Raw genomic sequence first — 57,671 nt, forward strand, 5'->3', positions numbered from 1 at the left:
CGGAGCTTCGAGCTGTTTGTCCAGCTCGCCTGGCTGACGCTTGCCATAGTTACGCCCGTTCACATGAAACAGCGTGCGCAGCACATCCGGGTCAGCGCGGGTCAGGTTGTAGAAATGCAGGCTGATATCGCCGCTGTTCATCAGTGCGGTGACCTGGCTGATGGTGGTACGGTTCAGCCGCAGCTCAACCCCGACGCTTTTCAGTTGCTGCTGGATCAGCTCCAGAATCGGCGTGTTCTGCCAGTAATCGACCTTCAGGCTCAGGCGCTGGCCGTCCTTCTGCCGGATGCCGTCAACGCCCGGCAGCCAGCCGGCCTCATCGAGCAGCCGCTTCGCGCCGTCAGGGTCATAGGTCAGCAGCGCGGAAAAGTCCGTATAGAACGGCGTACTGCTGGCCAGCACCGAGGTCGCCGGGCGCTGGTAACGGGAAATGATGCTGCGCAGTTGCTCGCGATCAATCGCCTTGATCAGCGCCTGACGCACCCGCAGGTCGCGGTACAACGGGTTGTTCAGGTCGGGGGTGAGGTTGTACACCACCCCAGGGTTGGCGCGGGTCAGCAAGGGGATGCCCTGAGCCTCCAGGGTTTTCTCGTTCTGCGCCACCACCCCGGTATCGACGTCGATCTGCCCGGACAACAGGCTGCCCAGCCGCACCCCGGACTCAGGCACGATGATGAACTCGATGCCGTCCAGCCAGGCCTTGCCGGTGTGCGCCGCCAGTGACGAGCCCCAGTTGTAGTCGTCACGGCGCGACAGGCTGACCTTCTGGTTGTGCACAAAACTGTCGAGTTTGAACGGCCCGCTGCCAATCAACTTGCCTTGGCAACGCTCGGCCGGGTCGCTGGCCAGCGTGGCCGGTGCCAGCAATCCCAGGCTCATGGTCGAGGTGGCCTGCAGGAACTGCGCATTGGGTTGTTTGAACTCAATGACCAGGGTACGGCTGTCGGGGGTGTCGATGCGCTGCAGGCCCGTCAGATACGTACCGGCCAGGATCGAGCGGGCGCCCAGGGCGATGATCTTCTCGAAGTTGGCCTTGACCGCCTGGGCATCCAGTGGCGAGCCATCGCTGAAGCTCACCCCGTCGCGCAGGTAAAAGGTAAAGCGCCGGGACTCGGCGTCGATCTCCCAGCGGCTGGCCAGCCACGGCACGATCTCGCCAGTCTGTGGGTCCTGGTCGGTCAGCGAATCGACCAGTTGCCGACCGACATTCAACGCGGTGTTATTGCCGGCCTGATGCGGATCGACACAATTGGGGTCGCCATCCAGCGCGACCTTCAGCACCCCGCCACTGACCGGCGTGCCGACCGCCGCCTGGCTGGCAGGCGGCGGCGACTCGCCACAGCCGGCCAGCAGCAAGGCTAATGCCAGCGCGGCGGGTTTGAACAACGTTTGCACCGGTTTGCTCATGCCACCTGCCCCGCTGTATGACGGTTGCGAATGTACGGCAAGCCCAGATTGTCGCGCAGGGTCTGGCCTTGGTATTCGGTGCGAAACAGCCCGCGGCGCTGCAACTCCGGCACCACCTCTTTGGCGAAGCCTTCGATGCCTTGGTGCAGCCCGGAAAACATCACATTGAAGCCGTCGGCAGCATCGGCCTCGAACCAGCCTTGCAGGTCGTCGGCGATGCTCTGGGCGGTGCCGATCAGAATCCGGTGGCCGCCGGCGGTGAGCTTGTTGAACAGCTCACGCACGGTGGGCCGTTCACGGCGAATCAGCTCGAACACCAGTTTCTGCCGGCTCTTGTGAGTATTGGTGTCGAACTGCTCCGGCGGCAGCGGCACCACTTCGTCGAACGGCAGCTCGGACAAATCAAAGCCCAGGCTGGCGAACTTCGAGATGCTGCGCAGAAAGGTTTTCGGTTCCAGCAGTTCCTGCAACTGGTCATAGCGGGCCTGCGCCTCAGCCTGGGTCTTGCCGACCACCGGAGAAACGCCGGGCAGGATCTTCAAGTGATCGGGGTCGCGGCCGAATTCTGCCGCCCGCGCCTTGATCTCGCGGTAGAACGTCTGGCCCTGCTCGATGGTGTGCTGGGCGGTGAAAATCAGCTCACCGGCCCGCGCCGCCAAGGCACGCCCGGAGTCCGACGAGCCGGCCTGGGCGATCACCGGATAACCCTGCACGGGACGTGCGGCATTGAGCGGGCCACGGACCTGAAAGTGCTTGCCGTGGTGGTCGAGCACATGCAGCTTGGCGGTGTCGAGAAAACGCCCGCTGGCCTTGTCTTGCACAAAGGCATCATCGGCGTAGCTGTCCCACAGGCCAGTGACCACGTCGTAAAACTCTTCGGCGCGCTGGTAACGATCAGCGTGCAACACATGGGCGTCGAGATTGAAATTCTCACCGCCGCCCAGCGACGTCACCAAGTTCCAGCCGACCCGGCCACCGCTGAGGTGGTCGATATTGGCCAGTTTGCGGGCCACGTTGTAAGGCTCGTTGTAGGTGGTGCTGGCGGTGCCGATCAGGCCGATATGCCGGGTGACCAGGGCCAGTGCCGGGAGCAGGATCAACGGGTCCCAGCGCACGCTGTTGGGGCCGCGCTCCAGCACCGCCAGGTCCGGTTCGACATTGACCGTGTCATTGAAGAACAGCGCATGAAAGCGCGCTGCTTCGAGGGTCTCGGCGATCCAGCGAAAGTGCCCGAAGTCGCGAAACGAGTCAGGTGCGGCGCTCTCGTGGCGCCAGGCCGAACCCATGATGCCGGCGCTGGGGATGAAGGCGCCGAGCAATAGTTGTTTCTGCGTTGTGCTCATGAAAGCTCCTACAGATCAGAAGTCATAGCTCAGGCGCGTGTACCAGAAGCCGCCATAAGGGTTGAACGGTGAGGCGTTGCCGAATTTCGGGAAGCCGTTGACGTCACCGGCCGGGTAGCCGTTGTTGTCGGCACGCACGTCGAACAGGTTGTTGGCGCCCACGGCCACGCCCAGCTGGTCGGTGACCGCATAGGCGACTTCCAGGTCGGTGATCCACTTGGCGCCGAAGGTCGAGTCGAAGTTGGGGTTGGCATCGCGCACCGTGACCTTGTCGTAACGGGTTACGCCGAGGTTGATGTCGAAGCGGTCGATCTTCCACTGGCCGCTGAGAATCAGCTTGGTCTCCGGGTTGGCCACGGTCAGGTAACCCTGGGCAACCCGGTCGAACAACTCCAGCCCGCTGCCGGATAACGCAGCCGGCGTCGACTTGATGCTGTCCAGCTCGGTCTTGTTGTAGTTGAACGCCACGCCGTACTTGACGCTGCCAAAGCGCCCGTAATCGACCCGATAGTCGGTAACCAGATCCACGCCACGGGTGGTGGTGTCTGCGGCGTTGGTGAAGTACTTGACCCGGTAACCGGGCGTATAACCCAGTTGCTGCAGCACCTGGTTAACCCCGCTGCCAAACAGAAAGCCGGTCAGCGCCACCCGGTCCTTGATCTCGATCTGGTAGGCATCGAGGGTCACGTTGGCTTGCGGCAATGGCTTCCAGGTCAGGCCCAGGCTGATGTTGCGCGACTTTTCCGGGTCGAAGTCTTCGGCGCCCAGGGCGCGAGCCAGCGGCGAGTCGACCCGTGCGGTCTTGGCTTCGACGAACTGCGCCACACCGTTGACCAAGGTGTACTGGTTAGAGGTCTGGGCATAGGTCGATTGCGACAGCGACGGCGCCCGAAAGCCATTGCTCAGCGTGCCGCGCAGGGCGAACTCCGGGGTGAAGTCGTAGCGCACCGAAACCTTGCCGCTGGCGGTGTTGCCCGAGCTGTCGTCATATTTTTCGAAGCGCCCGGCCAGGCCCAGGTACAGCTTGTCAGTGGGGTTGATGCCCAGGTCCAGGTAAGTGGCGTAGCTGTTGCGGCTGTTCTGCCCGGCGTCTTCCGGGGTCAGGGTGATCGCGCCTTGAGCGCCCACGGCGGCGGGCTGGCCGGCCAGCGGCCCGCTCGGGTAGACATAGCCACCGTTGATCCAGGCTTCGACATCTTCGGACTGGGTCTTGTAGCGCTCGTGACGATGCTCGGCACCCCACGACACTTGTAGCGGCTTGGCGAGCCCCACATCAAAGGCGCGGGTCAGGTCGAGGTTGCTGGTCCACTGATCGAAGGTGTTGGTGTAACTGTCGAAGCGGGTCGGGCTGCCGGGGCCCAGCGAGGCGTTAAGGCTCTCGTCCGAGCCGGCCAGCGACTTGGCGCGGCCAAAGGTCGAACTCAGGTCCCAGTTCCACTCGGCGAGCTGGCCCTTGGCACCGGCAGCGGCCTGAAAGTCGGTCTCGTCCAGGGTGTAGAACGGTGCGGTGCCGTCCGGGTAAATCTGCGGGATGATGTTGGTCGAGTTGGGCCGCCGGAAGTTCTGCCCGCCCCTGGCGTCGCGCTGGCTGTAGGTTGAGAACGAGTACAGGGTCAGGTCGTCATTGACTGGCAGTTCGGCGTTATAGCTGAGGTTGTAGCCCTTGATCTTCGGCAGACCGTTGCGCTGCGGCTGGCGGTCGGCGCCGGCCTCGCGTGCATCGCCGGGAAAGTAGAAGTTACCGGTCGCGTCCCTGGAGCGCACCGCCGTCTGTTGCGATTTGGCATCCACCGAGACGTTGAAAAAGCCATCGTTGGGCAAGGCAAAGCCGGAGTTGACCGCACTGCGAATCGTCCCGCCGTCGCCGCCTTCGTAGTATTCGCCATACTGGGTGCTGACCGAGCCGCCATGGTCGGTCTGCTTGAGGATGATGTTGATCACCCCCGCGATGGCATCGGAGCCGTACTGCGCCGAGGCACCGTCGCGCAGCACTTCCACATGGTCGATGGCGCTGACCGGAATCAGGTCCAGGTCCACCGGGTTGGTGCCATAGGCGGCAGTGGAATCGAGGTTGATCACCGAGCTGTTGTGGCGCCGCTTGCCATTGACCAGCACCAGCACGTTGGAACCGTTCAGGCCGCGCAGGCTATAAGGCCGGGCAATGCTGTCGTTGGAGCTACCCGACGGCCGCTGACTGAACGACGGCAAGGCCTTTTCCAGCGCGCCGCGCAAGCTGGCCTGGCCGGTTTTTTCCAGTTGCGCGCCACTGACCACGTCAATAGGCGCCGGGCTGCTGGTCACGGTGCGGGCTTCACTGCCGCGTGAGCCGGTGACCACCACGGTTTCCAGGCTTTCAACAGGTTCGGCGGCATGCACCGGCAACAGCGTGAAGCCAGCCAGCAGCATCGGTGCCAGCGCCAGGGAGGGCTGAGGGAACGTCAGTTTCATAAGGGATCAGGCTTCCAGAATGGTTTTAAAATCGTCGCGCCACAGCGGTCGTACATCGACGCGCTGGCGAATCAGGCGATGCTCGAAAAAGCTGTCAGCGACCTGCTGCGCCGAAACGATGGCCGGCTCGCTGATCGACTCCAGGCGGATCGGCGCACCGCGCTCACGAAACTGGCGCAGGTACAGGTCGGCGCTGATACCGGTCAGTTCGGCACTGTGTTGTGCCCAAGCCTCGGGGTTGGCGGCAACCCAGGCCCAAGTCGCCCGCTCGCGGCGCAGAAAATCTGCGATCTGCGCCCGTTTGAGCGGGTCATCCAGGGTGGCGCGGCGGGCGGCAATCACCGTATTGCCCACAAACGGGCTGGCGTTTTCCAGGCGCAGCGCCGGCACGCCGGCGTTGCTTTGTTCGGTGGCTTGCAGGGCACTGATACCACCGGCCACCAGCGCATCCAGGTGGCCGCTGCGAAAGGCAATCAGCGCCTCCTGCATCGGCATGGGCACCGGTTTGATGTCTTGCAGGGTCAAGCCGTGACGGCTGAGCAAGTCGAGCAGGTAATACTGGGTGTTGGTGCCGCGCACATAACCGACACTGCGGCCTTTGAGATCGGCCACCTGAGCGATACCGGTGTCGCCACCCACCACCAGCCCCAGGTCCTGGCGGGCGCCAGGCAGTACCGCGACCACCGCCAGCGGCACTTGGGCCAGCGCTGCAAAAATTGGCGGCACTTCACTCATTTGGGTGTAATCCAGACTGCCGCTGCGCAGCGCCTCAAGCACGATATTGCCCCCGGCAATGTCGACCCACTGCACCGGATACGGCGTGTCAGCCTGGCCGGCCAGCTCGATGAACGACGCCGCCGAGCCCTTATAGCGCCAGACCCGCAGCGGTTCCTGCGTAGCCGCCAGTGCCGGAGCCAGCAGCCCGGCGGCGCCCAGCGCGGCCGCGCCACGCAGCAGCTTGCGTCGTGTCAGGTCGGTCATGATCAACCGCCTCAGTCGAGCAAGTCAGGCTGTTGGGCGATGATCTCGTCCCACAGCGGCTGGAAGTTCAGCCACGAAAACAGCTCGTTGCGGGCGCGGCTTTGCGCAGTGACCGGGTCGGTTTGCGGCACCACCGGCACACCGGCAGCACGGGCCAGCAAATGCGAGCGCGCCACGTCCTCGGCCAGAATGAAGCGCCAGGCAGCGCTCTCGACCGTCTCACCGACCGTCCAGACCCCGTGGTTCTGCCAGAACAGCAAGTTGTTGTTGGCAAAGCTGTCGACAAACGCTGCGGTCACTCGATCACGGTCGTTGTCGAGGCGGCCGTCGCCGCTGCGCAGCTCATGGCGGCGGAAGATCGCCTGATCGGCAACAAAGGCACCGGCTTCGGCAGTAATAGGCTCGAACAACTGGCCAAGCGCTGACCAGGTGCGGCCATAAAAGCCGTGCAAGTGGGCGATGCCGACCACCTCAGGGCGCGCATTCTGGATACCGTCGTGCAGCTCCAGCGCGCTGGTGTTAAGCAGGCCTTCGCCCTCCACCACCTGCCCCTCACGGTTGACCCGCAACAGGCTGGACACGCTGATTTGCGAGAACGGCACACCCAACGGGTTGATCCAGTAATGCTCCGGTTCGATCGGGTCGCGGGCAGTGAAATGCCCGGCCAGCCCGACTTCGAACCCGTAGCGGGCAAACAATCGATAAGACGCCGCCAGACGCTGCTTGCGGTGCAGGCGCTCCTGCTGCAGGTCGTCGTGGTGCGGCACCGCCTCAAGGTTCAAGCGGTTATTGCCATGGGGCAGGCTCAGCAAGCTGTTGGAATAAGGTTGTCTCTGGCTCATGCCGGTTACTCGTGCTGGCGCTCGGCTTGGCGAGCTTTATTCAGAGCGAACACAGGCGCAAAGCGCCGTGCAGGGCTCAGATTCGGGTTCGGACTCGGGGTCGATAAGGAGGATCTACGTCTGGGGCGACGGATCGGCAGGCGGTGTCAGGTGCTCATGTACAGGAACCCTCGCATGGAATCGATATGGCTACAGCTCTCCTCCACCGTGCGAGGGGTCGGGTCGAGCGCGATCTTGTTGGGCCGGAATGTCAAAACCGGCCTGGTGACCAGAGTGCGTGGCGATCCTGCCACGCGGCAAACGCACATCCATACTGTGGCCGAGGATGCAGGGGAGCGTCATGAACGGCCATGGCTAGAACATAAACGCAGGTTGGTTGATCTGTAAAATTCCTTAATCGCATAACCTAATATTAATATTTGTTATTTATCGTTAATTTATTTATCTAAAAATCGCATAAGAAAGCACATTCGCCCGGCAGCGCTTCGAAACTATCGTTATTCAATATCGATATTTAAAAAATATTTTTAATACCTATAAGATCCATGCATCGAATGCCACCACTGCCGAACACCGGAGCATGCATGAACAAATCCACCCGCTTTCCTCGCCTCAGCCGCCTGGCCACCACACTGGGCCTGTGCACCAGCCTGCTGGCCGGCGCAGCCATGGTGCCTGCCACCGCCCAGGCTGAAGGCGAGATTCGCATCGCCGAACAGTTCGGCATCGTCTACCTGCTGCTCAACGTGGTGCGTGACCAGAACCTGATCGAGAAACACGGCAAGGCCGACGGCCTGGAGATCAAGGTCGACTGGACCCAGTTGTCTGGCGGCTCGGCGGTCAACGACGCGCTGCTGTCTGGCTCGATCGACATTGCCGGTGCCGGTGTCGGCCCGCTGCTGACCATCTGGGACCGCACCAAGGACCGCCAGAACGTCAAGGCCGTGGCCTCGCTGGGCAACTTCCCGTACTACCTGCTCAGCAGCAACCCCAACGTGAAGACCATCGCGGACTTCACTGAAAAAGACCGCATCGCCGTACCGGCAGTCGGCGTCTCGGTGCAGTCGCGTTACCTGCAGTACGCCGCTGCGCAGCTGTGGGGCGACAAGGAATTCAACCGCCTGGACAAATACACCGTCAGCCTGCCGCACCCGGACGCCACAGCCAGCCTGATTGCCGGCGGCACCGAACTGAACGGCCACTTCTCCAACCCGCCGTTCCAGGATCAGGCACTGGCGAAAAACAAAGACGTGCACGTGGTGCTCGACACCTACAAACTGCTCGGCCCCAACTCGCCGACCGTGCTGTTCGCCACCGAAAAATTCCGCGCCGAGAACCCCAAGACCTACAAGGCGTTCATCGAAGCACTGGGTGAGGCCGAGGCCTACATCAAGAAAGACATCAGCGGCGCCGCCGACACCTACATCCGGGTCAGCAAGGCCAAGATCGACAAGGCCGAACTGCTGAAGATCATCGACAAACCCGAGTTCCAGTTCACCACCACCCCGAAGAACACCTACCCGCTGGCTGAATTCCTGTTCCGCGTGGGCGCGATCAAGAACAAACCGGCCTCATGGCAGGACTACTTCTTCCAGGACTCGTTCAAGCCGTTGCAGGGCAGTTGATGGCGGGTTAGCGATAGAAAAAGCGCAGCCTGTGGTGAGCAGGCTGCGCTTTTTTATATTTGCTCGATATAGCCCACGATCTACAGTTTATTTCGCTCCAGGGTTTAGAAGCATTTCAAGATCTATCGCCTTTCCCATCGCCTGATAACCTGCTCTGTTCGGATGGACTCCGTCGCCCGGGCCGCCGATCGTGCTGTCTGGCACGAATTGCTTTTGCAATTTTCCCGAGGCGGGATCGCGGGTAGCCAGGTCAAAATCAACATAGCCGTCGAATAACTGACTCGACCGGATAAAGTCATTTAACGCTTTGCGTTTATTGTCTTGCTCGAGACTTCCATGGGCAGCGCTGGTACTGCCGTAAGCCGTCGTTAGGGTTGCACCGATGATACGAACACCGCTTACACACTCACGCAATTTTGCAATCGCGCCCGTCATTCCCTGGATGACGTCATCTAGCGAGGCCCTGCCGTTCTCGCTAAAGTCATTTATACCTTGCATCCAGATCACCGTCGAAACGCCAGACAGCTTGACAATGTCCGTGTCAATTCGTGATACAGCGGCCGGTCCGCCCCGAAAGGCCTGCTGCGCAGTATAGACACTTGGGCCAATGATCTGATTGCCACCCATCCCAAGGTTTACAACCGAAAATTTATCGCCGTAGGCGGCATGTAAGCGCTGGTTCAGAACATCCGGCCAGCGATCATCACCATTTAACGTTGACCCCACACCGTCGGTGATTGAGTCACCCAATGCGACGACAACTTGTGCATCGCCAGGCATACGCATATCCACAACATCAAGAAAGTAAGTGGATATCGTGCTGTAAGGCAGCTCCAGCCCGGCGTCATCATTCGCAGACGCAACGGTGTTGGGGTTGCTTAGATAGGAAGTGCTCAGCGACTTGGCATGCCATGTCATCGGCCCACTCGAACCTACGACAGCGAAACTGACGGCTATTTTCCTTCCCTCCAGCAGAGGGAATGCCTGTTTATGAATCGGCAGCTCAACAGCATCGCTCCAGACAGACTCCCCGGCGGGAATGATCACTTTACTTTGGCCCGCGAACAAAACCGGTCGACTGCTGCCTGCCACGATTGAAGACCCGTAAGCATGCAAGCCGACAGAGACTCCCTCAAACACCACCGACTGTGTACCAAATGAGTTTGATAGTCGAATACGGGCATGTGAGCCCCAGCGACTGGGCCGAACGATGAGGCGGAAACTCTGGTTGTTCGCCCCGCTCGCCTCATCTGGAAACGCATACTGTAAATCAGGCTGAGCGGCAGGATTTCCAACCGGATAAGGGCCCTGCTCGGCTGCCGCCCATACGGAAATCCATTTGCTGTCAGGTTCCGGACTTGAGTGAGCGCCAGGGCTCAACATATTGCTTGGTAAGATCATGGCCATCCTTGTTATGTTTATTCGGCGTATATCATTGACCTGGTTTTTCGAGCAGACCGAGGCCGCGATGAGCGAGCCCGCAACACAGGTTTTTACTGTTAGTTTGCCTGCCCACCTTGCAGATAAGGCCCCAGATCCTCGCCAGCCTGCTCTTCAAGCAAGCCAACCGTAACCGCTATCCCCGCCTGCTGAAGAATCGCGATACCCGCGCCAGCATTACGCGGGTCAGGGTCCAGCATCGCGACATGCACCCGCTTGATTCCCGAACTGACCAGAGCCAGCGCACAGGAAGGCGTACGCCCCGCAAACGAGCAGGGTTCCAGCGTCACATAGGCCATCAGCTCATCGAGGTCTGGCGCCAACCGGGACAGCGCCATTGCCTCCGCATGATGCTGCCCCGGCGGTTGCGTGTAGCCGCTGGCGACAACAACGCCATGGCGCACGATGACGCAACCCACTGGCGGGTTCGGCTGGCAGCCCGGCAATGCGCGCCGACCCTGCTCCAGTGCCTGGCTCATGAACAGGCTGTCTGATTCCGAGAATATAGAGTGCTCAGCGGTTAGCGACATGGCTGAATCCTTGTGTTGCGGGATTGGATTGAGGAATGAAACAACTGCGCTCAGGATCAGGATTTAATCCGGCCGCGAATCGCGATATCCAGACACCGCCAGACGATAAAGCCAATCAGCAGCACCTCACCAATACCGAACAGCAGGTTGAATAAAAAAGACCAGGGCTGCTCGAACAGGTAATAGATGATCGGGCGGGATCGAAAGCCGCTGACACTGAGCCTACCGGTAAAAAACGCAGGCACCAGATTCATCACGCGGGTCAGTTCCAGCACCGCCATGAAGGCGGCCACCAGGGTGAGTACAACACGTGCCGGAACCCCTATTGCCCCGGCCAACTCCGTTGACTGTTCAGGCTTATCGCCTTTGCGCTGTTTTACATTTTTTGCAGCCATCTTGCTTGCCGTTGCCGGCGCAGTTATCGCAGTTGTAGCCGCTCCGCAGACCGGCTCAACAACCTCCGTGGGCACGGCCACCTGCAGATAATCGGCAAGTTCATGCAGCCACACATCAGTGCGCTTGCTGCCCGGCACTACCGGAACATTCTGGCTGGTCAAACGCTGCTCAACGCCATCGCGCATCACCAGCCACAGCTGGGTATCGCGGACCTTGGCGCCTTTGCTGCGGCGCAGTTCCAGCTGTTTGGGGGATTTGACACTGAACACCGCCTGCACACGTTCGCGGCGTCCAAACAGGTTTCGGGTAATGCGCTGAACTTCACCCTTGACTCGCGAAAACACAAAGGTCTCACGGGCAGCGGTGTAGACCAGCATCAACAGCGCAAGGGCGGGAATCAACAGCATCAGGACGCCGAACATCAGCGCATGCAGCGGATGCATATCTGCCAGCGTCGAGCTTTCATCGGTGACCGCGAACACGACACCCGCAATCGGCAGGCTCAAGGCAATGGCGCACACCAATAGCACGACAGCGACCTGCACCTGATTGCGAGAGTGGATGTGCAGATCATCCTGCGCAGAGCGTTCGAACCGGTAGCCAATCAATATGCGCTACTCCTGGGTAATTTCGCCGACTTGACCAAGCAGTTGCATCGGCGCTGGGCAGTTTACTGGGTATCGATGACCAGAAAGATTGGGTTAAAGCGATCATCGGTGCGCGTAGGTTTGTGGCCGATTCTGTTGAAAAAATCGGCTTCGGTTTCTATGGCAGAAAAGTACGCGTCTGAGATCGAAAATCTGTTTTCTGCGCAGAAGGTTCAGGGCTCAGATTTGACGTAGTAGCGTGCAAAAAAGGCGTTTTCACCGCTCAATGCATGGGTACTCAGGCCGGGTCGGCTTTTTCAACACAATCGGCCAGCAGTTGCCCTCAGCAAAGTAACTCCGAACACTCGTTGCTTAAGATGCTTCCACTCCAGTTGCTACTGATCAACATCCGGATATGGCCAGATCTGAATCGCAGACTTGGCCAGCGACGCTCCCCTAGCGAGAATCTCCTGCTCCGACCATTCTCCATGGTCATGCAAGGCACGACTGAGATTCAGCTTGCTCCACTTCAAGAGTTCCGGCTTCTTGGCTAGCCAAGCGCAGTTGGACAATGCAGGGTTCAAGCTGCTGGTCACCAGTGTCAGATTGCCCAGCGTATGCTTGATTCGATCACGACGCTGGCTGAATTCCATCTTAGCCTGGGGATCATTCTGCACCTCTGCGGGCAGCGGCCAGTGCTCCTGCCACTTCACAGGCAGAATATGCTCGATGGTCAACCCCTTCGGCAAGCTGATAGCCTCGCTTTTAGCATGCGCCAGCGCCCCCTCTAAGGCTTTGAGCACCGCCCGCACACGGTATTGAGGCCACCACTGGTACAGTGGGTAATCGAGTAACGCCTTGCCCAGCTCGCCATCTTTTGGGAAGCGCACACTTTCCCCTTCGCTGGAGAGCAGGAACGCGCCAACCACCTGGGCGGTGATGTGCTTTTCACGCTCGAGATGACGAATCAGATCGAGGAATAGTCGGTTGTAATTTTTGGTGGTCAGGCTACAGATCATCCGACGGAACAGATAAGACTCAATCACCGTCAGGATCGCCTCAAACTCGGTTTGCTGCTGCGGCCGCAGTCGCTGACTACATAGCAGTAGCAGCGGATAAACCGTCGAAGTATCGATCACCACGAGGCGCGCCAGAAAACGAGCTAGACGAGATCCTGTCGCAAGCGAAGAGAACTGCCGAAAATGCTCGGCATAGGTCTTGAGCAGCGCCATATGCTCACTGGCAGTGTCGGCCTGGTCTATGAAGCAAGAGCTCCAGTCGGCCGTGTACTGCACGTAATTCTTATATTCGTTAAAGATGTGACCAACACGAATATCGCGGCGCATCGTCAGGGTTAGAAAATGGCGGATGAAGATGTCAATGCGCGGACGGTTTTCACGTCCCTGCTTGACCTCTTGGCGCCAAAACTCTCCATCGAACTCTGCCCAATGCTCTTCGTACAGCGTATCGATATCACAGCCTTCGCTTTGAGCACGCTGGAAGAGAAAGTTCTTGATCAAGTCCGCCGGCAGCAACTGCGTGCCACGTGCATTGAGCGTCTCAAAGATCACTTGCGATTCGTCGTCTTCGCCGAGATCGATCACCACCAACTGCAAGCCATTGCGAACCACAGCCCAAAGGGCGTCCAGCTGTTTATCCGGCGACTCTTCGGCTTCTGCAGCCTCCGGCTGCAACCACTCCTCGAACTGCCCATAAAAGTACAGGTAGGCTCCTACGATGCCCTGATCGTGGCTGAAGTCCACTCCCTTCTTACTCACCTGCTGCAATAACGCATCCGGACTGCCCGCGCCATGTACCAAGGTAAAGGCGTGACGATCGGCATTGGTTGGCAACAGTTTGGGCACCTCTGACGGGTCATCGACCATCGTGTCGCTGTTTGAGACCATTGACTCAAAGCGCCCGGCAAAGCGCTCGCTACCCCGGCTGCGGCACAAGTCGCGAGCGGCGATCAGCAGCAGCTGCAAGGTGGTGAAACGCTGCTGCCCATCAATGACCTGGCGGCCCTGCACAGAACCGGTGTCATTGCGCAGTTGCTCAAGCACAACGGCACCGAGGAAGTGCGGGCGCAACTTCTCACCAGCCAGCACCACACCGAGCAGGCGCTCGAAGTCCTCCCATAGCGGTTGCCAGTTATCCTCACGCTTCCAGACATAGGGCCGCTGGAACAGCGGAATCTGGTAGCAGACCGTGGGTTCGAAGATTCTTAGCAGAGGACGGCTGTTGGCTTCCATCGTTCATTCAATCCTTAGTTATCTACTAGCGCAGCCGACTCATCAGCAACTGCTGTCTCGCTCGCGTACAACCTACATACAACCGGTTGCGGAATACCGGCTGACCAAGATCGTACTGGTCGATCATTGGCAACAGCACAACATCGAACTCCAGCCCCTTCACATGCAACACCGACGTGAAGTGCACCAAGTACTTTTTCGACAGATCGATCTGCTCTGATACGCTCATCTTGCGGAAACTGCCCTCCAGCTCCTGCTCACATAAAGCATGCAGGGACCGAGCGGTTACCTGATCAGGCAACACTACAGCAACCGAATGATTCTCAGGGATAGCGGCGATTACCTCGCACAGATACCTGAACTCTTCTTCACGTTCGGCAAAGCAACGCATCATGTAAGCACCTTGCTCGCTAACCTGATCATGCAGAACGTCAGCGTCTAGCTGCTGTACATCCGTATCGGCTCCGCGCTCAAACAACTGCCGAAGTACCGTACTCAGCGCGACTAGATCCGGCTGCCCTTTCTGCCGCAAATTCTCATCCAACGCCACAAACTCTGGGCGTTTGCCAATCGGGAAGCAGTCCGCAATGTGCATTTCTTCATTGTGCAGCAACTGCTGCGAACGGTCTCCCACCACCGTGATCGCGCTATAACGCGGATCAGCCTGGGAGGTCATTAAATAGATCTGCTGCTCGCTAAAGTCCTGCACTTCATCGACAAAAACGCTCTGATAGAAAGGGGCCTCGCGTAGGCTGGTGGGGAGCGTGGCTGTTACTCCAGCACTCAGGTCGTGAGCCAGGCATAGCAGCAAGTCGATATCGGTCTCGCACAGGCGTTGCTCTTCAAGACGCTCCAGTACCTGCCATGCAATGGCCGCGTCAGGGAAGATGTCGGCATGTTCATACAGCGCCTTCGCATACAGCCCGGCGAAGTTCTTCAGCGGCTTGGCCAGATAATCCAACGCTGTCTGCAGGAATATCTTGCGTACCGAAGTTCGCGCCTGCTCGTCCTCGCCAGGCAGCACCTGACTACCGATCCCACTGCTGACCTTCAACCACTTCAGTCCCTCACCATCCAGATAGAGCAAGGACCTGGGCGTACCAAGCGCAATGAACAGCTCATTGACTAGCATGAATTTTGCTTCATACCCTTCAACAGTTACTATCGATGGCAGTAGAGCGCGGACGCTCAAGCCCGCCAGTGAGGCCTGCACAGCATCATTGAAGGATAAGGGGTGGTTATCCGCCGAGAGGTATTGGTATCGACTGCTCGATACACAGGGCAATGCCTCAGCCCCCTCGGCCTCGGCCCTGTATAGCACCAGAACCTGATTGGGTTGCTGGAACAAATCGACGGGCAACTCTGCCAGCCTTTGCGCCAGTTCCGGAATGCCCTCGCCATAGGCCATTTGCTCCCCCAGATGAATACTCTGGGTTGACGGACCAAGAATGCGCTGAGCCAGCGCCTGAATCTTCTCCAACAATCTGGCCGCCAACCGATACAAGGCTCGTTCCGCATTCAAAGGCGAGAGCAGCTCTTGCACCAGTTCATCAATACTTGCTACAAGCGCTTGGCGGGCAGCGGTGAACTGACTGCGCTGCTGGGCAGTAAACCGTCGCAGATGCTCGCTGTCGACCTCAACTAGCGGGCTCTGCAAGTCGGCGGCAATCACCCGCGCTAGCGCAAGCCGGGCGGCATTGAGCCAGGCCAGCGTCGTGGTCAGAGAAGGCCCCTCGTCGCTACTGCGTTTGAAGCGCTTACCAGAAGCCGCCGAAGACTCTAGATTGCGATAGTTGCGCAGCTTGAAGCGCAACTCGTGATACTCAAGCACCGGCAAACCGGGCATACCTAAACGGCTGCAGGTTTCCTTGAGGTACTGAATCAGCTCGCCAGTGCGCACAAAACCGACGCTGCCGTCCTGAGAAAACTTGCCAGCAAACTCGCCCTCCCAGTAGTCGAAGTCGTCACCGAGAATGGACCGGAACGTCTCACGATCTGTCACTTCATTCGAGTTGAAGTCACAGAGCATCTTGGTCCTCCCAAGGGCAGCCGAGGTCTTGCCTGAGCCCGCAACGCCCTCGACCCACATTGGCCCAACTGGTGCACGGGAAATGATCTTGTCCTGATTAGGGGTTCGATTAAGAAAAAAGTGCTCATCCAGGCTCATGCGCTCAATTAGCTCACCGCCAACGTCATCTTCCACATCATCGAGATCAGCAATCGACAGTGCCGAATCTTCTTCCTCGTCATCATCGAGAATTTGCAGCTGCGGCGCAGCAGGGACGGACGGTGTCAGCTCTAGCGGGTCGTCCGCTGACTGTCCGTCGTCTGGCAGGTGCGTAAAAACCTCTGTCACCGGTATGTCTGGAAACCCGGCATCTTTAAATGCTTGCTCGGCAGGCTCAAGCAGCTCCCTGCGAATGGGCGGCACAATGGCGACAGGTTGCTCTACGCTATTGGACTTTGCAGACTTTTTACTCGGTTCAGTGGTTTGCTTGCCGGCAATTGGCTGGTCTTTCGAATTAGTCTTTGTCAAAAAGGCCCGCAGATCCATGACCTTTCCTTGGCCGTTCGCATTCTCTACGCCCACCGCCAGAAAGTTGCGCGCATGACGCTCCAGCTCTTCAAAATCATGGCGACGAAACTGGCGAGCCTCAGTGACCCGGTATTCACCCCAGGCCTTAGAGAAGCTCTCAAAGCCCATCCCTGCCACAGCGCAAAGGCGGCCCACTGGTGAGTGGGGAGTGGTATAGCCCGAGCTGGCTTTGGGGTATACCAGCGAGTCCATACCCAGCCGGAATGTAGCAACCCCCTCGTTCTCACGTTCGATTACCAGCGCCTTGCCGTAGGCATTGCGCTTAAGACTCCGGTAAGCCAAATCGCCCTCACGGATCATCCGCTCGGCGTAATCAATAATCCCCTCAAGAACCTCCAGCTCTTCATGGGCAACCTTGCGCAGGGATGCTTCACTAATCTGCCTTGCCATACCTGTCGATCCTTATCCTTAGCAGAAAACGTCCACACCCCGAGGTAATCATCTTCCCAATCTGACGTTAAGAAGAGTGTGCGGTATTCGATGGCAGCTGCTCAGGGCAGCAGTTTGCAGCACTCAGGGTCCATGTCTAATGATGTCGGTCACAGGCCCAGACGGACTTATGTGGCACTGGTGAGCGCCCCTACCGCTGGCGAACCGGCTGTTGCAAGCTTACGCCCGGCCTCACCCCAGAGGCGGGCCGGTTCCATCACTTGACCTGGCGGACGAAGGTGCCGACCCGCAGGTAGGTTTCGTGGGCGTCAGGCGCGTAGACGCACAGCGCGCCTTGGTCGTTGGCCGCGAAGTATTTCCAGCTCCCTTTCTCAAGCATGATTTCCTTAAACACCTGCCCGTCTTGGCTGACGTGGATGCGTTGGTGGTCGTTGCGCGACGGGAACAGGCTCAAGTCTTCGAGGTGGTAGCAGGTATCGACACTGAGTCCGTCTGACTGACGCTTCCAGTCGTAGCCCTTCTGCGAAGTCAGCAGATTGCCCCAGGAGAAGCACATCAGTGTGCCGTCCATTGCGGTGACGACCGGATCATGGAAGGTGAGGTCATCTTCAGGCCAGGTGCAATTGCGCCAGCCCTTGCCCTGTATGTAGTACATTACCGACGAACTGGTGTTGGTCTTCTTCTTCACCATGGTGTAGAAACCGCTGTACTTGCAGTACGCCAGCAGACACGATGTGCCCGGTATTGCGCGCAGATACTCCACTTCCTCACCCTCAGAGAGGCTCAGGCGACTCTCCCAGCGTTCCCAGACATCGCCCAGCTCCTTGGCGCAGAAGAAAGCGGGCTTTTCGTAGTTGGAGGTCTTGGTCGAGTCGAACAGGAAGCCTTTGTCGGTGTATTCGAACTCGGCGCGCTCGGTGAAACGCCACAGCCACTGGCCATTGAAAAAGACAAGGTCTTCGGTGGCGGAAAACGCGTAGTTGTCGCGCACGTCCGGGTACTGAGAACGTTCCCAGTTCAGTGCGTCACGGGAGTAGTAGAAGCCCTCGGAGCCCACCATCAGTATCCAGGTGCCGCCAATCACCTCAAGGCGGCGAATCCAGATGCGTTCATCGTCGATATTGGGTTTGACCGCCTGCCAGTTCTCGCCGTCTTCGCTCCGGTAGAATTGTTCGTCGTTGTCCACGATCAGCCAGACCTTGCCATCGGTCTTGATATGGCGAATCTCTTCTGGGTCGCAGGGCGGGTTCTGCATGTCATGCCAATCGATGGCAAACAAGTGTCGCTTACCGTCGTGCTCAAAGGTAACGGATTGCTTTTCCAAGGCCTCGCGCAATTTCTGCTGTTCCTGCTCTTCACGCTTGCGCACGCGGGCCAACACTACCGAGCTGTCGAAATCGCCCTTGCGGAAGTAGCCGAGCTGATCATCCGCATCGGAGCAGGCATCGGAGAATGCCGTGAGCGTCCGGTCGATCTGGCGCTCGCAGTCGTTCAGTTGGTGGTACCAGTCATCGTTCTCCGCCGCGTTGTCCAGGTCGTAGTCGGACCAGGATATCTCGTTCTCGAAATCGATACGCGGCAGGCCCCACTGGGAGATCACGCGGTTGGCGGAACTCAGTGCCGGGCTATTGGCGGCGATAAAGTCCTGTGCCTTGCGGCGCATGTCGTTAAGGCTGGACAGCACCGACTTGCGGCCGATGGTATAGGCTGCGCTACCGGCAGCCGTTGCCATTTTGCCAAGGAATCCTTCATCGAACGAACCCATGAAAGATGACCAGTCGGTGGCCTTATTGGTGGCGGTCATGAGGTCCATGGTCATGTTCGAGGCGTCCATGCTGGCGGCATAGAGCTGCTTCTCCGTGGAGATCCAGGACTGCTCGAAGCGCAACGCGCGATAGCGCACGACGTTCTTCCATCCTTGGGTCAGCATGGCTAGGCTTGCCGCCGCTTTCACCAGCAGCGCTTCGTCACCCTCATTGAGCAACGCCTGTACCTGCGGCAGGTTTTCTTTGAAGTTGCCTGGCTTGAGGGCGAGCAAAATCCGCAGCATACGCGGGTTCTCAACCTTCTTGCGGCACAAGGTCAGGAGGAAGAAGGCGTCGATGAGCCATGTGTAGGCCTTGTCATCGTCTTTGAGCAGCGCCTGCAACGCTGGCAGGTGCTCACGCTCCTTCAGCGGATTGTCGGCGATGCCGAGAATCTGCGACACCACCTCCGGGCAGCCACTGTGTTCGGCCAACTGGCTCAGAAATTCTTGGCCTGCGGCGTCCAGCGAGGCCGCATTATCGAAGCACAACGCGAACAGGCGCAGGTAAGTGTGGCTCGCTTCGTCGTCGGCTTTGTCGAGAAAGCTGTGGGCCTTGATGTCTGGCAGTTCAGAGGTCAGCGACAGGGTTTCGGGTTGTTCCTCATCCAGGGGCGTATCAGCGCTGACGTTGAAGCCGTTCTGTTCCTTGTAGATATCCAGCGCTACTAGGCTGCCGCCAATTACTTCGCCGATTAGATCACGAACACCATAGTTGGAGTAGAGCCCGCCAAACTCGTTGCCGAAGAAGCGTGAGATGATTTTCTCCCGAGCCGCGTCGCTGTTGCACAGCTCATCGTCGGTGAGGTCGATGATCTTTTCGTACTGTTCTGAGAGGAAGTACAGCGCGTTGAAGCCAAGTCCCGAGATGTTTTTCTGGATGAAGTGCGAGTCCAGCACGTGGCCTTCGTCGACAGCCAGCTCGATCATGCTACGGTAGCGATCGATGCCGAATACCTCGATCTGGTCGATCAGTTCGATGATGAACCCCAGCATCTCGACTTCGTCATCGCAGTTGACTCCGAGTTTTTCCAGGGTAACCACGAGATGATTGACATCGCGCTCGGTCAGTTCGATATCGCGATGGGCGCGCAGGAAGTCATAGGTCAGGTGCAGGATCAGCAGGTTGCCTGGAATGGATTTGAAGCGGCGCTTGTTGGCCTCGATGTTCAGTGACCAGTTGTGGAAACTGGCGCTGTTCTCGACGGTCTTCAACCGGCTGTTGATGCGGTCGATGGCGGTTTCCAGGAAGTCACGGGTCTCGATGATATAATCGTTCATCGTACCCAGGTTGTTGCGGATGACTGCGATGCCCTGCGCGTTGATCAGGTTCTGCTGTTGTAGCTGCTTGAGGTAGTGCCAAGCGTACTTCTGCATTTGCAGGGTGTCGGCTTGGTTCAGCAACTGGTTTTCGCTGGTCTTGCCGGTCAGGCTATTGGCGAAACGCTTGAAGAAGCCGGCGCCCGACTGTTTTTTCAATCGCTCCTGGCTACTGGTAATCAGCCGCGAGGCATCCAGAGCCAGTTGCTGGGTCAGGGCAGCATTGGCTTTGTGGCGGTTGACGAGTGTGGTCACAGCCTCAAGCTCGGGTCCCTGCAGCGGCTCATGGAAAATTTGCTCTTGCAGCGCTGTCGTTGTCTCGCTCATGGTTCCGGCCTTAAAGATTGTTGATCTTGTTGCTGAGTCGTTTGCTTTGCGCTTCCAGAGTCTTGACCTGAGCGGCGAAGTGCTTCTCCGACAGATACAGGCCCTTGTGGAAGTCACCATAGAATTGTTGCGAAACCTGCAGGTATTCCAGGGCTTCATGAACGACGACGCCGTTGCTGAGCACGCGTTCCGTGGCGACCAAGGTCAGCTGGAAGCTCTTCTCGATGTGATTGTCCAGGGCAATGTTCATCGCCAGCGTCGTGATCAGGCCACCGACGATGCTGCCCACCAGCGCACCCGCAGGACCGCCCAAGGCGCCAATCGCTGCGCCCACCGAAGCACCGCTCACGCCCGCGCCGGTCAGCAGCAACCCCTTGCCGGTGCGGGTTTCAAGTTCTTCGCCGGTGATCTTGCCGGCGGCGAACAACACTAGGTTCTGCACCACGTCCACCGCGCAGACGGCCGCCCCGGCAATACCGCCATTGGCGAAGGTGCGCTTGAACACTGAGCCGGCGAACAGACCAGGCATCGAGCGGGCTGCGATACTGACACTCGCGGAGGCCACACCAGCCTTTAGTGCGCTGTCGCCGGCGGCGATGGTCGTGTTTTGTAGGATCAGCACGGTGGCCCGTTCGGCAGTTATCTCGCCATCCCTGACCTGACGGATGTACTGGAAGGTATTGATACTGCCGGCGATGACAGTAGTTACGACGGCCGCCGACCCTGCCGCGCGCATGCTTTGCTGAAAAGTCGCCTTGTTCAGGTAGCCCGTCTGCATGCTCTCATGCAGCTCTTTGCCGGAGGCCGATCCCGATCCGACGTGCTCAGCATCGCGCTTGCTCAACTCTGTGGACTGCCCCCCCTCGGCGTCGAGGCGGCCAGCGCCCTTGTCATGCACTTTCTCCGCGGCCCGGGCGACCTCGGGGCGGGAGTCCCGGTTTTTCAGCATGTCCTTGTGAGCAGACAGCTTGATGCCTTCAATCTGGTCGGACGGACCGAGGAACACATCGGCGTTCTCGTAACGGTGAACCCCGTCCTTGCTTGAACGAAACGCCTTCTGAGTGGCATCGGCGTTCTTGAAGTATTTCAGCTGTGCGCCCTGCAGTTGGGTATCGCCTTTCATGATGACGATGTCGTGAATCATGTCGTTCTTCGCCAACGGCGTTTTGGCAAAGTTATCGGTAAAGGCTCGCACATCCTTATCCTTGAGGATGGCGTCCAAGTTGAACGACTCAGCGTGCCAGGTCTCCGCCGCGAAACCGCCCTTAATCGCTTTGTTCTGGGCGGTGGAAGCGATCTTGGCCATGATGTCATTGGCCTGGATGATCTCGCCGACCATACGGCCGATCTTTTCCGAGGTTTGGGTGGGCCAGATCGGGCAAAGGCTAACCGAATGACTGATAAGTTTGTTTTCCTGCTTATCCATGAGAGAGCCTCAGACGTTGTGCTGAACGACGGCAGTGCCGACGCTGGAATGGGTAGAGGCGGCAACGACAAGCGCATCCTCGTTCAGATAGAACTGCTGCATTGATTTAAGGCGCTGACGTATCTCGTCGACCCAAACTTGGGGTGCATGGACACGAATGTTCTCGTTGAGGCCGAAGATCCACCACAGGGTCTCGCGGTCCAGCGGGACCCTGGCACACAAGCGTTTCCAAGTCTGGCTGGGGAGATCATCGATGGATTGCTCGTGACTGAGTGGCGTCTCACTTAGTAACTCGGCAACTTGGGGATGGATGTCCGCGACCAACTCAACGCACTCTGTAGTGGTCAACTGATCCCGGACACGACGTTAAGTTTTTTCTCGGCCTGAGCCGGAGCCAGCCCACCGTTGAACTGATGCGGTCGAATCCAGTTGTAGCGATGCGTCAGGTAATGGCTGATGTCTCGGTGTGCCTCTTGTACCGTCATGTAGCCCACGGTCGGTATCCACTCAGTTTTCAAGCTGCGAAACATACGTTCCATCGGCGCATTATCCCAGCAGTTTCCACGACGACTCATGCTCTGGCGCATGCGGTAACGCCAAAGCCGTTGGCGGAACGCTCGGCTGCCATATTGCGAGCCCTGATCCGAGTGGAATAGCAGTCCTTGAGGCCTGCCACGCTGCTCGTAAGCCATATCCAACGCCTTGATCACCAAGTCCGCGTCGGGTTTGCTCGACAGTGCCCAGCCTACAACTCGGCGTGCGTAGAGATCCAGCGCGACAGCCAGGTAATGCCATTTCCCTTGAGCCCAGATGTAGGTGATATCGCCACACCAGACCTGGTTGGGAGCCGGAACTTCAAACTCTCGATTCAAGATGTTCGGAATATCCGGCCGCTCAACCGTCGCTTGTTTGTAGGCATGTGATCCCGGTTGTTTGCTGACCAACGCCAGTTCCCGCATCAGGCCACGCATCTTGAACCGCCCGATTTGCTCGCCATCTTCCTGCATCATCGACACGATGCTGCGGCTGCCGGCAGCGCTTCGACTCTGCGTAAACAGTTCGTTGACTCGACTGCGTAACCGAAGTCGCTCAACGTCCGGAGTTCGACGTCGGATGCGATAGGCGTAGTAACACGAACGCGTGACATCAAAGATTGCGCAAAGCCAATCGACCGGCTCTTGGGAGCTCAGTTGATCAATCAGCGCATGCGCTCGTGTTCTTCCGACATCAAGAGCGCGGTAGCCTTTTTTAAAATGGATTTCTCCCGCTCAAGACGAGCGATCCGAGCTTCCAGCTCTTGGATTTTCTGCTGCTCGGGCGTCAGGGCTTTGCTCTGGGGCGTGACGCCATTGCGCTCTTGCTGAAGCTGGTTGACCCAGCGACGCAGCGCGGATTCGACAACCCCAAGTGAACGGCTGGCTTCGATATGGCTATAGCCTTGATCGAGCACGAGGCCTGCGGCCTCGCGTTTGAATTCAGCGGAAAAGGTACGGCGTTGTTTGGTCATCAGACACCTCTATCTGGCGAGCATTCTCGCCTAAATGGGTGTCCGGTTTCATTAGACCACTACACTCATCGCCTTGGCGTTGGCTGAAGCGTCCTCCGGCGATGTAGTCGTCGATGTTGAAGTCGGATTGCTCCTTGGCCTCGGCCTCCAGCATGCGGATCGACTGGATCCGATGCAGGGCAAACTGGCGCAAGTCGTCATAACCGTCCACCGATGCCAGCAGATAACTAATGGAATGCCGAGAGACGAGTCCGACCGGGTGCAGAACCATTTGCTTTACACCACCTTTGCTGCGGCTGCGATAGGCGACTTCGATCTGTCGACATTCTAACAGGCTCCCCGAAACAGCTCGCCAGACCTCTAGAGCGATCTCCGCTGGAAGAAGAGTCTTGCCGTTGGGTATCGCACGGACGCGACGCGCCCAATCTGCCAAGCCGTTGTTGCCCACATCACCGAGGAAATTCCGAGCTCGGCGAAACTGCGGGTTGAGCTGGTCGAGAACAGTTTGTGGTAGCAGTGTTGCCAAATGGCTTCCGGACAGGCATAGGGCGAGCGCGGTCGGCGCGTCCATGTCCTCCAGCCTCAGCGGTGCGTTTCGCGTGAAGCTCCAGCGGAAGGGTGATTCACTCTCGTCGCAAAGCAACGAGAACGGCAGGGAGAGCCGGTTAAGGTCCCGCTGGATAGAGCGCAGCGTGACGGAAAAACCTTTGTCATGCAGCTTCTCCAGCAGTGTGGTGCTGGCTATACGCTGCGGCTCGGTAGGAATTAGGCGCAGCAGGGCGAACAGCCTGAGCAGCGTATCCTTCGCTTGGGACATGGAGACTACCTTGTTGTGCATCAGTCGCTGAAGCCAGATTGGCCACGATGCTAATAAAAATGATGGCGCAGTGCTACCTCTCTAGCGTCGCACATGACTAAAGTCAGATGGGCACGTAACCCGTTCGGTGGCCTTCGGGCGCGTGGGCTTCCTTGTAACGCTTCAAATCTTGATATTCGCGGTATAGCTCACAGGCCTTCTTCAGCACTACTAAACAACCGATGGCGGCAAGTAGGTTCTTCATAACAGTGGGTTCCTAGTGTTTTTTCATCTTGTTATGTGGGGGCGACAAATCGTGTCGTCGCGGAGAGGTATCCAAGGTCATCGCCGACTCTCGCTGACAAACAGCTCGGCCGCGTTGAGGAGGCACTGATGGATGGCACTACGGTCAGCCGGACTATTCAGGTTACCGAATCGATCGACTCGGGAGAGGAAGAACTGTAATCACGGTACATAAAACGTGATGACCATTGACCACGCTCGTACAGAGCGTTGCTGAGGACCGAGAGCGGCGAAAGCGAAACCCAAACCATCTTACCCTTGAAATTAAGGGCAACCTAAAATACACTTATCTATTACCAATCACCCTAGGTGCTTCCCATGCTTCCTTCGCCCACTTCTCCCGACTTTCCTGCTGCCCTGAAAGCTCGGCGCGAACTTCTTGGATTGAGCCGCGCCGAGCTGGCCCGAAAAGCCAATATTCATGGCGTGATGCCCCGTCGCTATGAAGAATTTGACTGCGGGGAATTTGCGACCCCCCGTGCCGACACATGGAAAAAGCTGAACGAGATTCTTTATCCCGAACTCACCTTGAGTGCCGGGGTACAGCAGGAGCCGTCCGAGTCAACGACCAACTCCAAAACGTCAAGTGCCCCCTCTGGTGTCAGCGGTTTGAGCATCGCAGAGGCCAAAGCTGGCTTGGCAATCACCTTTGGGGTGGACATCGAACGTATCGAGATCATCATTCGCGGCTAAAGTACTGCACTCGTCAACATACAATTACAACTCAAGGGCAACTTATGAATATCCAGATCACCGAGTGGGATGAGGTTTCGCGAATCCTCAAGCAAAACGTCGCGATAATTCCACTGGGGCAGGAGTTCACGGCTCGGCAGATTATCGGGGAACCAGCCTGGGCACCGTTGCAACGTAAGACGCGTCATGACTTTGGCCGACACGTTCGGCGGAATCTTGAGCAGTACGGGTTGGTGTTCGCACGCATGGCCGGACGAGTACTAGTATACAAAAAGTCCCCTGCATGAACTTGGTTTGGGGGTATCTACGAAACTAGGGGCACTTCAGTCAGTGGTTGTGCTTCGTCGATTTTGAAGTGGGCGGGAGGCTATGGATCGACTGGCGCCAAGTGCAAGGTCATGCACCCACAGACCGAGTATTTAGGGTCGCCTAGGCCCATTTTCGACGGGCAGCAATTGGCCGATTGTGTTGAAAAAGTCGACCAGGCCTGAGTACCCATGCATTGAGCGGTGAGAATGCCTTTTTTGCACGCTACTACGTCAAATCTGAGCCCTGAACCTTCTGCGCAGAACACAGATTTCAATCTCAGACGCATACTTTTCTGCCATGGAAACCGAAGCCGACTTTTTCAACAGAATCGACCGATTGCTGCCCTCGGCTAGAGACCGCTATAGCTCGACTCCCACCACTCAAGACCACACAGTGTAATAGCCAAGGCGAATGCAAATAGGTGGGCAGATGCCGTGCCGTTAACCACCTTCTGAGGGCCCCATTAAGATCGCCCGGTGGGCCGTGACATGCAGTGGCATGGCACAGCCCGGCGAACACCTGACCCGTTTTTTTCTGGCCTCAGCGCGTCCATGAATGTCCCATCAATGCGCAATGATCACCTGACCGGCCTGCCGGTGCCCCTTCGCAAACCCATGCACACTCGCCCGCCATGCAATGACCAGGCTCAGCAGTAACAACACCACCAAAACCCACGCAAAAGAACTGACGCCCCATTGACCGAGCAGCACGCCGCCGAGTAGCCCGGCAGCGGCGATCGCGCTGTTCCAGACCACCACGTTCATGGACAGCGCGACATCAGCGCCCTCACCTGCCGAGTCGGCCAGCGCAGTCTGCAACAGGGTGGCGGCGCCGCCAAAGGTCAGGCCCCAGATGAACGCGCCGACGTAAATCGCCAGCGCCGACGCTGAAAACAGGCCGAACAGAACCGCAACCGCTGCGAAGGTCGCCAGGCTGGCCAGCACAGCCTTTCGCAGGTGACGGTCAACCAGCTGCCCGGTGATCCAGATGCCTGCCAGCGCCGCAACACCAAATGCCAGCAAGACCAGATCGACGTCATTGGCCAGCCCGGCGTTGGCAACAAACGGCGCGACATAGGTATAAAGAATGTTGTGTGCCAGCATCCAGGTGAACACCACAGCCAGCACCGAACGCACACCGGGCGTGAGGAAAACCTGACGCAGTGCCATACGCTGCGAGGCCGCCTGGCCAGGGTAGTCAGGTACTTTGACCAGCACCCAGACGATGAGCAGCAGGGTCATTGCGGACATCAGCCCGAACGCCATACGCCAGCCCATGAGCCCACCCAGCCAGGTGCCCAGCGGCACGCCCAGTGACAAGGCGACAGGTGCGCCCAGCATCGCCACCGCCAGCGCACGGCCCTGCAAGTGTGGAGCAACCATGCGCCGTGCATAACCGGCAATCAGGCTCCAGGCCAGACCTGCCGAGACTCCCGCAAAAAACCTCGCCACCAGGGTCAGCCAGTAGCTGGACGACAACGCCGTGACCGTGTTGAACAGCAGAAAGCCGACCACCGTCAGCAACAACACCGTTCTGCGCCGCCAGCCTTGCGTGGCGATGGTCAGCGGAATGGCCGCCAGTAATGAACCCAGCGCATAAACCGTCACCATCTGCCCTGCAAGCGATGCCGAGATATCCAGGCCTTGGCTGATCTCAGGCAGCAAGCCGGCAGGCAACGTCTCGGTCACGATGCAGATAAAACCGGCCATCGCCAGTGCCAATAACGCCCCAAGCGGCAGCTTCTCGCTGTGTTTCTCATCGGTAACCATCTAACACCTCAATTTATGTACTGATCGATACAGATGTTAGGCGTGATCCGGCCGGGTGGTCAACGACTTATGTATCGACTAGTATTTAAATCATTCTGCATGAGGATTTGACATGGCACAGATGGGTCGGCCACGCACGTTTGATCGTGACCTGGCAATCACTCAGGCGCTGCACCTGTTTTGGGAGCATGGCTATGAAGCGACCTCGCTCAGCCAACTCAAGGCCGGGATGGGCGGCGGTATCAGCGCGCCGAGTTTTTACGCCGCGTTTGGCTCGAAACAGGCGCTGTTCAATGAAGTGGTCGAGCGCTATCTCGACACCCACGGCCGGGTCACCGACAGCCTGTTCGATACAACCCTGCCGCCCCGAGAAGCCATTGAAACCGCCCTGCGCCGTTCAGCGAAAATGCAATGCGAGCCCGACCACCCCAAGGGGTGCCTGGTGTCGTTAGGGCTGATGAGTGCGTGTTCAGAAGAGAGCAAGGCCATCGCCGAACCGCTGATGCGCACCCGAATCCTCAACCGTACCGCCATGGCTGCATGCGTCGAACGCGCTGTCGCGGCAGGTGAATTGCCCGCAACGGTGATCCCCGAAACGCTTGCTGCTGCCTTTGACAGCTTTCTGCTTGGCTTGTCGACCCTGGCACGCGATGGCGTGGCGCATGAAACGCTGGATGCTGCGGTGACGCAGATGATGGGAATGTGGGACGGTTTGCGCGCTGCCGCGCATTGAATGCAAGCGGGTAGGAGCTGCTTCAGCAGCGAAGGCTCAATACTGTACTTAGGTATATAAATCGATAGCCTGCATTTTTATTAATGAAACCGAATCAGGCTGCCGATATCGAGTGGCGACGACGGGAAAGGACATCCGCGAGGTGATTTACGCTTGACCGGGTCCGCGAATTACCTACAGGGAGTTTTTTATGAAATACCGATCTCGCCTGCACAGTGTGCTGGCCGTCGCCGGGTTTGTGACTGCACTGCTGCCTGCGACGGGGAGCGCCTTCATGGGCTCGGCTCTGGCGATCGTCATGTTGCCTTCAATAATTTCTAGCCTTCTGCTTCCCATGGCAATTGTTATCAACCTCTGGGCCCTGGTATCCGGCTGGCGGCTGTTTCTTTTTTTCGTATCAGGGAAAAACGAACCAGGACCGGGCTGCTGGATCGGGCTGGTGATCTTTTGTGTTTCCGTAACGAGTTTCAGCATTTACACGAAATGGCCGAAATTTGAACTGCCTTGGCTGACCCTTGCGGTGGTCCTGCATTGGCTGTGGCTGTATTGGAAGGATTTCAGGCTGGACTGGCGGCGGGCAGTCACTCATTAAAGGGTGGGCATGCCCCCCGACCAAGGGATCCGGTAGAAGCTCGCTCGCGAAGACGCCGGGGCCGACAAATCCTCTGACGTGCCTGACAGGCCGTCTGCACGAACGAGTTCCTGGGCGTTGCGCCTTACCAGCTATACGCCACCTGCGCATAGTAGAACGCACCGCTGTAGCCATAAGGCGAGTAGGTGCTGTACGCCAGGTTGCCGCCGCTGTTGGCGAAGCTGTTGAGCTTCTCCGGGTATTGGTCGGTGACGTTGTCGCCGCCCACGGTGAAGGTCCAGTTGTTCCAGTTGTAGTCCACCGACAGGTCCAGCAGCCAGGCGGCGCTGAAGGTCTGGTCGTTGACCGGGTCGGCCTGGTAGCTGGTGAACTCACCGTAGCGCACCAGGTTGGAATGCAGCGCCCAGTTGCCGAAGGTGAAGTCGTTGCCGAAGCTCAGCTTGTGCTTGGGCGTGGTGTCACCCAGCAGGCCGATGCGCTCGCGGCGGTCGACGCGCACCAGATCGACGCCCAACTGGCTGAGCACGCCAGGGTTGGCTTTGACGTCGGTGACTTTGGTGTGGCTGTAGTTGTAGCCCAGGGTGCTGTTCCAGCGCACGCCGTTGTCGAAGCGGTAGCGATAGTTGGCGACCAGATCGACGCCGTCGGTGCTGGTGTCGGTGGCGTTGGTGAAGTAGCGCACCGAGGTGTAGTTGATGTCCCCTACCCCGTTGGCCCGCAGGTAGTTGGCCGCAGCGTTGTTGAGCACCAGGTTGGACGACAGCGAGATCCGGTCCTTGATGTCGATGCGGTACACATCGGCGGTCACGGTCAGGTTGTCCAGCGGTTCGAGCACCAGACCCAGGCTGTAGTTACGCGACTTTTCCGCTTCAAGGTCTTCAGCACCCAGCAGTTGCGCCACGCGGCTGCTGGCCGGGAAGGTGCCGGCTTCCTGGATGCTGTTGCCGATCAGTTGCGACGAGGTGAAGGCAAAGTTCTGCTGGGCCAGCGACGGTGCACGGAAGCCGGTGGAGACGCTGCCGCGCAACGCGACCTGCGGGGTGAAGTCGTAACGGGCCGATATCGCCCCGCTGACGTTGGAGCCGAAGTCACTGTAGTCCTCATGGCGCACCGCCGCCGAAGCGCTGAGTTTGTCGGTGAAGTTGGTTTCCAGGTCCAGGTACTGGGCGAAGTTATGCCGAGAGGTGCTACCGGCGTCCGAAGCGCGGAAGCCTGCCAGCCCCGAGCTGCCGCTCTGGAAGTACGATTCAGCCTGGCCGGCAGCAATCTGATAACCCTGGCGCAGGTATTCAGTACCGAACGCCACCGACACCGGGTTGGGCAGCCAGGACGCGCTGAACTCGCGAGACAGATCGAGGCTGAGCTGCTTCTGGTCGTTGGTCAGGGTGCCGTTATAGAACGAACGCGGCGTGGCCAGGCCGAGCGAGGTGTTGATGGTCTTGGTGCGGATTTCGTAGCTGTTTTTGCCGTAGTTGGCCGACAGGTCGTAGTGCCAGTCGTAAGCCAGTTCGCCACGCAGACCGGCCACCAGGGTGGTGTCTTCCAGGGTGCCGCGAATCAGAGGCAGGTAGCCGTTGGGGAAAATTGCCGGGTTGTTGTTCGACGCGTTGCTGGCCCGGTAGAAGGCAGCAGTTTCGCCACGACGCTTGCTGTAACCGCCGAAGCTGTAGAACTCGGCCGCATCGTTGAAGCTGTACTCGCTGTTGAACTGGATCTTGCCCTCTTCACTGGCCGGCTCACCCTGACGGAATACATGCTGGCCGTAGGTGGTCGAGCCGATGCTCGCGGCGCGGAAATCATCACCGGCGCGGTCGGTGTAGTCGTTGTTGGCGCCTTCGGCGGACAGGTTGATAAAGCCATTTTCACCCAGCGCAAAACCGGTATTGCCGGCCACCTGGCGCTGGATGCCATCGCCTTTTTTGTACTGGCCGAAGCGGGTCGAAACCGTACCGCCGTTGTCCGCGCTTTTCAGAATGACGTTGATCACCCCGGCAATCGCATCGGAGCCATAACGCGCCGAAGCCCCGTCACGCAGCACTTCGATACGCTCGATGGCCGACAGCGGGATGGCGTTCAGATCCGCCGGTGCCGAACCGCGCCCCACCGCGCCGCCCAGGTTAATGAACGCCGACGTGTGGCGGCGCTTGCCGTTGACCAGCACCAACACCTGGTCCGGCGACAGCCCGCGCAACTGCGCCGGGCGGGTCAGCTCGGCGCCGTCCACCAGGCTGGGGCGTGGAAAGTTGATCGATGGAATCAGCTTGGCCAACACCGCGCCCAATTCGGCGGAGCCGGTGCTGCGCAGGGCATCGCCGCTGATCACATCAATCGGTGACAGCGACGCGCTGGCGGTGCGCTCCTGAGCGCGGGTACCGGTGACGATCACCGTGCTCAGGGTCGAAGACTCCTGCGCCGCTTCCTCTGCCCCCGCAAAGGTGCTGACGCCCAACAGATTGGCCGAAACGATTGCCGTGGCCAACAAATGACGCTTGAAACTCCTCATACCGCTCCCCTTGAATCCCTTTACCGAGGCAGGCAGCCCCAGCCGTGACGAGCGATCCGTGCGGCGGACGGTGGCGATCATCTGGTCATTATGATTTGAATAACGGTGGCCCGATGACATATATCCTAACGCGATTTAAATGTGGTTTTTAAATACGATTTAGAAATATGCAAGTGCAATTGGGTTTGGATTCACAGGCCGCGCAGCACGCCATTCTGTTCAGACGCGCAACTCCCGCAACACCTCCAGCACATGGGTTGTGGCGCGTTCACAGCGGGCGGCGCGATGGGCAATCCCCAACTGGCGCCATAACGGCGGCTGCAAGGGCCGCATCACGATGCGCGGGTCAGGCGCCGGGGTGGCAGCCTCATGGGGCAGCAGCGTGGCACCGTAGCCTGCCGCCACCAGGCTCTTTATCGCATCGTTGTAGTTAAGCTCGATACGCGCCACGGGATGGCACTCATCAGCGGCAAACCACTCGCTGGTCAGGCGCGCCAGTCGGGTGCTGCTGTCATTGAGAATCAGCGGCTGACGGGCCAGCCAGGCTGGTGTGATGATCTCGGGGCATTGCCAGCGGGCCGGCAGAAAAGCCATGACCGGATCACGCCGCCACGGCTCGATGCACAACCCCTTGGCTGGCGCCTGCGGCAAGGCGACCAAACCAATGTCCAGCGCTCCGCAGACCAACCGATGCAAGGTTTCCTGAGAGGTCAGCACCGCAACCTGGACGTCGATAGCCGGATGCCGTTCGCCGAGAATCTCCAGGGCCTGAGGCATCAACTGCGCAATCGCACCGGTGGATGCGCCCAGCCGTACCCGCCCGGCCAGCCCCTGGACCTGACGTTGCACTTCCTCCAGCGCCTGGTCGGCTTCGGCCAGCAGGTTGCGGGCCCGCACGATCAGCGTTTCACCGATGGCGGTAGGCTGCACCTGCCCGCGGGTACGCGACAGCAGTGCAGCGCCCACCCGCGCCTCAAGGTCGGCAATGTGCAGGCTGACCGTCGGCGCGGCGAGGTTGAGCGCCCGCGCCGCTTGAGCGAACGACCCCAGGTCGGCAATCGTCACCAGGGTACGCAGACGGTCGAGGCTGACTTCACGCATGGCGCGGCACTCATTCAGAAAAACTGAATAAAAGCATTTTTAAATTCAACTTTCACTATCTTAGGTATCAACCGAATATTCGCCGGGTTGATTCCTCACGCGAGAACAGCTTCATGAGCACCCCCCTGATCTTCATCGATGGCGACCAAGGCACCACCGGGCTGCAAATCCAGCAGCGTCTGCAAGGACGCACCGGCCTGCAGTTGCTGACCCTGCCAGCCGAGCGGCGCAAAGACCCGCTGCTGCGTGCCGAGGCCCTGAATGCGTGCGACATCGCCATTTTATGCCTGCCGGATGACGCCGCCCGCGACGCCGTCGCGATGATTGAAAACCCTGCGGTACGAGTGATTGATGCCAGCTCTGCGCACCGCACCAGCGCCGGCTGGACCTACGGCTTTGCCCAGATGCACGCCGGGCAGGCCGAACAGATTGCCAAGGCCCGGCGCGTTAGCAACCCTGGCTGCTACCCCACCGGGGCGATTGGCTTGTTGCGGCCGTTGCTGGATGCCGGCCTGCTGCCTGCCGATTACCCGCTCAGTATTAATGCCGTGTCGGGCTACTCCGGCAAAGGCCGCGCCGGCATCGAGCAGTACGAGGGCGCACATGCCGCCGACGCGCCGGCCTTTCAGGTTTATGGATTGGGCCTGACGCACAAGCACGTACCGGAAATCCAGAAGCACAGCGGGCTGAACCAACGGCCGCTGTTCATCCCGGCCTACGGCGCTTTCCGCCAAGGGATCGTGCTCACCGTGCCGCTGCAGCTGCGGCTGCTGCCCTCGCGGCAGGCGAACCAACGCACCCGCGCCGCCGATCTGCACGCCTGCCTGGTGCAGCATTACGCTGCCAGCGACTACGTGCAGGTGATGCCGCTGCAACAGTCTGCGGCACTGAGCCACCTCGACCCACAGGCGCTCAATGGCACCGATGCGCTGCGCCTGATGGTTTTCGAACATGACGAGCACGCCTTGCTGGCAGCAGTGTTCGACAACCTCGGCAAAGGCGCAGCGGGTGCCGCGGTACAGAATCTGGATCTGATGCTCAGCGGCGCAGCGGCTCAGGAGCCTCCCGTGCGATTAAACGCCCTACGCACGTGACCCGGATAGCGAATCGTCAGTCAACCCATCTCGGCGCGCTATCTGGCCCGGCACTTTCGGGCTGCGCGCGGTGGGTTCTGGCTTTCTCTTTTTGGACGCAACAATGAACAAGACTCTGGCTTCGTCACTTTTCACCTTGGGCCTGCTGGCCAGTCCAAGTGCCTGGGCAGACGGCCCGCTGCTGTGGCATGACGAAAGCATCACTTACCTGTACGGCAAGAACTTCAAGATCGACCCGGCGATCCAGCAGACCATCACCCTGGAACATGCCAGCGCCTGGACCTGGGGCGATCTGTTTGTGTTTGTCGATAACATCTGGTTCAACGGTGCGAAGTCGGGCAACGGCAACCACACAATGTACGGCGAGATCAGCCCGCGCCTGAGCGCCGGCAAGCTGTTCGACACCGACCTGTCATTCGGCCCGATCAAGGACGTGCTGCTGGCCAGCACCTGGGAGTTCGGCGATGACGATGTGGATGCTTACCTGCTGGGTCCGGGTTTCGACCTGGCGGTTCCCGGCTTTGACTATTTCCAGCTGAACTTCTACTACCGCCAGCCTGACGGTGACCGGGTGCGTGCCGGCGCCTGGCAGATCACACCGGCGTGGTCGTACACCCTGCCGCTGGGCAACTCCAACCTGGTGATCGACGGCTTCATCGACTGGGTGGTCAATAACAAGTCCAGCAGCGGCGGCAAGCAGAGCGACTACCACGCCAACCTGCACTTCAACCCGCAGATCAAGTACGACCTGGGCAAGAGCCTGGGTTACGAGGCCAAGCATCTGTATGTCGGCGTGGAGTATGACTACTGGTCCGACAAATACGGGATCAAGGACAGCCAGGTATTTGCGACCGACCAGAACACCACCAGCCTGCTGGTCAAGTACCACTTCTGAGCCAGCGCTGTTTGACTGGGTGTTTGCCGCGCTGTCGCACGGCAAACACGGGACTCCGTAGACCGGCCGGGCGGCGATCCGCTTTAGCCGGGAAGCCTTCGCTGCTGAAGCAGCTCCTACGAGCGAGAACGGTCGCGCACTGGCTTCAGCTCTTTTCAGTCTTGGGCGCACCCTGCGCTTCAACCGTCGACACCTTGCTGTTATCCAGCGCCGCGATCTCGCGCTGTGCCGTAGCCAGGTCAAAGGCGTTGTCCCACTTGGCAATCGCAATGGTGCCGATGCCGTTGCCAATCAGATTGGTCACGGCCCGCGCCTCATTGAGGAAGCGGTCGATACCCAACAACAGCACCAGCCCCACCAACGGAATGGTGTGAATGGTGGTCAGGGTTGCGGCCAGGGTCACAAAACCCGCACCGGCGACACCCGCCGAGCCTTTGGAGGTCAGCAACAGCACCCCCAGCAGCACGCACTGGTCCATGACCGTCAGCGGTGTGTTGGTGGCCTGGGCTACGAAAATCGCAGCCATGGTCAGGTAGATGCAGGTGCCATCGGCGTTGAAGGTAAAGCCGGTTGGCAACACCATGCCGACCACCGATTTCTGGCAACCGAGTTTTTCCAGCTTGGCCATCATCCGCGGCAGCACCGACTCGGTGGAACAGGTGCCGAGCACGATCAGGATTTCATCCTTGAAGTAGCGCAGGAACTGCATCAACGGCAGGCCAGACCAGCGCGCCACCGCGCCGAGAATGATCAGGATGAACAGCAAGGTGGTGACATACAGCGCGATCAGCAGTTGCCCCAACGACAGCAAGGTGCCGATACCGTACTTGCCGATGGTGAATGCCATGCCTGCACCGGCACCGATAGGCGCCAGGCGCATGACCATCGCCACGATCTTGAACAACCCTTGTAGCAACAGATCAATGATGTTGATCAACGGTCTGGCGACCGGTCCCATCTGCACCAGCGCCACGCCCATCAGCACCGACAACAGGATCACCTGCAGCATCGAGCCTTTGGCGAAAGCATCGACAAAGGTGTTGGGAATGATGCCAAGGAAGAAGTCCACCGTACCGCCCTGCTCATGCGCGACCTGGGTGTACTTGCTGATGGTGCTGCCATCGAGCTTGCTGGAGTCAATGTTCATGCCCTCGCCGGGCTTGAGGATATTGACCACCACCAGGCCGATGACCAGGGCAATGGTGGAAAGGATTTCAAAGTAGATCAGCGCTTTCACACCAATGCGCCCGACCTCCTTGATGCTGCCCATCTTGGCCATACCGACCACCACCGTGCCGAAGATGATCGGCGCCAGCAGCATCTTGATCAGCTTGATGAAACCATCGGCCAGCGGTTGCAGTTTGGCGCCGAAGCCAGGTTCGAAGTAACCCAGCAGACCACCGATGACGATGCCGATCAGCACCTGCACATAGAGCTGGCTGTACCAGCGGGAACCGGACTTTTCCATGTTGTCGCACCTCTTTTGTTTTTGTTGGGAGGGCATGCAGTAGGGCACCTCTAAAAACTACCTGCGTGGCCATCGCGTTGTTGAAATCAGGCTCAAAATGCTCATTTACAACCCGTAAAATCCGCTTTCTCGCCTGATTTCGCCTAGCGCTGCCTGCCTCGCCTACGTTTTTAGAGGCACCCCGCAGCGGCCGCCACACCAGACGGCCGCTGCGGGGCATCAACGTTCGCCCAGCTCGCGCATCACCTCATAGAGCGCGGCCTTGGCTTCGAAACCCACCCCCGGAATGTCCGGCAGGCCGACGTAGCCGTTTTCGACGCGGATGCCGTCGGCAAAGCCGCCAAACGGCTGGAACACGTCCGGGTAGGACTCGTTACCGCCCAGGTGCAGACCGGCAGCAATGTTCAGCGACATCTGATGCCCGCCGTGCGGCACCACGCGCCGCGACGACCAGCCCAGCTCCTGCATCACGTCGAGGGTGCGCAGGTACTCCACCAAGCCGTAAGACAGTGCGCAGTCGAACTGCACGAAGTCGCGGTCCGGGCGCATGCCGCCGTGGCGCAGCAGGTTGCGCGCATCCTGGTGGGAGAACAGGTTCTCGCCGGTGGCCATCGGCAGGTCATAGTGGTTGGCCAGTTCGGCTTGCAGGGCGTAGTCCAGCGGGTCACCGGCTTCCTCATACCAGAACAGGTCGTATGGCTTGAGCGCTTCGGCGTAGGCAATCGCGGTTTTCAGATCGAAGCGGCCGTTGGCGTCTACCGCCAGGCGCTTGCCGCTGCCGACCACATCCAGCACCGCTTCGATGCGCGACAAATCTTCGGCCAGCGGCACGGCGCCGATTTTCATCTTCACCACGTCGTAGCCACGGTCCAGATAGCTCTGCATTTCGGCCTTGAGCTGGGTGTGGTCCTTACCGGGGTAGTAGTAACCGCCGGCGGCGTAGACCCAGACCTTGTCGTCGGCTACGCCATTGCGGTAACGGTCGGCCAGCAGCCGGTACAGCGGCTTGCCTTCGATCTTGGCTACCGCGTCCCAGACCGCCATGTCGATGGTGCCCACCGCCACCGAGCGCTCACCATGACCGCCGGGCTTCTCGTTGGTCATCAGGGTTTTCCAGATGGCGAACGGGTCGAGGTTGTCGTTGGCCTCATCAATCAGCGATTCGGGGCTGGCTTCGCTGATCCGCGCCAGGAAGCGGTCGCGCATCAGCGCGCCCTGACCATAACGGCCATTGGAGTTGAAGCCGTAACCGATCACCGGCTTGCCGTCGCGGATCACATCGGTGACCACTGCGACCACCGAGCAGGTCATCTTCGAAAAGTCGATGTAAGCGTTGGCAATGGGCGAGGCAATGGAAACGGTTTTTTCGCGGATATCAACGATGCGCATGGCGCTGTCCTCTTGTTGTGTTGAGCACAACGTTAGGCGCATCCCGCCGTGGCGAATAATGCCGTTATCGCGCCGGGCAATGCCGAAACAGCATCGCCCAAACTTGGATGGGTACGAAATATTTGCTTTAGGCGTGCTATAACGGTTCACCCCCATGCACAGGCAGCATCACCATGGAACTGGTCTGGCTCGAAGACTTCATTGCCCTGGCCGAACACGGCGGCTTTATTCGCGCAGCGCAAACCCGGCATGTGACCCAACCGGCATTCAGCCGACGCATTCGTGCGCTGGAGCAATGGATGGGGGTCGAGCTGTTCCAGCGTTCGGCCCAGGGCGCAACCCTGACCCCGGCCGGCGAGCATGTGCTGGCCAGTGTTCAGGATGCCGCAGCACGCCTGTACCGCATCCGCGAAGAAGCCCGAGAGGTGGCCGGCACGGCGGCCAAGAGTCTCAGGTTTTCGGCGACCCATTCGTTGTCGTTCACGTTTTTTCCGAAATGGATCCGCCAGCTCGGGCGTGGCGCCCCGATTGAGGCGGTGCGCCTGCAGTCCGACAGCATGGCCGAGTGTGAGCGGCTGCTGATGCACGGTCAGGTGCAGTTTCTGATCAGCCATCGGCACCCGCAGGTGCCACCGAAGCTGCCGCCGGGCCAGTACCTGAGCAAGGCCATCGGTGAGGACAGCCTGATTCCGCTGATGGGCGCCGACGCCGGGTTCAGCGCCGACCTGCAAACTCTGCCCTACCTGGCTTACAGCAAAGAGTCGGGGCTGGGGCGGATCATCGACCATCACCTGCAAGACAAGGCCGGTTACCTGCACCTGCAACCCTCGTTCAGCAGTCATCTGGCCGCGGTGCTCACCTCCATGGCGCTTGAAAACAAAGGCGTGGCCTGGCTGCCCAACAGCCTCACCGAGCAGGAGCGCGCCGACGGCAAGCTGGTGCGGGCGCTGGATGACAGCTGGGACATTCCGCTGCAAATCCACCTGACCCGCCCGCTGGCACCCTTGCCGCCGTTTGCCGAAGCGTTCTGGGCCGGGCTGGACTGAACAGTTTTCAGTTACCTGATCGGCCAAGTCGCTTGGCCACTGGTCTATAACCCGAATGGATGCACCAGCGGCCGGTGCCGCTCAATCTTCACCGGCGCCTCGGCCAGCGGCCATTGGGCCAGGGGCTCGTACTTACCCTTGTAGGACTCATACAGCACGAACTCGCGGGCGCTCAGGTGAAACTCGGTGCCCAACGGCGCCTCCGGCACCTCGCCACGGTAGTCGCGCAGCAGGGTCACGTGGGGCTGAAACTCGCGAGGGTCGACGGCAAAGCCCAATGGCAGCATGGCCTGCTGCAGTTCATACACCCAACGCAAAAAGGCCGCTTGCGGGTACTCCGGCACCAGCACCAGGGCCTGGCTGCGCCGCCAGACCTGCAGTTGGTCGAGCACAATCGACGGCGACGCAGCCAGCGGGCGCAAGCGCGCAGCCGCCTCGGTGATCGCTGGCAGCTGTGACACGCCGACATCGCCCAGAAACATCAGGGTCAGGTGAAAATTCGCCGCCGGTACCGGACGGCCGCCGCGCAGTTTCAAGTCCGAGCGCCAGCGTGAAATGGCCTTGGTTTGCGCACCATCGCAAGGCAAGGCGAAGAACAACCGCTTGAAGGGCTCGTTGGGGGTGAAGTCGTTGCTGCTCATCGGGCGTTCCTCCATGCAGTAATCGGTACCAACATACCCTATTGCGATGGAGGGTTGCCAAGCGGTTGAAGTTCACAGAATTGAACGCCGGTGAACGGAGAACGCGACTCAAGCCCGATAGTGTTCGGTTAAACGCTGCACACTTCTATCGGAGCTACCTTGGTATGGGCGGCACTCCGACGAAGAGCCCGACAAAGCCACCACCGATGCAATGCAGCGAATGTGCCGCCGCCCTCGCGAGCAAGCTCGCGCCTACAGGCCTTGCCACTCCTGCACCAGCAACTCAACCAGTTCGCGGGCCGGCAGCTGGCGGGCCAGCGGTGCGCCCTGCCCGGCCCAATGCGCAGCAAACTCATCGCTGCCGGCCCTGGCCGCTGCGCCATTGAGCTGCTTGGCCGCATCATAGGCCAGCGGATAAGCCGCAGGCTGCACACCGCCCCGCTCGGCATGCTCGATAAACCGATTGACGATGCCCCGCGCCGGACGCCCGGACAGCGTGGCGGTCAGGCGGGTCACAGCCGCGCGCGGGCTTTTCAGATTGGCGCGATAACCCTGGTTGGCCGCCGACTCGGGGCAGAGGATAAAAGCCGTACCCAGTTGCGCGGCAGCCGCCCCTAGATCCAGCGCAGCCCGAATCCCCTGGCCGTCCATGATGCCGCCAGCGGCAATGATCGGCAGGTCGATGTGGTTGGCCAGCAACCGCACCAGCACCGAAGTGCTCAACCGCTCATCAACCGCCTGCGGGTCGAACATCCCGCGGTGCCCGCCGGCCTCGATGCCTTGAGCAACGATGCCATCAAAGCCCAGCTGTTGGATCTGCAGTGCCTCGGGCAGATTGGTGGCACTGGCCAGGGTGAAAATTCCGGCCTGTTTGAACGCTTGCAGTTGCGCGGCAGACGGCAGGCCGAAATGAAAACTGACCACCGCCGGGCGCGTGTCGAGCAACATCTCGAACAGTTGATCATCGGTGGCAAAGCTTTTGTAGATTTCGTCCAGAGCAGCCGGCGGCTCCACGGCAAACTCATCGAACAACGGCTGCAAGTGCCTGAGCCAGGCCTGCTCGCGCGCAGCATCGCGCACGGCGGGCGCATGACAGAACACATTGACGTTGAATGGCCGGTCGGTCAGTGCCTGGGTCTGCTCGATCATCTGCCGGGCCTGGGCCACCGTGCTGGCGCCGATGCCCAGCGAGCCCAGCGCACCTGCATTCGATACCGCCGCTGCCAGTTCAGGCGTGGCAACTCCGGCCATGGGCGCCTGGATGATCGGATGGGTGCCCAGCCGGGCAGTAAATGCGTTAGCAAAACTCATGATCGGCTCCACCGGATGCTCAAGTAAAACGGCGATTGATAATTATCATATTGAGAATAATATAGTCACATTATTCTTCAATGGTGAATTTAATTGGATCTGGAAAGCCTGCGCATTTTCGACGCTGTGGCCGCCGAGCTGAGCATCACTCGCGCCGCCGCGCGCCTGGGTCGAGCGGCCTCGAATGTCACCACGCGCATCCAGCAACTGGAAGCAGAGCTTGCCACCGAGCTGTTCATTCGCAGTGGTAAACGCATCGCCCTGTCGCCGGCCGGCCAGCAGTTCCTGAGCTACGCCCGGCGCATGCTGGCGCTGGAGGATGAAGCACGGCAGATGCTCAACGGCAGCGCCGAGGGCGGCAGCCTGCGGGTCGGCAGCATGGAAAGCACCGCCGCCAGTCGCTTGCCTGAGCCGCTGGCCGCCTACAGCCTGGCTTATCCGCAAACCCGTTTACTGATCAGCACCGGCCCCTCGGTGGTGCTGCTCGAACAGCTTCGTCAGGGCTTGCTCGACTGCGCCTTCGTGGCCTTGCCCGAAGATTTGAACGATGAACTGGCGATGGCCACCAGCGGCTTGCGAGGCATGCAACTCTGGCAAGAACAACTGCTGCTCCTGCTGCCAGCCAGCGAGGCTGAAGTGCAAAAACCTGCTCAGGTACGCACTCGCACCTTGGCGGCGTTCAAATCCGGTTGCACGTATCGGGCGCTGGCCGAGCAGGCGCTGCAAACGGCCAATGATCCGCGCTGGCAGTTTCAGGAATTGGGCTCTTATCACGCCATGCTGGCCTGTGTGGCCGCAGGTGCGGCGGTGACGGTGTTGCCGCGCAGCGTCTTGCAACTGTGCCAATACCCGGTGCAGTTGCCGACTCTGGACCTCGGCAACCGCACGACCTGGCTGGTGTGGCGAAGGGGCTATGCCACACCGGCATTTGAACGTTTTGCCGAAATAATTCGGCACCATGCAGGAGCGGCTTCAGCCGCGAACAGAGTGCAACCGCTTCATGACTAGGGTCGCGAAAGCGCTGTATCAGTCTTCGCAGAACCTCAACCGGTTACCGAACGGGTCATGCACTTCCAGCAGCCGCCCCCAGGCCTGCTCGACGATTTGCGGGCGTCCGTAGCCGTATTGCTTGGCGTGCAGCTCATCGCGCAGCGCCTCGACACCCTGCATCGGAATGAAAATGGTCGCGCCGGGGCTGGCATCGCCATGGTGTTCGGACAAGTGCAGTTGCAGGCCATCGCGTACGATACCCAGGTACAGCGGCAGGCCTGGCTCGAAGCGGTGTTCGAACTCGACACTGAAACCCAGGAAATCCAGATAGAACTCCCGCGCCTTGGCTTCGTCGAAGCTGCGCAGGATCGGGATTGGTTTGGCGAAGCTGATCGCGGCCGGTGCAGACTGCTCGGGCAGCCGCGCTGCCGCAACATTCCAGTCCTTGTAACCCAACTGTTGGGCGACCAGTTCCAGCGCGGCGCTATGCGAAAGTACGCTATCGGGCAACGCAGCGCGCAAGCGCTTGGCCATTTGTTTGGCCTGTTCAATGGTGATCATCACAGCTCTCCGGTCAAGGCAGTCCGGTGCCCGCATTGCCAAGCCTCGACGCTTGAAAGCAGCGATAGGGTTGGGTGTGTACAGCGATGCTTTCACCTTCCTGGCCGGTAGAAGACGCAGGGCGAGCGGCGGGCAGCATCAGGCCGGTGCTGATGCTACACCTTGCCAGACGTGCGGGGAACCCGCCGTGGCACCGGCCCTGACCTTTCGCTTTACAGCCCGATGCCCTACCATGCCGCTCGCCGGTTTCCACCAGGAATTAATAGGGAATCCGTCGCTCATCAGGTTGCTCGGCCATCTGACCCGCGAACCGGAACTGCCCCCGCAACTGTAGGTGCCGAGCCTGCTCCACGATGCCACTGGGTCAAACGATCCGGGAAGGCCGGAGCCGGGCCTGGACGCGCCAGTCAGGAGACCTGCCGGCAAAAAATCAACCAACCGGCGGGGTGTCCGGGATGGACATCCGCGCCCGGCTCCGGGTGCAGCCCTGTGTTTATGGGGCTTATCGATGCCTGTCCGGGCGCCTGCCTTTGTGCAGCTTCGACAGGAGTACCGCAGCATGCTCGCTCGCCTTATCACCCTGGCCGCCACGTTCAGCCTTGCCGGTCTGGCCCAGGCCGCCGCCACCCAGTACCCGTTGACCATCGATAACTGTGGCAAGCCACAGACTTTCGCCCAGGCTCCCGAGCGCGCCGTCACCATCGGCCAGGCCGGCACGGAAATTCTTTATTCGCTGGGGCTGGGCGACAAACTGGTGGGCACCTCGTTGTGGTTCAACAATGTGCTGCCGGAGTTCAAGGCGCAGAACGACAAGGTCGAGCGCCTGGCCGACAACGATCCGAGCTTCGAGGCGGTGATCGGCAAGCGGCCGCAACTGCTGACCGTGCAGTTCGAGTGGATGGTCGGCCCCCAAGGGGTGGTCGGCACCCGTGAGCAATTCAGCGACCTGAAGATCCCCACCTACCTGCTGCCTTCGGACTGTGAAGGCAAGGACAACCTGGTCGGCGCCGACGGCACCCGCACGCAAAACTTCCAGATCGACACCATCTATAAAAGCGTCAGCCAGTTGGCCGAGATTTTCGATGTGCAGGAGCGTGGCCAGCAGTTGAACACCGAGCTGAAGGGACGCCTGGACAACGCCACCCGTCAACTGGCTGGCAAGGACCTGAGCAACACCAGTGCGGTGTTCTGGTTCTCCAGCGCTGACCTGGAAATCGACCCGTACGTCGCCGGTCGCCAGGGTGTTGCCGACTTCATGCTGCAGACCCTGGGCGTGCGCAACGTGGTCGAGTCCAGTGAAGAATGGCCAACCGTGGGCTGGGAAACCCTGGCCAAGGCCAACCCGACCTGGATCATCATTGCGCGCATGGACCGTCGGCGTTTCCCGGCGGATGACTTCCAGAAAAAGCTGGAGTTTCTCCACAAAGACCCGGTGACCAAAAACATGGATGCGGTGAAGAACAACCGCATCATCATCCTCGACGCTGACGCCATGCAGGCTGGTGTGCGCCTGTTCCGTGGCCTGGAAACCCTGGCCAGCGCGTTTGCCAGTGGCAAGGCCGAACAGCCATGAGACGTTTGGCCTGCTGGCTGCTGCTCGGTATCGCACTGCCAGCGACAGCAGAAGTCTGGGAAGTCAAAATGCTCACCCGTGGCGCCGAGGGCGCCATGGTCTATGAACCGGATCACCTGCACATCGCTGCCGGTGATACGGTGCGATTTCTGCCCACCCAGAGCGGCCATAACGCGGCCAGCCTGACGGGCCTGCTACCGCAGGGCGCCGATGCCTTCAAAAGCCCGTTGAACAAGCCGTTCGAACACACTTTCAGCGTGCCGGGACTGTACGGCGTGCAGTGCATTCCGCATCTGGCTATGGGCATGGTCATGCTGATTCAGGTGGGTGAAGCAAATAGCCAGGCAGGTCTGCCAGATGACCTGCCGGCGCGGGCCAAAGAGCGTTTTGCTACGCAACTGCAGAATTTGCGGGCTTCACGCTAAGTTGGTGGACGCGCCATTGCATTCGTCGGCTGAGCCGACTCCCACCGGGCCGCGCCGCCCTTAACTGATCGGCATTATCCCGTAGGAGCGGCTTTAGCCGCGAAGGCTTCCCGGCTAAAGCGGATCGCCGCCCGGCCGGTCATTCAGGCCGTTTAAGCAGGCAGGTGTCCATGATCCAGCCATTGGCTGCCCTGGCCTGCTCACGCAGCCGCTCAATGTCTTGAACCACATCATGCAGCTTGCCTGAAACGAGGATTTCATCTTCCGTGCCCAGGTAAGCGCCCCAGTAGACCTCCAGATCCTGGTCAACCAGACTGTGCAAGCCATTCCCGGCATCGAGCATCACCACCACACTGTCGACATTATCGGCAAAGCCTTCGGCCACAAGCCGCCCGGGGGTGATCGCGATCGAGCGACCGATATTGTTGAGTGCCACCTTGTGCTGTGCGGCCAGGGCCTGGACGCTGCTGATGCCGGGAATCACCTGATAATCCAGCGCGTGACGCCCGCTCCGGCTGATGGCTTCGATGATACGGATCGTGCTGTCATACAACGACGGATCGCCCCAGACCAGAAACGCCCCGCACTGCCCGTCTTGCAGCTCTTCGTCAATCAGCCGCTCGAAGACCAACTGTTTGGCCGCATTGAGTTCAGCGACGCTCTGCCGGTAATCTTCAGCGTCACCTGCCCGTGACGGGCTCGGCGCTTCGACCATGCGGTAGTCACGGTCCTTGATGTAACGCTCGCAGATGTCCCGCCGCAGCTGATTGAGCTTGCCCTTGCTCAGGCCTTTATCCATCAGGAAGAACACATCCACCTGATTCAGCGCGTTAACGGCCTGGACAGTGAGGTAGTCCGGGTTGCCGGCACCGATGCCAATGATCAGGATGGTTTTCATGACACCTCCAGCCAGCACAACCACCGGAACCTTTGGGCTTCAAGCGGCCACGCTTAGGCCGCGCAGCTCTGTGCCGGGGTCGCGGTGACAGACTCTGGCCAGTTGAGCGCCTTGGCCAGCACGGCAACCTCAGCGCACTTTTGCACGGCGCTGGCCAGCCCGCCGTGCCGTCCGGCATCAGGCAGGCCATCACCGGCTGCGGCGGCCGGACCGTGCAGCAACGAGCACGATGGCGCGACCCACAGGCGTTCACCAAGCCGTTCGTGAGCATGGCGCAACAGCGCCAGCGCCCGGTCCAGATCGCAGCGTTGCGGCTGACGAGCGTCGACCAGCCCCAGCGACAGGATCTTGTATGCCGGCAAGCGGTCGAGAATCACCGGGTAACGGGCCGGGGCGCAAGCCAGGTCGATGTGCAGGCCATCGACCGGTAATCCGGCGGCCAGGCCAAGGTTGTCTTCCAGGCCACCGAAATAAGTGGCGACCAGCTTCTTCAGCGGTTCGCGCTGCAGCAGGTTGTAGACGCGCTCATAGGCATTTTTCCACTCCTGCGGCAGGTCGAGCACCAGGATCGGCTCATCGATCTGCACCCACTCGACACCCTGGGCAGCCAGGCGCTGAAAGATCTGGCCATACAGCGGCAGCAGGCGGTCGACCAGTTCCAGTTTGTTGAACGCCTGGTCCTTGGCCTTGCCCAGCCACAGGTAAGTCAGCGGGCCGATCACCACCGGTTTGACCGCATACCCCAGCGCATGGGCTTCGTCGACTTCTTCGAACAACTGCTCCCAGCTCAGGGAAAACGCTTGATCGGCGCTGAACTCAGGGACCAGATAGTGCTCCTGAGTGTCAAACCACCGGCTCATGTCGTCGGCAGTGGCGTCACGGGCCATGCTGAACAGCGTCTGTAACGTCGGCCTGAATTCGCCTTTGCTACGTACATGCGGCGCGACCACACCGAACATCAGCGAGTGGCTCAGCACCTGGTCGTACCAGGCGAAATCACCCACCGGCAACAGCTCGATACCGGCCCCCTTTTGCATTTGCCAGTGCGCGCTACGCAACGCTCGGCCTTTGGCACGCAACCCGGCTTCGTCGAGCTCGCCGTTACAGAAGGCCTCACGCGCCTTGTTCAGTTCATGGTCGCGGCCAGAGCGCGGAAAACCCAGATTATGTGCCAGGGCCATGGTGCAATCCTTCGGTGCAGATATTCGATGGCCAATTGTCGGCAAGCGCAGCGACTGAGACAAACTCATATAATTTGAGATGAACTAGAGTTTTTCTCATATTCGCATTTATCCCCTGCTCAATCGCCGCTTGGCCGTTCTCGCCATGTCGCTCTCAGACAACAGGCACCCACGCCACCAGTCGACAATAAGCGCCTTGCCCCACCGGTAGCGACATGATGATCAGCCTCAAGCAGGCCCTTAACGAGCAGCCTTTCGTTTGCCTCGTCGAATTCGTGCCCAAGCCCACCGCGAAAAGCTTCGAATCGTTCGAGACGCTGATGCAGCGCGGCGATTTCTGCGGCTGGCCGTTGCTCGGCACGATTGCCGACCGGGTCGGCAGCCGTTTCGACCTGACGCCGCTGGATGCCTACAGCCGCCTGTCGCGTCCGGTGCCGGCGCTGGTGCATTTTTCCGGCAAGGACCGCGAGCGCGCTGACCTACTCGGTCAGCTCGAACGCATCGACAATCTGGGTCTTGAGCAGTTGTTCATCGTCACCGGCGACCGGCTGCCCGGCCATGAGCCGGGCCAGCAGCCGGTGCGTTACCTGGAATCGGTATCGGCCTTGATGATCGCCCGGCAGGCGCGCCCACACTGGCTGCTGGGCGCGGCGCTGAACCCGTTCAAGTACCGCGAAGAAGAAAGCGGCGCGCAGTATTTCAAGGCTGAGAAAAAGCTCAAGGCCGGTGCGGATTTTCTCAGCCTGCAACTGGGCTTCGATGCGCAAAAGCATCTCGAAGCCCTGGCCTGGATGCGCCGCCAACCCTCGCCCAAGCCAATGCTGGCCTGTGTCATGGCCTTGACGGCAGGCCGGGCCAGGATGCTCGAGCATGTGGCCGGGACGGTGGTCAGCCCCTCGATGCTGGAGGCGGTGAACGCCGAGGCCGAAGTCTCGAAAGCGTTCGCTCAACAGCGCAGTATCAGCCGCCTGGGGTTGCAGATTGTCGGCCTGAAACTGATGGGCTATGCCGCAGTGGAGCTCTCTGGCGTACACGACGCCACGCAAATGCACGCGCTGGAGCAGGCGGTCAACGACTGGCAGGCGCAGATTACCGACCTTGAACAATGGTCCAGCGCCTGGCAGGCCAGTTGGCAGATGCCAGGGCTGGCACCGGTGAGCTTTCAGCCGGCCGGCGAAACCTGGCAACCGGGTCAATCGCAGGCCAGGGCCAGCAACAAAGAGCAGCTGCGTTACCACCTGATGGACGCCCTGCATCACCAGCTATTCAGCCGCACCACCTGGCTGAGCCGGGCATTTGGCTGGGCCGTGCGGCGGCCAGTGTGCGCGACGGCGGGTGGTGCGCGCCTGTTGCACCGCCTGGAGCGCAGTGCCAAACGCCCTATTGTTGGCTGCGATAGCTGTGGCCGCTGCCGCCTGCAAGACACCCTCTACGTGTGCCCCGAGACTTGCCCCAAAGGCCTGGCCAACGGGCCATGCGGCGGCACAAAGCTCAACCGCTGCGAATTTGGCGACCGCGAATGCATCCACAGCATCAAGTACCGCATCGCCAAGACTGTGCAGCAAACCGACGTGCTGAGCGACCGGCTGATTGCCTGCATCCCGGTCGAGACCCGGCATCGCAGCTCCTGGCCGCAGTGGTTTGAGGCCACCACGCCCTTGGTGGAAAGCACCCAAGAATTGACAACGACCAGTCGCTTGCAGGAGCCGCTTTAGCGGCGAAGGCTTCCCGGCTAAAACGGATCGCCGCCCGGCCGGTCCTACGAGGTAATGCCGATCAGTTAAGGTTCAACGCGATCCGGTGGAAGTTGACTTGCCGAAGTGCCGGACCGCAACGAAGACGGCGGCACATTCACAAGATGCTGTGACGACACTAAAGATTTAGATGGTCACTAGCCCCCTCACCCCGTGCGCCTCCATGTGCTCGCCCCGGCCCTGCTGGACAATCTCACCGCGCGACATGACCAGATACTGGTCGGCCAGCTCGGCGGCAAAGTCGTAGAACTGCTCGACCAGCACAATGGCCATGTCGCCCCGCTCGGCCAGGCGCTTGATGACTGCGCCGATCTCCTTGATCACCGATGGCTGGATGCCTTCGGTGGGCTCGTCGAGGATCAACAGCCGAGGGCGGCTGGCCAGGGCACGGCCGATGGCCAGTTGCTGTTGCTGGCCGCCAGACAAATCACCGCCACGGCGCTGCTTCATTTGCAGCAGCACCGGGAACAGTTCGTAGATAAAGGCCGGGACCTCTTTGGCCTCGCTGCCGGGAAAACGCGACAGGCCCATCAACAGGTTTTCCTCGACCGTCAGCCGGGCGAAGATTTCCCGGCCCTGCGGCACATAGGCAATCCCGGCCTGGACTCGCTGGTGCGGTTTGAGGCTGTTGATGTTCTGCCCCTCCCATTGCACCGCGCCTTCGCGGGCTGGCAACAGACCCATCAGCACCTTGAGCAGGGTGGTTTTGCCGACGCCGTTGCGGCCCAGCAGGCACGTCACTTCGCCGACGTTGGCCTGGAACGACAGGCCGCGCAGGATATGGCTGCCGCCGTAGTATTGATGCAAGTCGCTTACTTGGAGCATGTGGATTCCTCGAAATTGCAGCGGCAAGTCTCTGCTTGAAGCCGGCGCGTCAGCGCCCCAGATAAACCTCGATCACCCGCTCGTCAGCCTGTACATCGGCCAACGCGCCTTCGGCCAGCACGCTGCCCTGATGCAGTACCGTGACGTGGTCGGCAATCGCACCGACAAAGCCCATGTCGTGCTCGACCACCATCAGCGAGTGTTTGCCGGCCAGGCGCTTGAACAGCTCGGCAGTGAACTCGGTTTCGGCATCGGTCATGCCCGCCACCGGTTCATCGAGCAACAGCAATTGCGGGTCCTGGACCAGCAACATGCCAATTTCGAGAAACTGCTTCTGGCCATGCGATAACAAGCCTGCCGGGCGATCCCGTGACGCGCTCAAGCGAATGGTGTCCAGCACCTCGTCGATGCGCGTGCGTTGCTCGCCGTTCAGGCGGGCCCTGAGGCTGGCCCACACCGACTTGTCGGTCTTGAGCGCCAGCTCCAGGTTCTCGAACACGCTCAGCGCTTCGAACACCGTGGGTTTCTGGAACTTGCGGCCGATGCCGGCCTGGGCGATCTGCACCTCGCTCATGCGGGTCAGGTCCAGAGTTTCGCCGAACCAGGCCGTGCCCTGACCGGGTCGGGTCTTGCCGGTGATGACGTCCATCAAGGTGGTTTTGCCCGCGCCGTTAGGGCCGATGATGCAGCGCAGTTCACCGACCCCGATGTACAGGTTGAGATTATTCAGCGCCTTGAAGCCATCGAAGCTGACGCTGATGTCTTCCAGGGTCAGGATCGTACCGTGCCGGGTATTGAGGCCGGGGCCGGCACTGTTACCCAGACCCAGCGCGTCTCGGCCAGTGCCGGCGTCGCTGTTGGGGTCCAGAATCGGCTCCAGCATGAAGGCCGGGTTTGCGTGGCTGGCAATCATGATTCGCTCCTTTTCTTCAGCAGACCGATCACGCCCTTGGGCAGGTACAGGGTGACGACGATGAACAGCGCGCCCAGGCAGAACAGCCAGTATTCCGGGAAGGCCACGGTGAACCAGCTCTTCATGCCGTTGACCAGCCCGGCACCGAGCAGTGGCCCGATCAGGGTGCCGCGCCCGCCCAACGCCACCCACACCGCCGCCTCGATCGAGTTGGTCGGTGACATTTCGCTGGGGTTGATGATCCCCACTTGCGGCACGTACAAGGCCCCGGCCAGCCCGCACATCACCGCGCTGAGCACCCAGATGAACAGCTTGAAACCGCGCGGGTCGTAACCGCAGAACATCAGCCGGTTTTCCGCATCGCGCAGCGCGGTCAGCACCCGACCGAACTTGCTCTGCGCCAGCCGCCAGCCCACATACAGACAGCCGGCCAGCAGCAACACGGTGGCCAGGAACAGCACCGCACGGGTGCCCGGCGCGCTGATCGAAAAGCCCAGGATGCTGCGAAAGCTGGTAAAGCCGTTATTGCCGCCAAAACCGGTCTCGTTACGAAAAAACAACAGCATGCCGGCAAAGGTCAGCGCCTGGGTCATGATCGAGAAGTATACGCCCTTGATCCGCGAACGAAAGGCGAAGAAACCGAACACCAATGCCAACAGGCCGGGGGCCAGAACCACCAGGCACAGGGCCCAGAGAAAGTTATCGGTACCGGCCCAGTACCAAGGCAGTTCGGTCCATGACAAGAAGGTCATGAACGCCGGCAGGCCATCACCGGCCGCTTCGCGCATCAAATACATGCCCATCGCGTAGCCGCCCAGCGCGAAGAATAATCCGTGGCCCAGCGACAGCATTCCTGCATACCCCCACACCAAATCCAGCGCCAGCGCAACAATGGCGTAGCAAAGGATCTTGCCGACCAGAGTCAGGGTGTAAGCCGAAACCTGCAACGGGTGTTCGGCAGGCAATAGCGACAGCAGCGGCATGGCCAGCAGCACCGCCAGCAGCACGCCGCCGATCAGCAGGGTGAGTTTCGGGCCGGCCTTCTGCGCGGCGGTCATCATCAATGGCTGGTTCATCAGTCGATCACCCTTCCCTTGAGCGCGAAGAGGCCTTGCGGACGCTTCTGGATAAACAGAATGATCAGCGCCAGGATCAGGATCTTGCCCAGCACGGCGCCAATCTGCGGTTCGAGAATCTTGTTGAGCACACCCAGGCCAAACGCGGCGCTGACACTGCCAGCCAGTTGCCCGACCCCGCCAAGCACCACCACCAGGAACGAGTCGATGATGTAGCCCTGGCCCAGGTCCGGACCGACGTTACCGATCTGGCTGAGCGCCACGCCGCCGAGCCCTGCGATCCCCGAGCCCAGGCCAAAGGCGAGCATGTCCACCCGCCCGGTGGGCACGCCGCAGCAGGCCGCCATGTTGCGATTCTGGGTCACAGCGCGCACGTTCAGGCCCAGCCGGGTCTTGTTCAGCAACAGCCAGGTCAGCGCGACCACGCACAGCGCAAAGCCGATGATCACGATCCGGTTGTACGGCAGCACCAGGTTGGGCAACACCTGAATCCCGCCCGACAGCCAGCCGGGGTTGGCAACTTCGACGTTCTGCGCGCCGAAAATCAGACGTACCGCCTGGATCAGCATCAGGCTGATGCCCCAGGTCGCCAGCAGGGTTTCCAGCGGGCGGCCATACAGATGACGGATCACCGTGCGCTCCAGAGCCATGCCGATCAACGCCGTGACACAGAAGGCCGCTGGCAGTGCCAGCAACGGGTAATACGCCAGCGCATCGGGCGCGTACTGCTGGAACAGCACCTGCACACAGTAGGTGGTATAGGCACCGAGCATGAGCATCTCGCCGTGGGCCATGTTGATCACCCCCAACAAACCGAAGGTAATCGCCAGGCCCAATGCGGCCAGTAGCAGGATCGAACCCAGCGACAACCCGGTAAACGCCTGGCCAAGCAGGTCGCCCATCAACAGCTTGCGCTTGACCTGCGCCAGGCTGGTCTGCGCGGCAATGCGTACGCTGGCGTCGGGCTCCACGCCCGGTTCCAGCAGCGCCTCAAGCCGGGTGCGCGCCAGCGGCTCACCGGTTTCGCCCAACAGCCGCACCGCCGCCAGCCGCACGGTGGGGCTGCTGTCGGTCAATTGCAGGTTGGCCAGCGCCAGGTTCAGGGCGGTCCATACCTGGCTGTCGGACTCGCGGGTCAGGCTCTGGCTGAGCAACGCCAGTTGTGCCGGGCGGGCATTGCGTTGCAGATGCTGCGCAGCGGCCAGCCGCACTGCGGCATCGTTACTCATCAGTTGATGACTGGCCAGCGCGGTGTCGACCAGCCCGCGCAGGCGATTGTTCAGGCGCAGTTTACGCGGCTCGTCGGCCGCTGCCGGACCGCCGTCCACGGCGCTGTACTGGCCGTTGTTGTCGATGAATGCGCGCTTGCTGCTGTCGGCCGCGACCCGGCCGTCACGCAAGGCTTCAAGCCAGGGCAGTCGCTCACCGAGCGGTTGCACTGACCAGGCTTCGAGCAGGTCTGCCTGCGCGGCGGAGTTGCCGGCAACAAAGTCGTCGGCCTCCCCGGCCTGCGCGCCCAAGGGCAGCAGCAGTGCACAGATCAGCATCAAGCGGTGAAAGAAGTTGGGCATGATAAGTGACCTGTAGATTGGACAGGGCTGTGTAGGAGCCGCTTTAGCGACGAAGCCTTGAAAGCTTCGCGACCGAGGTCGCTCCCACAAGTACCGGCGTGTATCAGTGGCTCTTCACCGCGTGGTCAGGCTTCTTGTCGTTGCCGGGAATGTACGGGCTCCATGGCTGGGCGCGGATCGGCTCCTGGGTCTGCCAGACCACACTGAACTGGCCGTTATCCTCGACCTCGCCGATCATCACCGGCTTGTGCAGGTGGTGGTTGGTCTTGTCCATGGTCAGGGTGAAGCCCGACGGCGCAGCGAAGGTCTGCCCGGCCATGGCTTCACGCACCTTGTCGACATCGGTGGATTTGGCCTTTTCCACCGCCTGTGCCCACATGTGAATACCCACGTAGGTGGCTTCCATCGGGTCGTTGGTCACCGCTTTGTCGGCGCCCGGCAGGTTTTTCTTCTTCGCGTAGGCCTGCCAGTCGGCGACAAACTTCTTGTTCACCGGGTTATCAACCGACTGGAAGTAGTTCCAGGCTGCCAGGTGGCCGACCAGCGGCTTGGTGTCGATGCCGCGCAGTTCTTCTTCACCCACCGAGAACGCCACCACCGGCACGTCGGTGGCTTTCAGGCCCTGGTTGGCCAGTTCTTTGTAGAACGGCACGTTGGAGTCGCCGTTGACCGTGGAGATCACGGCGGTCTTGCCGCCGGCGGAGAACTTCTTGATGTTGGCGACAATGGTCTGGTAATCGCTATGGCCGAACGGGGTGTAGACCTCTTCGATATCGCTGTCTTTGACGCCTTTGGAATGCAGGAAAGCGCGCAGAATCTTGTTGGTGGTGCGCGGGTAGACGTAGTCGGTGCCGAGCAGGAAGTAACGCTTGGCCGCCCCGCCGTCTTCGCTCATCAGGTACTCGACTGCCGGAATCGCCTGCTGGTTTGGCGCGGCACCGGTGTAGAACACGTTGGGCGACATTTCTTCGCCTTCGTATTGCACCGGGTAGAACAGCAACCCGTTGAGTTCCTCGAACACCGGCAACACCGATTTGCGCGACACCGAGGTCCAGCAGCCGAACACCACCGCGACCTTGTCCTGGGTCAGCAACTGGCGGCCCTTCTCGGCGAACAGCGGCCAGTTCGAGGCCGGGTCGACGACCACGGCTTCGAGTTGCTTGCCGTTGACACCGCCCTTGGCGTTGATCTCGTCGATGGTCATCAGGGCCATGTCCTTGAGCGAGGTCTCGGAGATCGCCATGGTTCCGGACAACGAATGCAGGATACCGACCTTGATGGTTTCGGCGGCTTGTACAGTCCAGCTCAGGCCCATGGCGGCAATGGATGCAGACAAGGTAAAGGCTTTGATCAGGCTACGACGACGCATGGATGAATCCCCCATCATATTGTTGAGTCAACAGTTGGCTTGTGGTGGGCAGACGCGAAATGTTCTTGCTTGCTACCTGCCGCCAGCGAACGCTGGCGGGCGGTGTGCAACATATGCAGAGTGACCTTGCGGACCTCGGCCTTGCTGACCTCTATGTGGGTCTTCAATAACGACTGTGCCTGCTCGCAGCGGCGCTTGAGGATCGCCTCCAGAATCAGTGCATGTTCCTGATAGGTCAGCTCGATGCGCGGCCCCTGGGTGAAATCCAGACGGCGAATGATGCGAATTTTCTCGCTGACCTGGGCATGAATCCGCGCCATCTCGCGATTGCCGGCCGCCTCCAGCAAGTGGCAGTGAAACTGCTCGTCCAGCCGCGACACGGCGCTGCCGTCAGTCAGGCGCTGATCGGCCGCGACCATCCAGGTCTCGGCCAGTTGCGCCAGCAGTGGCGGTAGCTCTGCACGCGGCCAGTCACACAGGCGCTTGACCGCTTCGAGTTCCAGCACGATGCGCAGATCGTAAAGCTCTTCGAAATGCTCGAAATCAAATGGCCGCACCTGCCAGCCGCTGCGGAAATACACCTCCAGGTAACCTTCGCGCTCCAGGCGATACAGCGCCTGGCGCACCGGGGTGCGGCTGACCGCCATGCGCTCGGCGACTTCGCCTTCGGAAAAGCGGTCACCCGGCAGCAGGCGAAACTCGAAGATGTCGTCCTTGAGCTGCGCATAGATCCGCTCGGCCAGATTCTCCGGGCGTTCCTTGCTGCGCATGACGGTGCTGGACAGTTGCATGTCAGGCCGCCTCACCCGGTTCCAGCCACACCAGCGCATCGCCCGGCGTGATCGCCTTGCCGGGCTGGCAACGCACGGCCTTGACCACTCCGGACACCGGTGCGATCACCGACAGCTCCATCTTCATCGCCTCGACCACCAGCAGGGGCGTACCGGCCTCGACGTGCTGACCCGGCTCGACCAACACCTTCCAGACACTGCCGCACATTTCGGCGCTGACCAGATGGCCTTCATAGTCCTGCGCATCAGCCTCGCTGTCGGCCGCCGCTCGGAGTACCGGCGGCTCATCGTCGTGCCACAACTGCGCCTCGCTGTCGAACGCCGCCTTCTGCCGGCTCTGGAACTCGGCAATGCTCTCGGCGTTGTCGGCCAGCAAGCGCTGGTACTCGGCGAAGTCGAATTCGCTGTGCTCGATGCGGATCTGGCCACGGCCTTCACGAAACGCCTCGCGCTGTTCATTGAGTTCAGCTTCGCTGACCGGGTAGAAACGCACCTGGTCAAAGAAGTGCAGCAACCATGGCTGGCCGTTGGCGAACTGCGGGTTCTTCACGTACTTGTTCCAGATCGGCAGGGTACGGCCCACCAGCTGATAGCCGCCGGGCGAGTCCATGCCGTAGATGCACATGTACATGCCGCCGATGCCCACCGTGCCCTCGGCGGTGAAGGTCCGCGCCGGGTTGTACTTGGAGCTGAGCAACCGGTGGCGCGGGTCCAGCGGTACCGCACAGGGGGCGTCGAGGTACACGTCGCCCAGCCCCAGAATCAGGTAGCTGGCCTGGAACAGGATGTCACGCACCTGCTCGCGGCTGTCCAGGCCATTGATGCGCTGCAAGAAGTCCACGTTATTCGGTAACCACGGTGCTTCACTGCGCACCGTCTCGCGGTAGCGCTGGACGGCGCCGAGGGTCGCGCTGTCTTCGAAGGCCATCGGCAGATGAATGATCCGGGTCGGCACCTTGAGCTGCGAGACGTCGCCCAGCCCCTCTTCGAGCATCAGCAGGTGCTCCAGCAGGCTCTTCTGGTGCAGCACGCGGCTGTCGTAGCGCAGTTGCAACGAACGCACGCCGGGCGCCAGCTCTTCCAGGCCCTTGAGCGGCCGGGCCTTGAGGGCTTCCATCAACAGGTGCACGCGCAGCCGCAGCGCCAGGTCCAGCACGTTGTCGCCGTATTCGAGCAGAATGTAGGCGTCACCGGCCTGGCGATACACCGCCCGTGGCCGTGAGCCGCTGGCCGGCAGCTCGGCGAGAATGGTCGCCGACGCGGTGTCGGCCGGTTGCAGGGCCGGGGCTGGCAACGGCACGGCGCTGATCGCGGCCAGGGCTTCGAGGCTGCCCAATTGTGCCTGCTCCAAACTCTGCGCCTGCTGAAAACCGATGGGTTTGAAGCGCAGCTTGTCGCCGGGTTTGACCTGGCCGATCTTCCACAGCTCGGCCTTGGCGATGGTCACCGGGCAGACAAACCCGCCCAGGCTCGGGCCATCCTTGGTGAGGATCACCGGGAAGTCACCGGTGAAGTTGATCGCGCCGATCGCGTACTCGCAGTCATGCACGTTAGAGGGATGCAGGCCCGCCTCGCCGCCATCGCTGCGCGCCCAGTCGGGCTTGGGACCGGACAGCCGCACGCCAAGACGGTTGGAGTTGTAATGCACCTCCCACTCGGCGGCGAAGAACGCCTCGATCGATTGTGCGGTAAAGAAATCCGGCGCTCCGTGCGGGCCATAGAGCACGCCGATTTCCCACTCATTGCCGTAGTGCGGAATCAGGCTGGCATGCACTGCCTGCGGCGCACTGATCGGCGCCGGGGTGGTGCAGGCGGCCAGTTCCGGCTGCGAGATGGCCAGCATGTCGGCGGTGCGCAACGTGCGCCCGGCATGCCCGCCGAACTGGCCCAGCGCGAAGGTCGAGCGGCTGCCCAGATACAGCGGTACATCCAGACCGTTGCGCACGGCCAGATACGTGCGGCAACCCGATTGCGCACGCCCAAGCTTGAGCACCTGGCCGGCCTGTACGGAAACCGGCTGCCAGTAGGCGACCGGCTCGCCGTCCAGCGTCGCCGGGCAATCGGCACCGGTCAGGGCGATCAGGGCTGCGCTGTGAAAGCGCAAGGTCGGCCCTTGCAGAGTGAACTCCAGCGCCGCGGCACTGACATGGTTGCCGACAATCCGGTTGGCCAGGCGAAACGCCTGATCGTCCATGGGCCCTGACGGCGGCACGCCAATGTCCCAGTAGCCCAGCCGCCCTGGATAGTCCTGAACACTGGAATAGGTGCCCGGCTCCAGCACTTCAATGACACTGGCCTTGAAAGTGAAATCGTCGAGCAGCCGGGTCCAGACATCACCACGGGCAAACCGCGGGTCGGCCACCACCTGGCGCAGATAGTCGAGGTTGCTGGCAATGCCGTGCAGCCGGGTCGCGGCCAGTGCAGCTTGCATCCGCGCCATGGCATCGGCGCGGTCCTCGCCCCTGACGATCAGCTTGGCAATCATCGGATCATAGAACGCCGACACTTCACTGCCGGTGCTGACCCAGCCATCGACCCGCACATCGTCCGGAAAGTACACGTCGGTCAATACACCGGGGCTCGGCTGAAAGTTCTTCAGCGGGTCTTCGGCGTACAGCCGCACTTCAATGGCTGCGCCTTGCGGGGCGCGTCGCAGCGCTGCCCAATCCAGCGGGCTGCCGGCGGCGACTTGCAGCATGCATTCGATCAGGTCAAGGCCGGTGACCATCTCGGTGATCGGGTGCTCGACCTGCAGGCGGGTGTTGACCTCCAGAAAGTAGAAATCGTCCCGCGCAGGGTCATAAATGAACTCTACGGTGCCGGCACTGCGATAAGCCACTGACTGCCCCAGTTGCACGGCGGCGGCATGCAGGCGCTCGCGGGTGGCCTGGGGCAAGTTGGGCGCGGGGGTCTCTTCCACTACTTTCTGGTTGCGCCGTTGCAGCGAGCAATCGCGCTCGCCGAGGGCCACCACCTGCCCCTGACCATCACCAAAAATCTGCACTTCGACATGCCGGGCCTTATCGACGAAGCGCTCAAGGAACACCCCGGCATCACTGAAAAACTGCTCGCCCATGCGTTTGACGCTGTCATAGGCGCTGCGCAGCGCTGGCTCATCAGCACAGCGAGTCAGGCCAATACCACCGCCGCCGGCAGTGGTCTTGAGCATTACCGGGTAACCGATCTGCTCCGCCGCTTGCACCGCCTGCTCCAGGCTGTCGAGCAGACCGGTGCCGGGGGCCATTGGCACCTGGGCTTGGCCGGCCAGCTCACGGGCACGGTGCTTGAGGCCAAACTCACGGATCTGGCCGGCGGTCGGGCCGACAAAGGCAATCCCGGCCTGCTCGCAGGCGTCAGCAAACTCGGCACTCTCAGACAGAAAGCCATAACCCGGATAGATCGCCTGGGCACCGGTTTGCTTGGCGGCGGCGAGAATCTTGTCGATACGCAGGTAGCTGTCGGCAGGTTTGTCGCCGCCCAAGGCAATCGCCACATCGGCGTCGCGCACATGCGCCGCATTGCGGTCGGCATCGGCGTACACCGCCACGCTCTTGATGCCCAGACGCTTGAGGGTGCGGATGGCACGTACAGCGATTTCGCCACGGTTGGCGATCAATACGGTATTGAACATGACAGGCGCCTCAGACGTTGGGGGTGGGTGTACTGTTGCGGCTGGCAATGAATGCCCGCCATCCGCCGAGTTCGGTAATGTCGGTAGCGCTGTGCAGCGCCAGCGGTTCGCAGATGAAGCCCTTGACCCAACGGCCATCAGCCAGTTGCAGGTTGCCAATGCCCAGCGGCGGCGGAATTTCGGCGACGAACTCGCCAAAGCGCGCCAGCGGGATGTCCCACAGCTCAACGATGATCGACGCACCCTGCT

General features: G+C 60.4%; 43 protein-coding genes, 1 pseudogene and 1 riboswitch (2 of these 45 only partly in view). Of the genes and pseudogenes, 11 read left to right on the forward strand and 33 right to left on the reverse strand.

What is annotated here, in order from left to right:
• The 5 genes in view from PSCI_RS23735 to PSCI_RS23755 are tightly spaced (at most 15 nt apart) and all read right to left on the reverse strand, a layout consistent with a single transcriptional unit that may run on beyond the window.
• Positions 1-1,395 carry the 5' portion of an ABC transporter substrate-binding protein gene (locus PSCI_RS23735; RefSeq protein ID WP_231906493.1) on the reverse strand. 192 nt of this gene lie to the left of the window's left edge, so the window shows 1,395 of its 1,587 coding nt (coding positions 1-1,395); its start codon is at positions 1,393-1,395; its stop codon lies off the left edge, out of view.
• Between the two features lie 8 nt (positions 1,396-1,403).
• On the reverse strand, positions 1,404-2,750 hold the full coding sequence (locus PSCI_RS23740) for an LLM class flavin-dependent oxidoreductase (protein WP_045491756.1): 1,347 nt from the start codon (positions 2,748-2,750) through the stop codon (positions 1,404-1,406).
• 15 nt (positions 2,751-2,765) lie between these two features.
• Positions 2,766-5,198 carry a TonB-dependent receptor plug domain-containing protein gene (locus tag PSCI_RS23745; RefSeq protein ID WP_045491759.1) on the reverse strand — a complete coding sequence of 811 codons (2,433 nt, stop codon included), beginning with the start codon at positions 5,196-5,198 and terminating at the stop codon, positions 2,766-2,768.
• Between the two features lie 6 nt (positions 5,199-5,204).
• Positions 5,205-6,179 (reverse strand): ABC transporter substrate-binding protein, encoded by a 975-nt coding sequence (locus PSCI_RS23750; protein WP_045491762.1) that lies wholly within the window; start codon positions 6,177-6,179, stop codon positions 5,205-5,207.
• A gap of 11 nt (positions 6,180-6,190) precedes the next feature.
• Positions 6,191-7,021, reverse strand: coding sequence for a class II aldolase/adducin family protein (locus PSCI_RS23755; RefSeq protein ID WP_045491765.1), 831 nt, complete (start codon positions 7,019-7,021; stop codon positions 6,191-6,193).
• Positions 7,022-7,605: 584 nt separating this feature from the next.
• On the opposite strand from PSCI_RS23755, the gene PSCI_RS23765 reads away from it, so the two are divergent.
• Entirely contained in the window at positions 7,606-8,646 is a 1,041-nt protein-coding gene (locus PSCI_RS23765) for an ABC transporter substrate-binding protein (protein WP_045491771.1), read from the forward strand.
• Between the two features lie 87 nt (positions 8,647-8,733).
• Here PSCI_RS23765 and PSCI_RS23770 read toward each other — a convergent pair whose 3' ends face one another.
• The 10 genes from PSCI_RS23770 to PSCI_RS23820 all read right to left on the reverse strand — a co-directional run bounded on the left by PSCI_RS23770 (position 8,734) and on the right by PSCI_RS23820 (position 24,038).
• Positions 8,734-10,047, reverse strand: coding sequence for a GDSL-type esterase/lipase family protein (locus PSCI_RS23770; RefSeq protein WP_158497597.1), 1,314 nt, complete (start codon positions 10,045-10,047; stop codon positions 8,734-8,736).
• A 98-nt stretch (positions 10,048-10,145) separates the two neighbouring features.
• Positions 10,146-10,616 carry a bifunctional diaminohydroxyphosphoribosylaminopyrimidine deaminase/5-amino-6-(5-phosphoribosylamino)uracil reductase RibD gene (locus PSCI_RS23775; RefSeq protein WP_045491776.1) on the reverse strand — a complete coding sequence of 157 codons (471 nt, stop codon included), beginning with the start codon at positions 10,614-10,616 and terminating at the stop codon, positions 10,146-10,148.
• 56 nt (positions 10,617-10,672) lie between these two features.
• Positions 10,673-11,620, reverse strand: coding sequence for a hypothetical protein (locus PSCI_RS23780; protein WP_331711511.1), 948 nt, complete (start codon positions 11,618-11,620; stop codon positions 10,673-10,675).
• A 374-nt stretch (positions 11,621-11,994) separates the two neighbouring features.
• Positions 11,995-13,851, reverse strand: coding sequence for a DUF262 domain-containing protein (locus PSCI_RS23785; RefSeq protein WP_045491781.1), 1,857 nt, complete (start codon positions 13,849-13,851; stop codon positions 11,995-11,997).
• A gap of 25 nt (positions 13,852-13,876) precedes the next feature.
• The gene (locus PSCI_RS23790) at positions 13,877-16,837 is read right to left on the reverse strand and encodes an ATP-binding domain-containing protein (RefSeq protein ID WP_045491783.1); all 2,961 of its coding nucleotides are present in this window, start codon (positions 16,835-16,837) and stop codon (positions 13,877-13,879) included.
• Between the two features lie 256 nt (positions 16,838-17,093).
• The gene (locus PSCI_RS23795) at positions 17,094-20,288 is read right to left on the reverse strand and encodes a hypothetical protein (protein ID WP_045491785.1); all 3,195 of its coding nucleotides are present in this window, start codon (positions 20,286-20,288) and stop codon (positions 17,094-17,096) included.
• A 10-nt stretch (positions 20,289-20,298) separates the two neighbouring features.
• A complete protein-coding gene (locus tag PSCI_RS23800) occupies positions 20,299-21,714 on the reverse strand; it encodes a hypothetical protein (protein ID WP_045491787.1) in 1,416 nt (471 codons plus the stop codon).
• A 9-nt stretch (positions 21,715-21,723) separates the two neighbouring features.
• Positions 21,724-22,062: a WYL domain-containing protein gene (locus PSCI_RS23805; RefSeq protein WP_084710099.1), complete on the reverse strand. Its 339-nt coding sequence runs from the start codon at positions 22,060-22,062 to the stop codon at positions 21,724-21,726.
• A protein-coding gene (locus PSCI_RS28835; protein ID WP_144403305.1) for an IS3 family transposase occupies positions 22,059-23,221 on the reverse strand; the annotation gives its coding sequence in 2 pieces (ribosomal slippage) (positions 22,059-22,966 and positions 22,966-23,221; 1,164 coding nt in all). The genes PSCI_RS23805 and PSCI_RS28835 overlap by 4 nt, the downstream gene beginning before the upstream one ends.
• Positions 23,190-24,038, reverse strand: a complete 849-nt coding sequence (locus PSCI_RS23820; protein ID WP_084710268.1) for a helix-turn-helix transcriptional regulator — start codon at positions 24,036-24,038, stop codon at positions 23,190-23,192. The genes PSCI_RS28835 and PSCI_RS23820 overlap by 32 nt, the downstream gene beginning before the upstream one ends.
• 600 nt (positions 24,039-24,638) lie before the next feature.
• Here PSCI_RS23820 and PSCI_RS28310 point away from each other — a divergent pair.
• The gene (locus PSCI_RS28310) at positions 24,639-25,013 is read left to right on the forward strand and encodes a helix-turn-helix domain-containing protein (protein ID WP_144403321.1); all 375 of its coding nucleotides are present in this window, start codon (positions 24,639-24,641) and stop codon (positions 25,011-25,013) included.
• An 872-nt stretch (positions 25,014-25,885) separates the two neighbouring features.
• Here PSCI_RS28310 and PSCI_RS23835 read toward each other — a convergent pair.
• Positions 25,886-27,091 (reverse strand): MFS transporter, encoded by a 1,206-nt coding sequence (locus tag PSCI_RS23835; protein WP_045491795.1) that lies wholly within the window; start codon positions 27,089-27,091, stop codon positions 25,886-25,888.
• A 112-nt stretch (positions 27,092-27,203) separates the two neighbouring features.
• Here PSCI_RS23835 and PSCI_RS23840 point away from each other — a divergent pair, with 112 nt between their 5' ends.
• The gene (locus PSCI_RS23840) at positions 27,204-27,824 is read left to right on the forward strand and encodes a TetR/AcrR family transcriptional regulator (protein WP_045491798.1); all 621 of its coding nucleotides are present in this window, start codon (positions 27,204-27,206) and stop codon (positions 27,822-27,824) included.
• A 190-nt stretch (positions 27,825-28,014) separates the two neighbouring features.
• Entirely contained in the window at positions 28,015-28,416 is a 402-nt protein-coding gene (locus tag PSCI_RS23845) for a hypothetical protein (RefSeq protein ID WP_045491801.1), read from the forward strand.
• Between the two features lie 124 nt (positions 28,417-28,540).
• On the opposite strand, the gene PSCI_RS23850 is transcribed toward PSCI_RS23845, so the two are convergent.
• Both PSCI_RS23850 and PSCI_RS23855 read right to left on the reverse strand, forming a co-directional pair.
• A complete protein-coding gene (locus PSCI_RS23850) occupies positions 28,541-30,919 on the reverse strand; it encodes a TonB-dependent receptor plug domain-containing protein (RefSeq protein ID WP_045491803.1) in 2,379 nt (792 codons plus the stop codon).
• Between the two features lie 219 nt (positions 30,920-31,138).
• A complete protein-coding gene (locus PSCI_RS23855; protein WP_045491805.1) occupies positions 31,139-32,020 on the reverse strand; it encodes a LysR family transcriptional regulator in 882 nt (293 codons plus the stop codon).
• Between the two features lie 113 nt (positions 32,021-32,133).
• Between PSCI_RS23855 and argC the strand changes: the two genes are divergently transcribed.
• Both argC and PSCI_RS23865 read left to right on the forward strand, forming a co-directional pair.
• Entirely contained in the window at positions 32,134-33,114 is a 981-nt protein-coding gene (argC, locus tag PSCI_RS23860) for an N-acetyl-gamma-glutamyl-phosphate reductase (RefSeq protein WP_045491807.1), read from the forward strand.
• Positions 33,115-33,217: 103 nt separating this feature from the next.
• Complete coding sequence (locus tag PSCI_RS23865) at positions 33,218-34,009, forward strand: outer membrane protein OmpK (protein WP_045491809.1); 792 nt, start codon at positions 33,218-33,220, stop codon at positions 34,007-34,009.
• Between the two features lie 145 nt (positions 34,010-34,154).
• Here PSCI_RS23865 and dctA read toward each other — a convergent pair whose 3' ends face one another.
• The gene (gene dctA / locus PSCI_RS23870; RefSeq protein WP_045491810.1) at positions 34,155-35,477 is read right to left on the reverse strand and encodes a C4-dicarboxylate transporter DctA; all 1,323 of its coding nucleotides are present in this window, start codon (positions 35,475-35,477) and stop codon (positions 34,155-34,157) included.
• 219 nt (positions 35,478-35,696) lie between these two features.
• Positions 35,697-36,866, reverse strand: coding sequence for a mandelate racemase/muconate lactonizing enzyme family protein (locus tag PSCI_RS23875; protein ID WP_045491811.1), 1,170 nt, complete (start codon positions 36,864-36,866; stop codon positions 35,697-35,699).
• A gap of 173 nt (positions 36,867-37,039) precedes the next feature.
• Here PSCI_RS23875 and PSCI_RS23880 point away from each other — a divergent pair, with 173 nt between their 5' ends.
• Positions 37,040-37,912: a LysR family transcriptional regulator gene (locus PSCI_RS23880; RefSeq protein WP_045491812.1), complete on the forward strand. Its 873-nt coding sequence runs from the start codon at positions 37,040-37,042 to the stop codon at positions 37,910-37,912.
• Positions 37,913-37,956: 44 nt separating this feature from the next.
• Here PSCI_RS23880 and thpR read toward each other — a convergent pair whose 3' ends face one another.
• A complete protein-coding gene (gene thpR / locus PSCI_RS23885) occupies positions 37,957-38,553 on the reverse strand; it encodes an RNA 2',3'-cyclic phosphodiesterase (protein ID WP_045491813.1) in 597 nt (198 codons plus the stop codon).
• Between the two features lie 252 nt (positions 38,554-38,805).
• Positions 38,806-39,864, reverse strand: coding sequence for an NAD(P)H-dependent flavin oxidoreductase (locus PSCI_RS23890; RefSeq protein WP_045494830.1), 1,059 nt, complete (start codon positions 39,862-39,864; stop codon positions 38,806-38,808).
• 93 nt (positions 39,865-39,957) lie between these two features.
• Between PSCI_RS23890 and PSCI_RS23895 the strand changes: the two genes are divergently transcribed.
• Complete coding sequence (locus tag PSCI_RS23895; RefSeq protein WP_045491814.1) at positions 39,958-40,872, forward strand: LysR substrate-binding domain-containing protein; 915 nt, start codon at positions 39,958-39,960, stop codon at positions 40,870-40,872.
• 18 nt (positions 40,873-40,890) lie between these two features.
• Here PSCI_RS23895 and PSCI_RS23900 read toward each other — a convergent pair whose 3' ends face one another.
• Positions 40,891-41,415, reverse strand: a complete 525-nt coding sequence (locus PSCI_RS23900; RefSeq protein ID WP_045491816.1) for a glyoxalase superfamily protein — start codon at positions 41,413-41,415, stop codon at positions 40,891-40,893.
• 226 nt (positions 41,416-41,641) lie between these two features.
• A riboswitch (cobalamin riboswitch) is annotated at positions 41,642-41,853 on the forward strand.
• Between the two features lie 121 nt (positions 41,854-41,974).
• Here PSCI_RS23900 and PSCI_RS23905 point away from each other — a divergent pair.
• Positions 41,975-42,988 (forward strand): ABC transporter substrate-binding protein, encoded by a 1,014-nt coding sequence (locus PSCI_RS23905; protein WP_045491817.1) that lies wholly within the window; start codon positions 41,975-41,977, stop codon positions 42,986-42,988.
• The gene (locus tag PSCI_RS23910) at positions 42,985-43,413 is read left to right on the forward strand and encodes a pseudoazurin (RefSeq protein WP_045491818.1); all 429 of its coding nucleotides are present in this window, start codon (positions 42,985-42,987) and stop codon (positions 43,411-43,413) included. Before PSCI_RS23905 ends, PSCI_RS23910 begins: the two co-directional genes overlap by 4 nt.
• A 139-nt stretch (positions 43,414-43,552) precedes the next feature.
• On the opposite strand, the gene cobF is transcribed toward PSCI_RS23910, so the two are convergent.
• On the reverse strand, positions 43,553-44,311 hold the full coding sequence (gene cobF, locus PSCI_RS23915; protein ID WP_045491819.1) for a precorrin-6A synthase (deacetylating): 759 nt from the start codon (positions 44,309-44,311) through the stop codon (positions 43,553-43,555).
• 71 nt (positions 44,312-44,382) lie between these two features.
• Positions 44,383-45,492 (reverse strand): annotated as a pseudogene (locus PSCI_RS23920) (5-methyltetrahydropteroyltriglutamate--homocysteine S-methyltransferase); the annotation flags it as partial.
• Positions 45,493-45,710: 218 nt separating this feature from the next.
• On the opposite strand from PSCI_RS23920, the gene PSCI_RS23925 reads away from it, so the two are divergent.
• Positions 45,711-47,207, forward strand: a complete 1,497-nt coding sequence (locus PSCI_RS23925) for a methylenetetrahydrofolate reductase C-terminal domain-containing protein (RefSeq protein ID WP_045494834.1) — start codon at positions 45,711-45,713, stop codon at positions 47,205-47,207.
• A gap of 165 nt (positions 47,208-47,372) precedes the next feature.
• Here the strand turns inward: PSCI_RS23925 and urtE are convergent, their stop codons facing one another.
• The 8 genes from urtE to atzF all read right to left on the reverse strand — a co-directional run.
• Positions 47,373-48,071: an urea ABC transporter ATP-binding subunit UrtE gene (gene urtE / locus PSCI_RS23930; protein ID WP_045491821.1), complete on the reverse strand. Its 699-nt coding sequence runs from the start codon at positions 48,069-48,071 to the stop codon at positions 47,373-47,375.
• Positions 48,072-48,120: 49 nt separating this feature from the next.
• A complete protein-coding gene (gene urtD / locus PSCI_RS23935) occupies positions 48,121-48,984 on the reverse strand; it encodes an urea ABC transporter ATP-binding protein UrtD (RefSeq protein WP_144403322.1) in 864 nt (287 codons plus the stop codon).
• On the reverse strand, positions 48,981-50,060 hold the full coding sequence (gene urtC / locus PSCI_RS23940) for an urea ABC transporter permease subunit UrtC (protein WP_045491823.1): 1,080 nt from the start codon (positions 50,058-50,060) through the stop codon (positions 48,981-48,983). Before urtC ends, urtD begins: the two co-directional genes overlap by 4 nt.
• On the reverse strand, positions 50,060-51,631 hold the full coding sequence (urtB, locus tag PSCI_RS23945) for an urea ABC transporter permease subunit UrtB (RefSeq protein WP_045491825.1): 1,572 nt from the start codon (positions 51,629-51,631) through the stop codon (positions 50,060-50,062). Before urtB ends, urtC begins: the two co-directional genes overlap by 1 nt.
• Positions 51,632-51,734: 103 nt before the next feature.
• Complete coding sequence (gene urtA, locus PSCI_RS23950; RefSeq protein ID WP_045491827.1) at positions 51,735-53,000, reverse strand: urea ABC transporter substrate-binding protein; 1,266 nt, start codon at positions 52,998-53,000, stop codon at positions 51,735-51,737.
• Positions 53,001-53,014: 14 nt separating this feature from the next.
• Positions 53,015-53,791 (reverse strand): GntR family transcriptional regulator, encoded by a 777-nt coding sequence (locus PSCI_RS23955; protein WP_045491829.1) that lies wholly within the window; start codon positions 53,789-53,791, stop codon positions 53,015-53,017.
• Position 53,792: 1 nt separating this feature from the next.
• Positions 53,793-57,422, reverse strand: coding sequence for an urea carboxylase (gene uca, locus PSCI_RS23960; RefSeq protein WP_045491831.1), 3,630 nt, complete (start codon positions 57,420-57,422; stop codon positions 53,793-53,795).
• Positions 57,423-57,432: 10 nt separating this feature from the next.
• A protein-coding gene (gene atzF, locus PSCI_RS23965; protein ID WP_231906495.1) for an allophanate hydrolase crosses the window boundary here: on the reverse strand, positions 57,433-57,671 show its end. Its footprint extends 1,573 nt past the window's final position; only the last 239 of its 1,812 coding nucleotides appear in the window; its start codon lies off the right edge, out of view — the gene reads right to left on this strand; its stop codon occupies positions 57,433-57,435.

Source organism: Pseudomonas sp. StFLB209 (assembly GCF_000829415.1).
Taxonomy (GTDB): Bacteria; Pseudomonadota; Gammaproteobacteria; order Pseudomonadales; family Pseudomonadaceae; genus Aquipseudomonas.

Coding starts and splice junctions, on each gene's coding strand:
- PSCI_RS23840 (WP_045491798.1), top strand. CDS start 27,204: ATGGCACAGATGGGTCGGCCACGCACGTTTGATCGTGACCTGGCAATC.
- PSCI_RS23765 (WP_045491771.1), top strand. CDS start 7,606: ATGAACAAATCCACCCGCTTTCCTCGCCTCAGCCGCCTGGCCACCACA.
- urtB (WP_045491825.1), bottom strand. CDS start 51,631: ATGCCCAACTTCTTTCACCGCTTGATGCTGATCTGTGCACTGCTGCTG.
- thpR (WP_045491813.1), bottom strand. CDS start 38,553: ATGAGCAGCAACGACTTCACCCCCAACGAGCCCTTCAAGCGGTTGTTC.
- PSCI_RS23880 (WP_045491812.1), top strand. CDS start 37,040: ATGGAACTGGTCTGGCTCGAAGACTTCATTGCCCTGGCCGAACACGGC.
- PSCI_RS23745 (WP_045491759.1), bottom strand. CDS start 5,198: ATGAAACTGACGTTCCCTCAGCCCTCCCTGGCGCTGGCACCGATGCTG.
- PSCI_RS23955 (WP_045491829.1), bottom strand. CDS start 53,791: ATGCAACTGTCCAGCACCGTCATGCGCAGCAAGGAACGCCCGGAGAAT.
- urtE (WP_045491821.1), bottom strand. CDS start 48,071: ATGCTCCAAGTAAGCGACTTGCATCAATACTACGGCGGCAGCCATATC.
- PSCI_RS23925 (WP_045494834.1), top strand. CDS start 45,711: ATGATCAGCCTCAAGCAGGCCCTTAACGAGCAGCCTTTCGTTTGCCTC.
- PSCI_RS23835 (WP_045491795.1), bottom strand. CDS start 27,091: ATGGTTACCGATGAGAAACACAGCGAGAAGCTGCCGCTTGGGGCGTTA.
- PSCI_RS23795 (WP_045491785.1), bottom strand. CDS start 20,288: ATGAGCGAGACAACGACAGCGCTGCAAGAGCAAATTTTCCATGAGCCG.
- urtA (WP_045491827.1), bottom strand. CDS start 53,000: ATGCGTCGTCGTAGCCTGATCAAAGCCTTTACCTTGTCTGCATCCATT.
- urtC (WP_045491823.1), bottom strand. CDS start 50,060: ATGAACCAGCCATTGATGATGACCGCCGCGCAGAAGGCCGGCCCGAAA.
- PSCI_RS23740 (WP_045491756.1), bottom strand. CDS start 2,750: ATGAGCACAACGCAGAAACAACTATTGCTCGGCGCCTTCATCCCCAGC.
- PSCI_RS23790 (WP_045491783.1), bottom strand. CDS start 16,837: ATGGCAAGGCAGATTAGTGAAGCATCCCTGCGCAAGGTTGCCCATGAA.
- PSCI_RS23770 (WP_158497597.1), bottom strand. CDS start 10,047: ATGATCTTACCAAGCAATATGTTGAGCCCTGGCGCTCACTCAAGTCCG.
- uca (WP_045491831.1), bottom strand. CDS start 57,422: ATGTTCAATACCGTATTGATCGCCAACCGTGGCGAAATCGCTGTACGT.
- PSCI_RS23905 (WP_045491817.1), top strand. CDS start 41,975: ATGCTCGCTCGCCTTATCACCCTGGCCGCCACGTTCAGCCTTGCCGGT.
- PSCI_RS23890 (WP_045494830.1), bottom strand. CDS start 39,864: ATGAGTTTTGCTAACGCATTTACTGCCCGGCTGGGCACCCATCCGATC.
- PSCI_RS28310 (WP_144403321.1), top strand. CDS start 24,639: ATGCTTCCTTCGCCCACTTCTCCCGACTTTCCTGCTGCCCTGAAAGCT.
- cobF (WP_045491819.1), bottom strand. CDS start 44,311: ATGAAAACCATCCTGATCATTGGCATCGGTGCCGGCAACCCGGACTAC.
- urtD (WP_144403322.1), bottom strand. CDS start 48,984: ATGATTGCCAGCCACGCAAACCCGGCCTTCATGCTGGAGCCGATTCTG.
- PSCI_RS23775 (WP_045491776.1), bottom strand. CDS start 10,616: ATGTCGCTAACCGCTGAGCACTCTATATTCTCGGAATCAGACAGCCTG.
- PSCI_RS23865 (WP_045491809.1), top strand. CDS start 33,218: ATGAACAAGACTCTGGCTTCGTCACTTTTCACCTTGGGCCTGCTGGCC.
- dctA (WP_045491810.1), bottom strand. CDS start 35,477: ATGGAAAAGTCCGGTTCCCGCTGGTACAGCCAGCTCTATGTGCAGGTG.
- PSCI_RS23750 (WP_045491762.1), bottom strand. CDS start 6,179: ATGACCGACCTGACACGACGCAAGCTGCTGCGTGGCGCGGCCGCGCTG.
- PSCI_RS23755 (WP_045491765.1), bottom strand. CDS start 7,021: ATGAGCCAGAGACAACCTTATTCCAACAGCTTGCTGAGCCTGCCCCAT.
- PSCI_RS23820 (WP_084710268.1), bottom strand. CDS start 24,038: ATGTCCCAAGCGAAGGATACGCTGCTCAGGCTGTTCGCCCTGCTGCGC.
- PSCI_RS23845 (WP_045491801.1), top strand. CDS start 28,015: ATGAAATACCGATCTCGCCTGCACAGTGTGCTGGCCGTCGCCGGGTTT.
- PSCI_RS23800 (WP_045491787.1), bottom strand. CDS start 21,714: ATGGATAAGCAGGAAAACAAACTTATCAGTCATTCGGTTAGCCTTTGC.
- PSCI_RS23910 (WP_045491818.1), top strand. CDS start 42,985: ATGAGACGTTTGGCCTGCTGGCTGCTGCTCGGTATCGCACTGCCAGCG.
- PSCI_RS23855 (WP_045491805.1), bottom strand. CDS start 32,020: ATGCGTGAAGTCAGCCTCGACCGTCTGCGTACCCTGGTGACGATTGCC.
- PSCI_RS23785 (WP_045491781.1), bottom strand. CDS start 13,851: ATGGAAGCCAACAGCCGTCCTCTGCTAAGAATCTTCGAACCCACGGTC.
- argC (WP_045491807.1), top strand. CDS start 32,134: ATGAGCACCCCCCTGATCTTCATCGATGGCGACCAAGGCACCACCGGG.
- PSCI_RS23900 (WP_045491816.1), bottom strand. CDS start 41,415: ATGATCACCATTGAACAGGCCAAACAAATGGCCAAGCGCTTGCGCGCT.
- PSCI_RS23850 (WP_045491803.1), bottom strand. CDS start 30,919: ATGAGGAGTTTCAAGCGTCATTTGTTGGCCACGGCAATCGTTTCGGCC.
- PSCI_RS23875 (WP_045491811.1), bottom strand. CDS start 36,866: ATGCGCATCGTTGATATCCGCGAAAAAACCGTTTCCATTGCCTCGCCC.